Source organism: Sulfurospirillum sp. HTRB-L1, assembly GCF_059415125.1.
On record NZ_JCAHZR010000007.1, the window covers coordinates 53524 to 111194 of the forward strand.

General features: G+C 47.9%; 56 protein-coding genes, 1 tRNA gene and 1 pseudogene (2 of these 58 only partly in view). 44 read left to right on the forward strand and 14 right to left on the reverse strand.

The window, feature by feature from the left end; translation table 11 throughout:
* From ccoO to AC5SLM_RS11635, 30 genes and pseudogenes are all read left to right on the forward strand, one after another.
* A protein-coding gene (ccoO, locus tag AC5SLM_RS11490) for a cytochrome-c oxidase, cbb3-type subunit II (RefSeq protein ID WP_495251103.1) crosses the window boundary here: on the forward strand, positions 1-186 show its end. It extends 480 nt beyond the left edge of the window; the window shows 186 of its 666 coding nt (coding positions 481-666); its start codon lies off the left edge, out of view; the stop codon is at positions 184-186.
* Positions 187-195: 9 nt separating this feature from the next.
* Entirely contained in the window at positions 196-393 is a 198-nt protein-coding gene (locus tag AC5SLM_RS11495) for a cytochrome c oxidase, cbb3-type, CcoQ subunit (RefSeq protein WP_495251104.1), read from the forward strand.
* 37 nt (positions 394-430) lie between these two features.
* Positions 431-1285 (forward strand): cbb3-type cytochrome c oxidase N-terminal domain-containing protein, encoded by an 855-nt coding sequence (locus AC5SLM_RS11500; protein WP_495251105.1) that lies wholly within the window; start codon positions 431-433, stop codon positions 1283-1285.
* A gap of 9 nt (positions 1286-1294) precedes the next feature.
* Entirely contained in the window at positions 1295-1507 is a 213-nt protein-coding gene (locus tag AC5SLM_RS11505; RefSeq protein WP_495251106.1) for a DUF4006 family protein, read from the forward strand.
* 105 nt (positions 1508-1612) lie between these two features.
* Positions 1613-2233, forward strand: a complete 621-nt coding sequence (locus tag AC5SLM_RS11510; RefSeq protein ID WP_495251107.1) for a TPM domain-containing protein — start codon at positions 1613-1615, stop codon at positions 2231-2233.
* Entirely contained in the window at positions 2214-2726 is a 513-nt protein-coding gene (locus AC5SLM_RS11515) for a FixH family protein (protein ID WP_495251108.1), read from the forward strand. The genes AC5SLM_RS11510 and AC5SLM_RS11515 overlap by 20 nt, the downstream gene beginning before the upstream one ends.
* Positions 2727-2768: 42 nt before the next feature.
* Complete coding sequence (locus AC5SLM_RS11520; RefSeq protein ID WP_495251109.1) at positions 2769-5096, forward strand: PD-(D/E)XK nuclease family protein; 2328 nt, start codon at positions 2769-2771, stop codon at positions 5094-5096.
* A 2-nt stretch (positions 5097-5098) separates the two neighbouring features.
* Positions 5099-7798, forward strand: a complete 2700-nt coding sequence (locus AC5SLM_RS11525; RefSeq protein ID WP_495251110.1) for a RecB-like helicase — start codon at positions 5099-5101, stop codon at positions 7796-7798.
* Positions 7799-7877: 79 nt separating this feature from the next.
* A complete protein-coding gene (gene rplM, locus AC5SLM_RS11530; protein WP_495251111.1) occupies positions 7878-8303 on the forward strand; it encodes a 50S ribosomal protein L13 in 426 nt (141 codons plus the stop codon).
* A 2-nt stretch (positions 8304-8305) separates the two neighbouring features.
* On the forward strand, positions 8306-8695 hold the full coding sequence (gene rpsI / locus AC5SLM_RS11535) for a 30S ribosomal protein S9 (protein WP_495251112.1): 390 nt from the start codon (positions 8306-8308) through the stop codon (positions 8693-8695).
* A 150-nt stretch (positions 8696-8845) separates the two neighbouring features.
* Entirely contained in the window at positions 8846-9889 is a 1044-nt protein-coding gene (locus tag AC5SLM_RS11540; protein ID WP_495251113.1) for a substrate-binding domain-containing protein, read from the forward strand.
* Between the two features lie 59 nt (positions 9890-9948).
* Positions 9949-10128 (forward strand): annotated as a pseudogene (locus tag AC5SLM_RS11545) (phosphate ABC transporter permease family protein); the annotation flags it as partial.
* 117 nt (positions 10129-10245) lie between these two features.
* On the forward strand, positions 10246-11205 hold the full coding sequence (gene pstC, locus AC5SLM_RS11550; RefSeq protein WP_495251176.1) for a phosphate ABC transporter permease subunit PstC: 960 nt from the start codon (positions 10246-10248) through the stop codon (positions 11203-11205).
* Between the two features lie 9 nt (positions 11206-11214).
* Positions 11215-12381 carry a phosphate ABC transporter permease PstA gene (pstA, locus tag AC5SLM_RS11555; protein ID WP_495251114.1) on the forward strand — a complete coding sequence of 389 codons (1167 nt, stop codon included), beginning with the start codon at positions 11215-11217 and terminating at the stop codon, positions 12379-12381.
* Between the two features lie 14 nt (positions 12382-12395).
* The gene (gene pstB, locus AC5SLM_RS11560; protein WP_495251115.1) at positions 12396-13169 is read left to right on the forward strand and encodes a phosphate ABC transporter ATP-binding protein PstB; all 774 of its coding nucleotides are present in this window, start codon (positions 12396-12398) and stop codon (positions 13167-13169) included.
* Positions 13170-13358: 189 nt separating this feature from the next.
* Positions 13359-14636, forward strand: coding sequence for a 4-aminobutyrate--2-oxoglutarate transaminase (gabT, locus tag AC5SLM_RS11565; protein ID WP_495251116.1), 1278 nt, complete (start codon positions 13359-13361; stop codon positions 14634-14636).
* An 89-nt stretch (positions 14637-14725) separates the two neighbouring features.
* A complete protein-coding gene (locus tag AC5SLM_RS11570; RefSeq protein ID WP_495251117.1) occupies positions 14726-15751 on the forward strand; it encodes a TRAP transporter substrate-binding protein in 1026 nt (341 codons plus the stop codon).
* 42 nt (positions 15752-15793) lie between these two features.
* A complete protein-coding gene (locus tag AC5SLM_RS11575; protein ID WP_495251118.1) occupies positions 15794-16303 on the forward strand; it encodes a TRAP transporter small permease subunit in 510 nt (169 codons plus the stop codon).
* A complete protein-coding gene (locus tag AC5SLM_RS11580) occupies positions 16293-17615 on the forward strand; it encodes a TRAP transporter large permease (RefSeq protein WP_495251119.1) in 1323 nt (440 codons plus the stop codon). The genes AC5SLM_RS11575 and AC5SLM_RS11580 overlap by 11 nt, the downstream gene beginning before the upstream one ends.
* A gap of 11 nt (positions 17616-17626) precedes the next feature.
* On the forward strand, positions 17627-18064 hold the full coding sequence (locus AC5SLM_RS11585) for a universal stress protein (RefSeq protein WP_495251120.1): 438 nt from the start codon (positions 17627-17629) through the stop codon (positions 18062-18064).
* Between the two features lie 74 nt (positions 18065-18138).
* A complete protein-coding gene (locus AC5SLM_RS11590) occupies positions 18139-19530 on the forward strand; it encodes an aldehyde dehydrogenase family protein (RefSeq protein WP_495251121.1) in 1392 nt (463 codons plus the stop codon).
* Positions 19531-19614: 84 nt separating this feature from the next.
* On the forward strand, positions 19615-20301 hold the full coding sequence (locus tag AC5SLM_RS11595; protein WP_495251122.1) for an ABC transporter permease: 687 nt from the start codon (positions 19615-19617) through the stop codon (positions 20299-20301).
* Between the two features lie 161 nt (positions 20302-20462).
* Positions 20463-21962 carry a peptide-binding protein gene (locus tag AC5SLM_RS11600; protein WP_495251123.1) on the forward strand — a complete coding sequence of 500 codons (1500 nt, stop codon included), beginning with the start codon at positions 20463-20465 and terminating at the stop codon, positions 21960-21962.
* Positions 21963-22012: 50 nt separating this feature from the next.
* On the forward strand, positions 22013-23047 hold the full coding sequence (locus AC5SLM_RS11605; protein ID WP_495251124.1) for an OmpA family protein: 1035 nt from the start codon (positions 22013-22015) through the stop codon (positions 23045-23047).
* Positions 23048-23055: 8 nt separating this feature from the next.
* On the forward strand, positions 23056-23850 hold the full coding sequence (locus AC5SLM_RS11610) for a mechanosensitive ion channel family protein (RefSeq protein ID WP_495251125.1): 795 nt from the start codon (positions 23056-23058) through the stop codon (positions 23848-23850).
* A gap of 86 nt (positions 23851-23936) precedes the next feature.
* Positions 23937-24590 carry an HAD family hydrolase gene (locus AC5SLM_RS11615; protein ID WP_495251126.1) on the forward strand — a complete coding sequence of 218 codons (654 nt, stop codon included), beginning with the start codon at positions 23937-23939 and terminating at the stop codon, positions 24588-24590.
* Between the two features lie 133 nt (positions 24591-24723).
* Positions 24724-28278 carry a pyruvate:ferredoxin (flavodoxin) oxidoreductase gene (gene nifJ, locus AC5SLM_RS11620; protein ID WP_495251127.1) on the forward strand — a complete coding sequence of 1185 codons (3555 nt, stop codon included), beginning with the start codon at positions 24724-24726 and terminating at the stop codon, positions 28276-28278.
* Between the two features lie 267 nt (positions 28279-28545).
* Positions 28546-29559, forward strand: a complete 1014-nt coding sequence (locus tag AC5SLM_RS11625; protein WP_495251128.1) for a Fe(3+) ABC transporter substrate-binding protein — start codon at positions 28546-28548, stop codon at positions 29557-29559.
* A complete protein-coding gene (locus AC5SLM_RS11630) occupies positions 29550-31103 on the forward strand; it encodes an ABC transporter permease (protein ID WP_495251129.1) in 1554 nt (517 codons plus the stop codon). Before AC5SLM_RS11625 ends, AC5SLM_RS11630 begins: the two co-directional genes overlap by 10 nt.
* Complete coding sequence (locus AC5SLM_RS11635; protein WP_495251130.1) at positions 31100-32026, forward strand: ABC transporter ATP-binding protein; 927 nt, start codon at positions 31100-31102, stop codon at positions 32024-32026. The genes AC5SLM_RS11630 and AC5SLM_RS11635 overlap by 4 nt, the downstream gene beginning before the upstream one ends.
* On the opposite strand, the gene AC5SLM_RS11640 is transcribed toward AC5SLM_RS11635, so the two are convergent.
* From AC5SLM_RS11640 to AC5SLM_RS11655, 4 genes are all read right to left on the reverse strand, one after another.
* The gene (locus tag AC5SLM_RS11640; protein ID WP_495251131.1) at positions 32016-32210 is read right to left on the reverse strand and encodes a hypothetical protein; all 195 of its coding nucleotides are present in this window, start codon (positions 32208-32210) and stop codon (positions 32016-32018) included. The two genes, AC5SLM_RS11635 and AC5SLM_RS11640, sit on opposite strands and share 11 nt — an antisense overlap.
* A gap of 74 nt (positions 32211-32284) precedes the next feature.
* Positions 32285-32521, reverse strand: a complete 237-nt coding sequence (locus AC5SLM_RS11645; protein ID WP_495251132.1) for a hypothetical protein — start codon at positions 32519-32521, stop codon at positions 32285-32287.
* Entirely contained in the window at positions 32518-34320 is a 1803-nt protein-coding gene (locus AC5SLM_RS11650; protein WP_495251133.1) for a Na/Pi cotransporter family protein, read from the reverse strand. The genes AC5SLM_RS11645 and AC5SLM_RS11650 overlap by 4 nt, the downstream gene beginning before the upstream one ends.
* Positions 34321-34412: 92 nt before the next feature.
* A complete protein-coding gene (locus AC5SLM_RS11655; protein ID WP_495251134.1) occupies positions 34413-36197 on the reverse strand; it encodes a Na/Pi cotransporter family protein in 1785 nt (594 codons plus the stop codon).
* A 114-nt stretch (positions 36198-36311) separates the two neighbouring features.
* Between AC5SLM_RS11655 and AC5SLM_RS11660 the strand changes: the two genes are divergently transcribed.
* From AC5SLM_RS11660 to luxS, 3 genes are all read left to right on the forward strand, one after another.
* Positions 36312-36623 (forward strand): DUF2325 domain-containing protein, encoded by a 312-nt coding sequence (locus AC5SLM_RS11660; RefSeq protein WP_495251135.1) that lies wholly within the window; start codon positions 36312-36314, stop codon positions 36621-36623.
* Positions 36624-36696: 73 nt separating this feature from the next.
* The gene (locus AC5SLM_RS11665) at positions 36697-38451 is read left to right on the forward strand and encodes a methyl-accepting chemotaxis protein (protein ID WP_495251136.1); all 1755 of its coding nucleotides are present in this window, start codon (positions 36697-36699) and stop codon (positions 38449-38451) included.
* A gap of 45 nt (positions 38452-38496) precedes the next feature.
* On the forward strand, positions 38497-38997 hold the full coding sequence (gene luxS / locus AC5SLM_RS11670; protein ID WP_495251137.1) for an S-ribosylhomocysteine lyase: 501 nt from the start codon (positions 38497-38499) through the stop codon (positions 38995-38997).
* On the opposite strand, the gene AC5SLM_RS11675 is transcribed toward luxS, so the two are convergent.
* On the reverse strand, positions 38986-39360 hold the full coding sequence (locus AC5SLM_RS11675; protein WP_495251138.1) for a DUF1294 domain-containing protein: 375 nt from the start codon (positions 39358-39360) through the stop codon (positions 38986-38988). The genes luxS and AC5SLM_RS11675 overlap by 12 nt on opposite strands.
* Positions 39361-39471: 111 nt before the next feature.
* On the opposite strand from AC5SLM_RS11675, the gene AC5SLM_RS11680 reads away from it, so the two are divergent.
* The 4 genes from AC5SLM_RS11680 (at position 39472) to AC5SLM_RS11695 (ending at position 41507) form a co-directional block, all read left to right on the forward strand.
* Positions 39472-39984, forward strand: a complete 513-nt coding sequence (locus tag AC5SLM_RS11680) for an ATP/GTP-binding protein (protein WP_495251139.1) — start codon at positions 39472-39474, stop codon at positions 39982-39984.
* Positions 39985-40038: 54 nt separating this feature from the next.
* Positions 40039-40182: a hypothetical protein gene (locus tag AC5SLM_RS11685; RefSeq protein WP_495251140.1), complete on the forward strand. Its 144-nt coding sequence runs from the start codon at positions 40039-40041 to the stop codon at positions 40180-40182.
* Positions 40160-40864 (forward strand): dUTPase, encoded by a 705-nt coding sequence (gene dut / locus AC5SLM_RS11690; protein WP_495251141.1) that lies wholly within the window; start codon positions 40160-40162, stop codon positions 40862-40864. Before AC5SLM_RS11685 ends, dut begins: the two co-directional genes overlap by 23 nt.
* Before the next feature lie 88 nt (positions 40865-40952).
* Positions 40953-41507 carry a transglycosylase SLT domain-containing protein gene (locus tag AC5SLM_RS11695; protein ID WP_495251142.1) on the forward strand — a complete coding sequence of 185 codons (555 nt, stop codon included), beginning with the start codon at positions 40953-40955 and terminating at the stop codon, positions 41505-41507.
* Here the strand turns inward: AC5SLM_RS11695 and AC5SLM_RS11700 are convergent.
* A complete protein-coding gene (locus tag AC5SLM_RS11700) occupies positions 41499-41840 on the reverse strand; it encodes a TraR/DksA C4-type zinc finger protein (RefSeq protein ID WP_495251143.1) in 342 nt (113 codons plus the stop codon). The two genes, AC5SLM_RS11695 and AC5SLM_RS11700, sit on opposite strands and share 9 nt — an antisense overlap.
* A 75-nt stretch (positions 41841-41915) precedes the next feature.
* Between AC5SLM_RS11700 and AC5SLM_RS11705 the strand changes: the two genes are divergently transcribed.
* Entirely contained in the window at positions 41916-42563 is a 648-nt protein-coding gene (locus AC5SLM_RS11705; RefSeq protein ID WP_495251144.1) for a ferritin family protein, read from the forward strand.
* On the opposite strand, the gene AC5SLM_RS11710 is transcribed toward AC5SLM_RS11705, so the two are convergent.
* The 4 genes from AC5SLM_RS11710 to AC5SLM_RS11725 are packed head-to-tail and all read right to left on the reverse strand — an operon-like array spanning position 42560 to position 45786.
* Positions 42560-43012 carry an acyl-CoA thioesterase gene (locus AC5SLM_RS11710; protein ID WP_495251145.1) on the reverse strand — a complete coding sequence of 151 codons (453 nt, stop codon included), beginning with the start codon at positions 43010-43012 and terminating at the stop codon, positions 42560-42562. The genes AC5SLM_RS11705 and AC5SLM_RS11710 overlap by 4 nt on opposite strands.
* 40 nt (positions 43013-43052) lie before the next feature.
* A complete protein-coding gene (locus tag AC5SLM_RS11715; RefSeq protein WP_495251146.1) occupies positions 43053-44444 on the reverse strand; it encodes a HAMP domain-containing sensor histidine kinase in 1392 nt (463 codons plus the stop codon).
* Positions 44438-45109, reverse strand: coding sequence for a response regulator transcription factor (locus tag AC5SLM_RS11720; RefSeq protein ID WP_495251147.1), 672 nt, complete (start codon positions 45107-45109; stop codon positions 44438-44440). Before AC5SLM_RS11720 ends, AC5SLM_RS11715 begins: the two co-directional genes overlap by 7 nt.
* An 8-nt stretch (positions 45110-45117) precedes the next feature.
* On the reverse strand, positions 45118-45786 hold the full coding sequence (locus AC5SLM_RS11725; RefSeq protein WP_495251148.1) for a phosphate signaling complex PhoU family protein: 669 nt from the start codon (positions 45784-45786) through the stop codon (positions 45118-45120).
* 138 nt (positions 45787-45924) lie between these two features.
* On the opposite strand from AC5SLM_RS11725, the gene olsF reads away from it, so the two are divergent.
* The 4 genes from olsF (at position 45925) to AC5SLM_RS11745 (ending at position 51253) form a co-directional block, all read left to right on the forward strand.
* Positions 45925-47646 carry a bifunctional ornithine lipid synthase OlsF gene (gene olsF / locus AC5SLM_RS11730; RefSeq protein ID WP_495251149.1) on the forward strand — a complete coding sequence of 574 codons (1722 nt, stop codon included), beginning with the start codon at positions 45925-45927 and terminating at the stop codon, positions 47644-47646.
* 63 nt (positions 47647-47709) lie between these two features.
* Positions 47710-49473: a diguanylate cyclase domain-containing protein gene (locus AC5SLM_RS11735; protein ID WP_495251150.1), complete on the forward strand. Its 1764-nt coding sequence runs from the start codon at positions 47710-47712 to the stop codon at positions 49471-49473.
* Positions 49474-49582: 109 nt separating this feature from the next.
* On the forward strand, positions 49583-50878 hold the full coding sequence (locus AC5SLM_RS11740; RefSeq protein WP_495251151.1) for an AAA family ATPase: 1296 nt from the start codon (positions 49583-49585) through the stop codon (positions 50876-50878).
* A gap of 33 nt (positions 50879-50911) precedes the next feature.
* Complete coding sequence (locus AC5SLM_RS11745; RefSeq protein ID WP_495251152.1) at positions 50912-51253, forward strand: MerR family transcriptional regulator; 342 nt, start codon at positions 50912-50914, stop codon at positions 51251-51253.
* On the opposite strand, the gene AC5SLM_RS11750 is transcribed toward AC5SLM_RS11745, so the two are convergent.
* Positions 51250-52374 carry a hypothetical protein gene (locus AC5SLM_RS11750; protein WP_495251153.1) on the reverse strand — a complete coding sequence of 375 codons (1125 nt, stop codon included), beginning with the start codon at positions 52372-52374 and terminating at the stop codon, positions 51250-51252. The two genes, AC5SLM_RS11745 and AC5SLM_RS11750, sit on opposite strands and share 4 nt — an antisense overlap.
* Positions 52375-52438: 64 nt before the next feature.
* Between AC5SLM_RS11750 and ciaB the strand changes: the two genes are divergently transcribed.
* Positions 52439-54289, forward strand: a complete 1851-nt coding sequence (gene ciaB, locus AC5SLM_RS11755; protein ID WP_495251154.1) for an invasion protein CiaB — start codon at positions 52439-52441, stop codon at positions 54287-54289.
* Positions 54290-54340: 51 nt separating this feature from the next.
* On the forward strand, positions 54341-56134 hold the full coding sequence (locus AC5SLM_RS11760; protein ID WP_495251155.1) for a GGDEF domain-containing protein: 1794 nt from the start codon (positions 54341-54343) through the stop codon (positions 56132-56134).
* Positions 56135-56183: 49 nt separating this feature from the next.
* Here the strand turns inward: AC5SLM_RS11760 and AC5SLM_RS11765 are convergent.
* The 3 genes from AC5SLM_RS11765 to mraY form a co-directional block, all read right to left on the reverse strand.
* A tRNA-Phe gene (locus AC5SLM_RS11765) sits at positions 56184-56259 on the reverse strand.
* Positions 56260-56307: 48 nt separating this feature from the next.
* Positions 56308-57498 (reverse strand): UDP-N-acetylmuramoyl-L-alanine--D-glutamate ligase, encoded by a 1191-nt coding sequence (gene murD, locus AC5SLM_RS11770; RefSeq protein WP_495251156.1) that lies wholly within the window; start codon positions 57496-57498, stop codon positions 56308-56310.
* Positions 57495-57671 carry the 3' portion of a phospho-N-acetylmuramoyl-pentapeptide-transferase gene (gene mraY / locus AC5SLM_RS11775; protein ID WP_495251157.1) on the reverse strand. The gene runs 888 nt beyond the window's last position, so only the last 177 of its 1065 coding nucleotides appear in the window; the start codon falls outside the window, past its right edge; the stop codon is at positions 57495-57497. The genes murD and mraY overlap by 4 nt, the downstream gene beginning before the upstream one ends.

The window sequence follows — 57671 nt, forward strand, 5'->3', positions numbered from 1 at the left end:
AATGTGCCTTACGACACAGAAGGAATGCCTGCACTTGGTACATGGGAAGAGGCGAAGCAACAGGCTTTTGCTGAAGCAAAAGGGGTTGTCGATAACATGCGAAACCAAGATGTTAAAGATGCTTTTGAGCGTGGTGAGATCAAAGAAATTGTGGCGATTATCGCTTACATGAATAGCTTAAAATAAGGCATAAAAATGGAATTGGAAACACTGAAAGAACTTCTTGGGTACGGGTATTTTGCGTTTACTATCCTTCTTGTTTTTGCGATGTACGGGTATGCGTATCACATGTACAAGTCTGAAAAAACAGGGCGGAAGAGTTATGAAAAATATTCTGATATCGCACTCAAAGATGAAATCTATGATGTGCCCGTTGAGTCCTTTTCCAAATAAACGCCAAAAGCGCTAACTACAAAGAGGAGCAGTAAGAATGGAATGGTTTAATTTAAGTGACAATATCAACGTGCTGACACTGCTAGGTTCAGCGGCGATTGTTTTGTTTACGCTGTTCGTTGCAGGAAAATATCTAAAACAAATACGTGACGAAAAAAGCGGGGGCGAGCTAATTGAGCACAATTGGGATGGGATTGGCGAATACAAAAATCCTCTTCCTTTTGGGTGGGCTATCGTCTTTTTATTAACAATCGTTTGGACAATTTGGTACTTTTTGGTGGGGTATCCTCTTAATGCCTATTCTCAACTTGGGGAATACAATGAAGAAGTGCAAGCGCACAATGCTCGGTTTGAGCAAAAATGGGCCAATCCTGACAACGCAACGCTCATGGGGATGGGCGAGGGTGTGTATTTGGTTCAATGTGCACCGTGTCACGGGATTACCGCAGATGGCATGGACAATAAAGCAACCGATTTGACCCAATGGGGTGGCGAAAAAGCTATTGTTGATGTGATTCTTAACGGGGGAAAAGGCCTTGGTTATCCGCTGGGTGAAATGCCTGGAGGATTACTGGATGAAGCGAGTGCAAAAGCAGTGGCAGCCTACATGACCCAAGAGATTTCCCAGACGGCCAAGGGGGCAGATGCTAGCCTTGTTGCCATGGGCGAAGCCCTTTGGCCCACATGCGCCGCGTGCCATGGGGAAGATGGAAAAGGGATGGACAATATGTCGCCTGATTTGACTGTCTATGGCAAGCCAGCCTTCGTTGTTGAAGTGCTAAACCGTGGAAAACATGGTGATATTGGCGATATGCCTGCCTTTAACGATGGTCGACTCTCAGACGTTCAAAAATTGGCCGTTGGCACATACATACTGTCTTTGAGCAAATAAGGAGTAGCAATGGAAAATACAAACAGACACATTTTTTCAATACATGGCATCACTGGAATGTTGATTGCAACCGTGTTGCTCATTAGCATTTTGGTGGGGTTGACATGGTGGGGCATCGTAGCGCAGCAATCTGTGGCAGATAAGCCTTATGTCATCACCGATCCATCCGCGATTAAAATGTTTGACAAAGACAATGCAAAGCTTAAAGTGATAAGGGAGTAGTGTCATGGCAGAACATATGGATAAAATCATTACAGTGGGACTGATTATCACCGCCATTATTTGTGCGTGGGCAGTACTCACTCCTAACGCATTGTTTATCGGTTAATGCAGTTACGTACATGGTGCAGTCGCCTTTGGGCGGCTGCGTTTTTTTTAACCCTTTCTTATGGCGCCCTAAACGCCTCCATGGTCCTTGTTAATGAAGAGATTATCGGAGCGCGGGCGGTTGAGAAGATGAATGCCCTTGGGGAGGAGCTGCGCCAAAAAAGTGGCATCAGCGTTTACGCGGTTGCGGTGAAGTCTTTGGGTGGTAAAGTGATGGCACAGGTGGAATCAGAGCTCCTAGAGAGGCTGGTTTCCCCGTATGTTATCTTGATGCTTTCCCAAGAAGACAAGCAAGTAAACATCCTAACTTCGGGTGGCACGGAAGCTTTTTTTGATAAAGATGCAGTGTTGAGTCCCTACCCGTGGACAGGGACAATTTTGCCCTTGTTAACGACTAAAAAGGGAAGCGATAACTACACAGCAGGTATGCTTAATGGGTATGCGGATATTGTGGAGCAAATTGCAAGTGCCCAAGATATCACGCTAGAAAATGCCATTGGTAGCACCAATAAAAACACCCTCAATATCGTACGGATTATAGTGTATGCTACGCTAGCATGGGCTATTTTACTAGGATTCTATCGAAGGAGAAAATACAAACATGCAAGCAGCAACCCCTAAACAAAAAAAAGAACTCAACCTTTGGCCTCATGCCATTGTTGGCGCAATTATTTTCATTTTTGTTGCGTGCGGTTGGACGGTTAAAATCGCCTTGGATAATCCTGTGGAGTTTGATCAAGCGTACCTTTCCAAATACGACCATGTGGATGGAAGCATTAACGAACTGCGTGCGGGTCAAAAGGTATTTGACGGACATTTTGAAGTAAAGCATCCTCTTTTGAGGGTTGAGATGGACGAGGCAACGCGCCTACCCTTGCAAGTGGTTCGCAAAGCGGACGGTTTGCCTGTGGAAGAGGCACATATTACGCTTTTGTTAACGCGTCCTGATACGAATGCTTTTAACCAAGAGATGGAAGCCACGAAAGCCGAAAATGGTACGTTTTTCTTTGGCCCTGTGGTGCTAGACAAGCCGGGACGTTGGCAGCTTTTGACAAAGATTCAGATTGGAGAATTTGAAGGGTTTGCGACCCATGAGGTGTTTGCAAGCAAGTAAGTTTTTGCTACAATGGCTCACTTATCCTAAGAAAGTGAGCCCATGATCCACATCTTTCCCACAAACCGCGCCATTCGCTCTTTTTATGCCACGTTTGCCTCCCAAGACACCTTACTCCCCAAAGCAATGAGCATCGCCGAGTTTTTTAAAAAAGCTTTGGTTGTTGAAGGAAGGGTACAAGCAGAAGAAGAGATGCGCCTCTTGCTGATGCAACAAGCCGTCACCTTTGACGCCTTTGAAGCACTCAATATTCCCCAACATTTCATGGCTTTTGTGAAAAACGCTTCCTACTTGTTTCGTTTTTTTGAAGAGCTTTGTGCGGAAGAAAAAGGGATAGAAGCCCTCGAAGGGGCGGATGTGTACGCCCAATTTAGCGAGCATTTGGCCCTCTTGGCAAAGGTGCGTGAAAATTATGTGAATGCTTTGGAGGCACGGGGATTGTACGATGCCATCACTTTTTCAACCTGCGCCCATGTGGATGAAACCTTTGTGCTTACATGTAAAGAAATTACCCTGCATTTAGAAGGGTATCTTAGCGGGTTTGAATGGCGGATTTTTGAGGAAATTGGGCGGTTAGTTCCCTTACATGTAAGGCTGGTTGCTACGCCTTATAACCACAAAGTTTTGCGTTATGTGCAAGACAAAGGGGTCAAGATAGCCCAAGGAGAAGTGGTGCAAGTAACGCTAGGGTCGTGGGTCTCGCGCGTTGTTGGCGTTGCCCCCTCTTTGCCTCCCCTTAGTGTTTCGCCCCTGCCTTCGCGCAGTTTGCAAGTGGGGTTTGTGTTTGATTCTGTCGCACGCTTTATGCAAGCAGGGCTAAAGCCCGAAGAGATTGCGGTGGTTTTGCCAGATGAGTCTTTTGTCCCATTGTTGCGCTTGTACGACCGCGAATACGTGCTTAATTATGCCATGGGTAAACCCTTTGAAGCCCTTTCTTTCGTGGTGCGTCTTCGTGCCATGCGCCAAGCCATTAGCCAATCAAACCAAGAGAGCAAGCACAGAATCGCGCGCTTGGGGATTGATGAGAGTGCTTTGGAAGGATGGAAAAAAAGGTGGAAAAAACAGGTAGATTTTCCTACCTTTGTTTCCATGGTAGGCACCTTTGAAGAAGAATCGCCCCAAGTAAAAGAACAAGTACACGAAGCGCTTGGGTGTATGGAGCGGGTATTAGTCGCCGCCCCTGCGTTGTCTTTTGCAGAGGTTTTAACCCTTTTCTTGCGCCGCTTAGAGGGCTTGCGGGTGGATGATGTTACAGGCGGCCCTGTGACGGTTATGGGGGTTTTGGAGACGCGTGGCGTGGCGTATCGGGGGGTGATTGTGCCAGATTTTAACGATGACCTTGTGCCAAGACGCAGTGAAAAAGACCTCTTTCTCTCTTCAATCGTGCGTCACCATGCGGGCTTGCCAGATAAAGAAGACAGGGAGCAATTGCAGCGGTATTTTTACCTACGCCTTTTTACCAACGCTTCTTACGTGGCCATTGGGTATGTGTCCAACGAAGCAAAGCTTCCTTCGCGTTTTTTGCACGCCCTTAATGCAACGCAAAAAACCTACGATGGGCACCTTGGGCGCTTGCTTATGCCTTACGTGCCCGCGCGCGCAAGGAAGGAAGAAGAGGTGGAGGTGGTGCATGACCCTTTTGAAAAACCCCTCTCGGCAACGCGCCTAAAAACCCTCCTTACATGTAAGCGTCGGTACTATTACCGCTACGTGCAACACATCGCCGAGCCTTTGCTCCCTGCGGATATTTTAGAACCCATGGAGGTGGGAAAAGCCTTACATGTAAGCTTGGAAAAGGCGTGTGCCCATGGGCAATTTGGCGCTTCTGAGGCGCTTAATACCAAGATTGTGGCACAAGCGGTAGAGGAGGCATTTGGAAAAAGCACCCTGTGGCGCTTGGAAAAAGAGGTCTGGAAAGAACGGCTTAAAAGCTTTTGTGCCAACGAAGCGGAACGTTATCTTGCAGGGTGGCGTCCGTGGAAATTAGAAGAACGGCTTGAGACAACCTTTGGGGGTGTGCGGCTTGAGGGGGCTATTGACCGCATCGACCGCCATGTGGAGGGGGAGCTTGAAGTGCTTGATTATAAAACAGGAACTACCTTAAAAAGTGGCCCAAAAAGCACCCAAAACATGGTGGATTTTCAAATGCAGTTTTATTTTTTACTTGCCTCGACCCTTGGAGAGGTGGTACGCGTGGGGTATTATGATGTCCTGCAAGGGGCGTGTGTGGAGGAGGAAAAGATGGAAGAAAAACTCGCGCAACTTGTGGCGATTTTGGAGGCGCACCGCCATCTTGGCACCTTTGAAAAAACCGAAAAATTGGCACATTGTACCTATTGTCCTTATGTGCATTTGTGTGCAAGGGGGTAGGGGTGGAGCATAAACTTGCCCTTGAGGCTAGCGCAGGAAGCGGAAAGACGTTTGCCCTGAGTGTGCGGTATGTTGCCTTGGTACTACAAGGGGCGCATCCTTCAAGAATCGTTGCCTTGACCTTTACTAAAAAAGCGGCCAATGAGATGAAAGAGCGGGTGAAAAACACCCTAGAACACCTCGAATCCAAGCCCGCCGAATGCGAAGCGTTAAGTGCCTTGCTTGGGTGTGATATTTCTACAGTGCTGGCGTTGCGAGACCGCGCCTTGCCCATTTTTTGGGATGCTGCCCTTGCGATTGAAACCATCGATGCGTACGTGGCGCGGATTTTGCGGAAATTTTCCTTGCACCATGGGATTTTGCCTGATTTTTCCATCGGGGCACAGCCTGATACGGTTGGCCTTTTGGAACATTTTTTAGAAGCAGTAGAACATGCAGGCAAGATGGCGGCATTGGCAAAATTTTCCGCCTTGCTTCGCCTTTCGCGCAACGATGTCTTTGCCTTGTTTACGGTCTTGTATGAAAAAGAGTGCGAATTAGAGCGCCTTTTTTTCCCACCCACCCCTTACCCCAGTGATGCACCCGTGCTTGATGCGGCGGCGAACATCCGTGATTTTTTAGAAAAAGCCAATGCCTCGCCACGTGCGCGTAGTCCTTTTGAGCCTCGTACCCTGAAAGGGTTGCTTGAAAAAAGCTTTTGGGCGAAGGAGAGTTTGGAATACTGGGATTATAAAAAGCTCTTCACGCCCGAACTTGACGTGCTCTTTGAGGCCCTCAAATGTGCTTATGGGATGTATGCACGCGGGCGCGAAGCGTTTTTGCTGGGAGAACTCATGGCCTTGTTTGAGATCTACAAACAGGTGCGCATTAGCCTGGCAAAAGAGCGCAACGAACTCACCTTTACCGATGTCACCAATGGTGTTTACCGCCTTCTCCACCAAGGGCTTGACCGCGAGTTTTTGTATTTTCGTCTTGATGGGATGGTAGAACATTTGTTGATTGATGAATTTCAAGACACCAACGTAGCCCAATACGAGATTTTGGCACCATTGATTGAAGAAATTGTCTCAGGCGTGGGTGTTAAAGCTGCGCGAAGTTTTTTTTACGTGGGGGATGTGAAGCAGTCGATTTACCGGTTTCGGGGTGGTTCACAAGCGTTATTTTATGAGGCGGCGAAGCGTTTTGATGTGTCCGTGGATGCCCTGCGCACCAATTACCGCAGCAAAGAAGCGGTGGTTACCTTTGTTAATGACGTATTTGGTCCACTTCTTCCCCGTTATATTCCCCAAGCAACGCCCAAAAATGCCAAGGGCGGAAGGGTGGAGGTCGTGTGCGTGGAAGACCCTCTAGAAGGCGTAGTAGAGCGCGTGGGCGCACTCTTGGACGCGGGCGTGGATGCTGATGAGATTGCTGTACTTACCCAAACCAATGCGGATGCTACGGAGGTTAAAGAGGCGTTGCAAGAAGCTTACGAGGGCTTACATGTAAGCACCCACAGTACCTTAAAACTCAAAGACATTCCCTCTGTCCAAGCGTTGATTGAATGCGCAAAGTACAGCTATTTTCGTGCTCCTTTGTTTTGGCACACCACCCAAGCCTTAAGCGTGAGCGACGTTCCCGCACGCGTTTTTTCCTTTGACGCGCCCTTGGAGCATGTTTTTTTGAAAATGGTGGAATATTTGGGGTTAGACGGGTCGAGTTTGCCGCTCATCGCCTTTTTGGAAGCGGTGGCTTCTTATGGGGACATTGAGGCGTTTTTGTTTGACTTGGAGCGTTTTGATGTGGAAGCCCCCACGCAAGAACACTTGGGCGTAAAGGTGTTGACGGTGCACAAATCCAAGGGATTGGAGTTTGGTTACGTGGTAGTGTGCGACCGCTTAAAAGGGGAAAACAACCACAGCGACCCGTTGCTCTTTTCCTACACCGACGCGACTTTAGAGACCATTCATTACGTGCAAAAACAGCGCGAACATGTGGATGCCTCTTACGCGCTGGCCAAAGAAAAGGAGAAAACACGCCAAAAAGAAGACCAGCTCAATGCCCATTACGTGGCATTGACGCGGGGGCGCATGGGACTTGTGGTGGTGCAAAAAGCGCAAAAATCTGTGTTTGATGTGTTGGGATTAACCCCAACGTGTCTTGGTGAAATCATCCCTTCTTTGCCCACGTCTAATGCCGCTTTAGCGCCTTCGCGGGTGCCTTTGAGGCTGCACGCTTTAGGGTCTCAAACCAAACCAAAACACGAAGAAGCGGGGGCTTCCATGGAGGCGCGGCTTTTTGGCCAAGTGTTGCACGAAGCCCTTGAATGGATGCCTGCTTTTTCCCTCGCGTGGGTTGAAAAAGCACTGGAGCGTTTAAAACCCCGCTACGGGGGGATTTTGCCAGAAAGTGCATGGCCTGCCTTGTACGGGCGCCTTGAGCGCTTGGTGTGCGATCCGCGTTTTGTGGCGTTGGTGGAGCTTGGTACGGTGCACAAAGAGCAACCTTTGATGTACCAAGGGGAGCAAAAACAAGTGGACGTGTTGGTGGAAAGCGAAGAAAAAATGGTGGTGATTGACTACAAAAGTGGGCGCGGCGGGCAAGAAGCACACAGGCGCCAAGTGGGCTTGTATAAAGAAGCCATCGGGCGCATTACGGGCAAACCTGTGGAAGCGTGGCTTTTTTATGTGGGCGAAGAACAAATCGATGCAATTAACTTATAAAATGCTGAAATTAAGCTAACTATAAGTATATCTTGATTACAATCACGACTCTTAAAACACATTGGCAAAGGCATAACGTATGACAAAAGTAACCAAGCCACATGAAGTAAAACGAGACTGGATTGTGATTGACGCACAAGGCAAGAAATTTGGTCGTATTTTGACCGAAGTTGCTTCGATTCTTCGCGGAAAACACAAACCTTCGTTTACTCCAAATGTTGATTGTGGGGATTATGTAATCATCATCAACGCAAGCAAGGCAGAATTTAGCGGTAATAAACTGGATGCAAAATTGTATCACCGACACTCTGGCTACTTTGGTAGCACTAAAAGCGAAAAAATGGGCGAACTTTTTGCAAATAACCCTGTTAAGCTTTACAAACTCGCAGTACGCGGCATGCTTCCTAAGACAAACCTAGGACGCGATATGCTTAAAAAACTCAAAGTCTATGCAGGTGGCGAACACCCCCATACGGCCCAAGTTAGCTCGGCAGAAGGAAAATAACGATGGCAAAAATTTATGCAACTGGAAAACGAAAATCAGCTGTCGCTAAAGTTTGGGTAAGCCCAGGTAGCGGTAAGATTGTAGTCAATGGCATGGACCTTAACGCGTGGTTAGGTGGACACGAAGCGATTAAACTTAAAGTGGTTCAACCTTTGCTTGTGACCAAGCAAGAAGCGTCTATGGATATCGTCGCTAACACCTTGGGTGGTGGTTATTCTGCACAAGCAGAAGCACTTCGTCACGGTATTTCTAAAGCCCTTGCGTCTATGGATGCGGACTTTAGAGCACTTCTTAAGCCCAAAGGTCTTCTTACTCGCGACTCACGTGTGGTGGAACGTAAGAAATTTGGTAAGCGCAAAGCACGCCGAAGTCCACAGTTTTCTAAACGTTAATCTCAAAAACCTACAAGCCCCATTTTTTGGGGCTTTCTTCTTCTTTTTCTCTCACTTTTTTCCTTACATGTAAACCCCTTCTTGTATCCGTTTGGTAATTATTTCGCGTTACAATCTCCCCCGAAATTACATTTTTCCAAGGAGTTGTTAATGACACTTTTAAAAAGAACGGTACTCGCTGCTGCGGTTGCCGCTGTCGTTGTTGGTGCTGCCCAAGCGCGTGACCAGATTCGTATTGTTGGATCCTCTACGGTGTATCCTTTTTCAAGTTACGTTGCCGAAGAGTTTGGTGCAACTACAGGTAATGCAACCCCTGTTGTTGAATCTACGGGTACAGGCGGCGGGATGAAAATCTTTTGTGCAGGCAGCGATTTAAATACTCCTGATTTCACCAACGCTTCACGCCCTATGAAACTTTCTGAGTTTGAAGAGTGTAAGAAAAATGGTGTTAACAACATTACAGGTGTGGTGATTGGATTTGACGGTATTTCCATTGCACAAAGCAATACGAATCCAAAACTTAACTTAACACTTGAACAAGTCTTTTTGGCACTTGCCGAAGAAGTACCAAGCAAAGATGGCAAAAGCCTTGTAAAAAACCCTTATAAAAAATGGAGTGACATCGACGCTAGCCTTCCTAACCGCGAAATCAAAATGATTGGCGCTCCTACAACCTCAGGAACCCGTGATGCGTTTGATGAGATGGTAATGGAAGTAGCTTCTAAGAAATTTGAAGCTTACGGAAGCCAAAAAGGTAAATACAAAAAAGTACGTACCGATGGCGTGTTCATTCCTGGTGGCGAAAACGACAACTTGATTGTGCAACGTTTAGTGCAAGATAAAGACGCCGTAGGTTACTTTGGCTACAGCTTCTTGGAAGAAAACCACGACAAAATCAGTGGCGTAACCCTTAATGGTGTTGAGCCAAACTTTGAAAACATTGCTAGTGCTAAATACCCTGTTGCACGTAGCCTTTTCTTCTACGCCAAAGCAGACCATTTTAGTAAAGTAAAAGGCATGGACGCGTACCTTGACTTGTTTGTTAGCGATGCGATGATTGGCAACGATGGCGTTTTGAAAACGATCGGCCTTATTCCTATGCCAGCAGAAAACCTTAAAAAATTGCAAGCTTCTGTCAAAGCACGCACTCTTTTAACAGAAGAAATGGTTAAAAAAGGTGTTGTAACTAAGTAATTCTACGCTTACATGTAAAGGGTTTTCCCTTTACATGTAAGGCACTAAAAGGGCAATTCGTGAGTACACAAACACTCTTTCTCATCTTTTTTGGGGGACTTTTCCCGCTTTTGTTTATCGCCTTTGTCATCGGCAAGGGACGGGCCATTGGCATTCGCGCCAAGGGGCTAAAAATGCACTCTCAGCCCGACCAATACGGTTGGTTTGTCACGCTCTACACAGGACTTCCTGCCATCATGGTGGGGGTTGTAGGGGTATTTTTATCTCTTTTTGGAGTCGCCTCCATTCCACCCCTCATGCTCATCGCCGCCGCACTGGGTTTGGCCGCGTTTTCTTTGTACGTTTTAAGCATGAAAATGAACGAACGCACCAAGGCAAGAGACTTGGTGGAAGGGTTTATTAGGGGGTTGTTGCTTTTAGCGGCTTTGGTTTCCATCATCACCACTTTTGGGATTCTTTTTTCCATTGTCTTTGAAGCCTTTCATTTTTTCCAACGGGAAAGTTTTATTAACTTCTTATTTGGCACCACATGGGAGCCAGACACCGCCTTTTTAGAGGGTGCGGGCCGTAGCCATGAAGACGTGGCGGGTGCTAAATTTGGGGCCGTGCCCATTTTTGCTGGTACCTTTTACATCACTGCCATTGCGATGCTAGTCTCGGTGCCCATTGGGTTGCTTTCCGCGATTTACCTCTCCGAATACGCAAGCGACAAAGCGCGCAACCGTATCAAGCCTGCCTTAGAGATTTTGGCAGGGATTCCTACGGTAGTGTACGGCTTTTTTGCTGCCATCACGGTGGCTCCTCTTATCGTGTCGTTTTTTAGCATGCTTGGCATTCGTGCCTCCTTTGAAAGTGCTTTGGGCGCGGGAATCGTGATGGGGATTATGATTATCCCGATTATCGCTTCCCTTTCCGATGATGTAATCAGTTCCGTGCCTAACAACATTCGCAACGGTTCCATGGCCCTAGGGATGAATAAGGCCGAAACCATTAAATTTGTCGTGCTTCCCTCAGCCATGCCTGGCATCATCGCAGCGGTACTACTAGGCATTTCACGGGCCCTTGGTGAGACGATGATTGTGGTCATGGCCGCAGGGTTAAGGCCAAACCTCACGTGGAATCCGCTAGAAGACATGACGACAGTGACGGTGAAAATTGTCGAAGCCATGGTGGGCGACCAAGCGTTTGACAGTTCCCTTACCCTAGCGGCCTTTGCCCTTGGTTTGGTGTTGTTTGTGGTGACGCTCATCATCAACGTGATTTCAGTGTATCTGATTCGCTCGTTTCACAGAAAATACAAAGTATCCAATCTTTAAGGGCAAACGATGCAAAAGAACGACTATTTTTACATTCCGCAAATCGAAAAACGCAACAAAAAAGCGACGCGCTTTAGGCGCATTGCCGCTACGGCATTGGCAACATCTATCGCCTTTTTGGCCTTTTTTCTTTTTGATATGTTTCGTCAAGGGCTTCCTGCCCTAGAGCAAGCCTATGTTAAGGTTGACGTTTCCATCACAGAACGCACCTTGCAAAATCCCTACGCGGAGTTTGACCGAGAGTCGTTGGCGATTATCTCCCGTGCGTGGGTGCGAGGCTTGCCGCAGATGATTGAAAAGCACCCCGAATGGATAGGCACAACCCAAACCTTGTGGGCCCTTGGAGCGGCAGAAACCGACCAATACATGAAAAACAGGCAACACCGTTTGCGGGAAAATCAAATTGAAATGGTCGAAAAGCTTAGGGCTGATGGCAAGGTTGAACTGCGCTTTAACACCATTTTCTTTTTCACAGGGGATTCAAAGATTCCTGAGAATGCGGGCTTTTTCTCGGCTATCATAGGCTCCATCTTAACCATGCTTGTCACCATGGCCATCGCGGTGCCCATTGGCATCATGACGGCGATTTACCTTGAAGAATTCGCTCCTGATAATCGCTTGACGCAAATTATTGAGGTCAATATCAACAACCTTGCGGCCATTCCTTCCATCTTGTTTGGTTTGCTTGGTCTGGCGATTTTCATCAACTTTTTTGGCGTACCGCGCAGTTCGCCGCTGGTGGGCGGGATGACCTTGGCGCTCATGAGTTTGCCTATCATCATCGTTAGCTCCAAAGCCGCGCTTAAATCCGTGCCCGATTCCATCCGTCAAGCGGGATTTGGCTTGGGGTTGACGCGGTGGCAGATTGTCAAAGACCACGTGCTTCCCATGGCGCTTCCTGGCATGCTCACGGGGTCTATTATCGCCCTTGCCCAAGCTATCGGGGAGACGGCACCACTTATCATGGTGGGGATGATAGCCTTTGTGCCTGACGCAGCCACAAACATCTTTCAAGCGGCAACGGTCATGCCTGCACAGATTTATACATGGTCGGGAATGCCTGAGAAGATGTACGTTGAAAAGACCGCAGCGGGCATCTTGGTGCTACTGACTATCTTGCTTTCGCTCAATACCGTCGCAATCTTTTTGCGCCGCAAATACATGAAAAAATGGTAACGAAGGATAAAAGAATGAAGACAGAGGGTTTACATGTAAAGGTACGTTCGCGCGATTTAAAGCTTTGGTATGGTGACAACCAAGCCCTAAAAGGCGTGAACTTAGATATTTTTGAAAAGAAAATTACTGCCTTTATTGGTCCTTCAGGGTGTGGTAAGTCGACGTACTTGCGCTGCTTAAATCGCATGAATGACTTGATTAGTTCGGTGCGCATCGAAGGCAAGGTGGAGATTGATGAGCACGATATTTACGACCCTAGTGTGGACGTGGTGGCGGTGCGCAAGCGCATCGGGATGGTGTTTCAACAACCCAATCCGTTTCCTAAAAGCATTTATGAAAACATTGCCTATGCGCCCTTGATGCATGATATTGTCAAAAAAGGCCCTGAGTGTGATGAGCTTGTAGAAAAAGCCATTAAGAGTGCGGGATTATGGAACGAAGTCAAAGACAAGCTCAAACAACCTGGCACCGCGCTCTCAGGCGGTCAACAACAGCGTTTGTGCATTGCCCGCGCCATTGCGGTGGAACCTGATGTGATTTTGATGGATGAGCCAACTTCCGCGCTTGATCCTATTTCGACACAAATTATTGAAAATTTGATGGTCGAACTCAAGGAAAAATTTACCATCGTGGTGGTAACCCACAACATGCAACAAGCCGCACGGGTGGCCGATTACACCGCCTTTTTCCACTTGGGCGATTTGATTGAATACGGGGAAACAGAACAAATGTTTGTTAACCCTAAAGAAGACAAAACAGAACAGTACATCACCGGTAAATTTGGGTAAATTGTTTTGGCCAAGGAGATTCCTTTGGCCAAAACACCCCCTCCTCCTCCTTTATATTAAATTCCAAAATGCTTAATAAATAATCATCTCAACACCCCCCTTCCACTCCCTCATTGCGTTACAATTTTAAGATTAAAATTGAGATTCCCTATAGAATCTTTTTTTTGGCACCATACCAGAAGGAATACAATGAATAATAAAAATTTGCAAGAACGTAAGTTAAAAGTTTTTGCACGGGGTCAAGGAAATGTTTATCCTGTGTTTGTTAAACGGGCGAAAAACGCCGAATTATGGGATGTAGAGGGAAACCGCTACATTGATTTTGGCACGGGCATTGCCGTGTGCAACACCGGCCACAGCCATCCTAAAATCATTGAAGCGGTTAAGGCACAGATTGAGAATTTTAGCCACACGTGTGTGATGGTTAACCCCTATGAAGTCGCGGTTGAGTTGGCAGAGAAGTTGGTCGCCATTGCCCCGGGTGAGAGTGAAAAAAAAGCTATTTTTGTGACAACAGGCGCCGAAGCGGTTGAAAACTGCATCAAAATCGCAAAAGCCTACACGGGAAGAAGGGGTGTTATCGCCTTTAACGGCGGCTTCCATGGCCGAACCAACTTAACCATGGGCCTTACGGGAAAAATCGCCCCGTATAAAGCGGCATTTGGCCCTTTTCCTTCTGACCTTTACCACTTGCCTTTCCCTTCCGCGCTTACGGACACTACGATTGCAGACACCCTAAAAGCCCTTAAAAATTTGTTTAAAGCAGACATTTTGCCAAGCGATGTGGCTGCTATTATCATTGAACCCATCCAAGGCGAGGGCGGGTTTTACCAAGCTCCTGCTGAACTCTTGCGTGAACTGCGCAGTGTGTGTGATGCCTATGGGATTGTTTTGGTTATCGATGAAATACAAACAGGCTTTGGACGCACGGGAAAAATGTTCAACATCGAATACGCAGGCGTAGAGCCTGATTTGATTACTATGGCCAAAGGCATTGCGGGAGGCTATCCCCTTGCGGCAGTCGTGGGTAAAAAAGAGATTATGGATGCGCCCATTCCTGGTGGCCTTGGAGGAACCTATGGCGGGTCACCTGTGGCGTGCGCCGCGGCATTGGCGGTTCTGGACATCATTAAAGAAGAAGACCTCATCGCCCGTTCAAATGCCATTGGGGCATTGTTTCATGCCCGCTTGTCCGCTTTAAAAGAGCGTTTTCCTCAGCACATTAGCGATGTGCGCAACCAAGGCGCCATGATCGCTATTGAGCTAATGTGCGAGGGTGACCCTGAAAAAGCCAACGTGGATTTGACCAAAACGATTATCGCGAAAGCTCCAGCGTTTGGGTTGATTCTTTTGTCGTGCGGCTTTAATGCCAACGTGATTCGCTTCTTGCCAGCCTTAACCATCAGCGACGCATTAGCGCACGAGGGCTTGGACAAGTTTGACGCATTGTTTGAAAGCATCGTGTAGAAATCCAATAAAGGAGGAATGTTCAATTTTTAAAACAGGTGGTTTTTTATTAAACATTAACATTATCAAAAAAAGGAGAGTATTTTACAATGAATCTATTTTCACAGATTAAAAAAGGGGCAGTAGCAACCTTTGTTATCGCACTATTAGGAGTTATGGCAACCGTAGATACGGCGAAGGCGGCACAACACAATTGGAGATTTTCAAATCTTTATGGACGCGGTACGGCCTTTGGTGAGCTTTATGAAAACCTTGCAAAAGAGATTGAAAAACGAACCGATGGCGCCATCAAGGTGCAAGTGCTTTTCTCGGGAGAAGGTGTTGGAACATCGGGATTGCTTAGTGCTACAAAATCGGGGCTTATTACCATGGGAGCGCCTTTTCAATCCATGCATGCGGGTGAATTGCCTGCGGGTGTTGTAGAGATTGGTTTGCCAGGTGGAACGGATAATCCTGAAGAGTTGCACAAGCTCTTTCACGAAGAAGGGTGGGGCGATATTTTAAAACAAGCCTACGGTTCTCAAGGTCTTGTGTGGCTAGAGCCTTACATCCAGCCTCCTGTGTATATCATCACTAAAAACCCTATTAACTCCGTGAAAGACTTTGAAGGGTTAAAAATTAGAGCACCGGGTGCTTATGGTAGATTTTTAAGAAACCTAGGCGCGTCACCTGTGTCATTGGCTTGGAGTGAGATTTATACCAGTTTAGCAACAGGGGTTATCGACGGGTCTATTGGGAGCAATATGATTGACCACCGCGATGGCAACCATGTTGAAGTGGCCAAGTACATGTACAAATTGCCTCTAGCGGGTGCGCAGGTATTGCCCATCGTTGTTAACAGAGCTGCATGGAACAAATTGTCTGATGAGCATAAAAAAGCGGTCTATGAGGCAACCGTCCAACACGCCAAAGAGCAGTTAGAAATGTCAAAAAAATGGGAACAAGAAGCGGTTGCGCAGATGGAAGCCAAAGGATTGCAATGGAGTCCTGAGCCTTCTGAAGCCGATAAAGCGGCATGGAAAACAGCTGGTGCTGGCTTGTGGGATGAGTACGGGTCCAAAGACACGTACAGCAAACAACTCATTGACGTTCTTCGCAAAACGCAAGCGCAATAGTATCTTAAGATGATTGTCCAATCATTGAAAGGGTTTTGCATAGTGGTTGATGCAATCATTATGTGGCTTGGCAAGGGGGCATCGGCATTGATGCCCTTGCTTGCCTTTGTTGTTGTGTATGAAGTCGCCGCGCGGTATGCGTTTAATGCACCCACTATCTGGGCATACGACCTGTCCCTCTTTTTATTTGGTTATATTTCGGCTTTGGGAGGAGCTTATGCGCAACAGAAAAAATCCCACATCACCGTCGATATTCTTTATTTGTCGGTTTCTCCTAGAGCCAAAAATATTTTTAATCTCATCTCTTACGCGTTAGCCATCTTCTTTTTAGCCATCATTTTTTACATGGGAGTTGAAAAGCTTAAGGAAGCTTTGGAGTATGGATTCCGTCGCCAAAGCGAATGGGCTCCGCCTATGTGGCATTTTTGGCTTATGTTGTGCATCGCGAGCACGTTGTTTATCATGCAATTGGTGAGAGATATGGTGACAGAACTCTATCACTTCATAACAGGTTCGCCACTATTGGAAAAGGAGCTTGCGGATGAGTGTTGAGTTGCTTACGGGTGTTTTGTTGTTTTGTATTTTTATCTTCTTTGCCCTAGGGGCCCCTGTTGGCTTGGCCTTGGGCGGCATCGCGATGGCGGTGGGGTATTGGACGTGGGGAGATGGAATTTTTAATGTCATCCCCACAACGGTGGAGTCAACGTTTTTTAGTTTTATCTTGCTTGCCATCCCTCTTTACATTTACATGGGGCAGATTTTAACCCATGCGGGCATCGGGGATGCGATGTTTCGTGCTAGCCAAATGGCCATTGGAAAGATTCGTGGGTCGTTGGCGATTAGCGTTGTGTTTATTTGCTCTATGATTGGAGCGATGGTGGGCATTATTGGTGCGGGCATTATGAGCTCAGGCAGCATCGCCCTAAAGCCCATGCTAGACGCGGGGTATAACCGCCGTTTGGCGCTAGGGACTATCATGGCAGGGGGTGCGCTGGGTATTCTTATTCCCCCAAGCATTCCTATGATTATGTTTGCTGCGTCTACACAAAACTCGGTGGGACGCATGTTTTTGGGCGCAATGATGCCCGCGTTGGTGACAATTATTTTGTTGGTCTTGTATATTGTGGTAAGTTCTTGGCTTAAGCCTGAAAATGCTCCCTTACTGAGCGAAGGAGTGGCCTTGCCTCCGCTGACCAAGAAGGAAAAAATCCGCGTATTGCGAGATGGGTTTTTGTCCATCGGGCTTATTTTTGTCGTGCTTGGCAGTATTATTAGCGGCATCGCTACACCGACAGAATCGGGCGCACTTGGGGTTGCGGGCGCGATTTTATTGGCCATTTTTTTCAAGCGGTTAAAGTTTGATATGTTTCGGATGGTGGGCATTCAAACAACCCTGTTGGTGAGTGTGGCCATGTGGATTATCTTTGGGGCCTCGGTGTTTAGTAACTTTCACTTGCTCATGGGCATCCAAGGGCTTATTGCGGATTTTACGGGCGGATTGGATTTGCCCCCCATTGCCATCATTCTCATGTTTCAAGTGATTATGCTGTTTTTGGGGTTCATCATTGATGAGTTTATTATTGTCTTGATGTGCGCGCCACTGTTTACGCCCATTGCCGTTTCGTTGGGGTATGATCCGATTTGGTTTGGCGTGTTGATGATTATTAATATTTTAATTGCGGTTCAAACGCCCCCTTATGGGTTTGCCCTCTTTTACCTCAAAGGCATCGCCCCGCCTGATATTGGCATGGGGGAGATTTACAAGTCCGTCACGCCCTTCGTTTTGGTGAATTTGACAGTTTTGATACTGTGTATGCTATTTCCAGAGATTGTTTTGTGGTTACCAAATAAGGTTATGGGGTAGAGGAGGCAGAGATGTTTAAAAGTATTTTAGTACCGCTCCACCTAGCGTATGCAGAAAATCACAAAAAATTGTTTGCAGGCGCGTTAAAGGTGCTTGATGAAGAGGGCGGAAACCTTTCGTTGTTGTACGTGAACGAAAACCGTGTGCATGGGTCTGTGTATCCTATCTTGGATGAAGAAAATGAAAAGCACTATAATCACGATGCTTTTAAAAGATTACGAGAAATTGCTAAAGAGCATCAACTCCCTACGGATAAAATCTCCTTTAACATCCGAAACGGTTCGGTGCACCGAGAAATTTTAGAAGAAGCACGCAGGGTAAACGCCGATGCGATTGTGATGATGGCAACCAAGCCGGGCTTGGGAAGCTATTTTATCAGCAGCACCGCCGAGCGGGTCATTCGCCATGCGGCGTGTTCGGTTTTTGTAATTCGCTTAAGCGACTACTAGACTTCTGATAAAGCGACATTATAAAAGCGGTGCATTATAATGTCGCGCAAAAACGTTACATGTAAAGGATAAGAATGCAAAAAATTGAAGTAACTTCTCCGTATGACGGGAGCGTGGTGGGGTCTGTGCCCTTACAAACAACCCAAGAGGTTCAAGCAGCAATCGACTTAGCACACGCGACATTTTTAGACCATAAAAACCATCTTCCCAAACACCAACGGGTAGCGATTTTAGAAAAAATTGTCGCACTGATGAGTGCCCAAGTGGACGCACTGACTAAACTGTGTGCGAGCGAAGGCGGTAAGCCGTGGATGGATTCGCAAGTGGAAGTGCACAGGGCGATTGGTGGGGTGAAATTAGCCATTGAAGCCTTGGGCGCCCAAGAGGGAAAAGAAGTTGCCATGGGCCATACGGCAAGTTCTGTTAATCGCCTCGCCTTTACGTTTCAAGAGCCCATTGGTGTTGTTGCGGCAATTTCCGCTTTTAACCACCCGCTCAATTTGGCCGTGCACCAAGTCATTCCTGCCATTGCGACAGGGTGTTCTGTGATTATTAAACCTGCCACGCAAACCCCGATGTCTGCCCTGCGTTTGATTGAGATTCTAGAAGAAGCGGGCTTGCCAAAAGGCTGGGCGCAAGCGGTGGTGTGTGGAAGAGAGGGTGCCGAGCTTTTGGCCACTTCGCCTAAAATCAACTTTTTGACCTTTATTGGCTCAGGTGCGGTTGGTTGGTATCTTAACTCCAAAGTCGCCCCTGGCACACGGGTTGCGCTAGAGCACGGCGGGGTTGCCCCTGTGATTGTGGAGCCTGATGCGGATGTGGACGAACTGATTCCTTCCATCGGAAAAGGCGGGTTTTACCATGCAGGGCAAGTGTGCGTGTCGGTGCAAAGGGTGTATGTGCATGCGTCTATTTGCGATGAGGTTGCCACAAAGTTGGCCGCGTACGCTTCTAAACTGGTCGTGGGCAATCAACTAGACCCCAAAACCGAAGTAGGCCCGCTTATCAACCCTAAAGAAGTTGATAGGGTGGAAGCGTGGGTGAATGAAGCGGTGGTTCAAGGGGGAAAAATCTTAACGGGCGGCAAGAGGATTTCTGACACATGCTACGCGCCTACGGTGATTCTTAACCCATCAGACAAGGCGCTTGTTTCCACCAAGGAAGTTTTTGCCCCTGTCGTGTGTGTGTATGCGTATGCGGAGATGGAAGAGGCGATTGATAGAGCCAACGCCCTAGAGGTTTCTTTTCAAGCAGCGGTGTTTACTAAAAACATCGACAACGCCCTAAGGGCAGTGAAGCGCCTCAACGCTACAGCGGTAATGGTAAATGACCATACCGCTTTTAGGGTAGATTGGATGCCTTTTGGCGGCGCAAAAGCCTCAGGGCTTGGGATTGGTGGCATTAGTCATTCCATGAAAGACATGACCAACGAAAAGCTTGTGGTTATTAAATCCAGCGTGTTGTAGGTTTTTGTAGCTTTACATGTAAAAGCCCCGTGTGGGAGCTAAAACAGTATACTTACGGTGGCGTTTACATGTAAAGGAAAAACGATGCTTATTCCGTGGAGCTCCTTGGCGTTGATGGTGCTTCCTTTGATGGTGCTTGGGGTTGTTATGGCCCGTTGGGGGTTTTCTCTAAAGCCCCTTGGCGTCGCTTCGGCGCGTATGGTCTTGCAGCTTTTAGCCATTGGGTATGTGCTTGTTTTTTTATTTGAAGCGCCTAGCCCTTGGGTGAGCGTGGGGGTTTTTGGTGTGATGCTTGGGGCTTCGACTTTTATTGCCAAAAGGCACATGAAAGAGCGCGGAGCACGTGCCCTTGGTGCCTTGCTTTTAAGCATTTTCCTTGCCTCGGCTAGTATGCTAGCCTTGGTAATGCACGTTGTTGGTACAATGCCGTGGTACCATCCTCAGTCGTTTATTCCCCTTGCGGGGATGATTGTTGCCTCTAGTATGAACGCGTTGAGCCTTTATGCGGAACGTTTGGCCAGTGAAAGGGAAAAACACCCCTTTGAGGTGGCCAGAAACCGTGCTTTTAACGCCTCGCTTATTCCGCAATTTAACAGTTTTTTGGCCGTAGGGTTAGTGTCACTTCCTGGGATGATGACCGGGCAAATTCTCTCGGGTGTTTCGCCGATGGTGGCGGTGCGGTATCAGATTGTCGTGATGGTCATGATATTGTGCACGGCAGGATTTTCCGTGGTGATTTATACGTTTTTTTCCCAAAAAAGCCGAGGTTAATTCTTTATTTACTTGGGGTTTAGAAGGTGTTTACTCCTGCGGACTATACTTTCAGAGTCCATAGCGACAAACACTCCTTTTTGTAGTACTAAGATTTTTCACCACGCTAGGCATCTGGGTTACCCGCCCCGGATGCCATTTTTTTTGGTACAATCTCCCCCATGAAACCCTTCCTTCTTTTTTTAGCAATCGCCACTTCGCTACTAGCTACTACACTGCATTTGTCTATCCCTGCAAACCCGAGTCGTTTTAATCCCCTTCTTGCCACAGACAGTGCTAGCAGTTCCATTACGCGGTGGCTTTTTAACGGCTTGGTGCGTTATGACAAAGACGGCAATATTGAACCAGAACTTGCCCAAAGCTTTACCTTTCTCTCTCCCACACTGCTCGAATTTCGTTTGCGCCAAGACGTTACGTGGAGTGATGGTACACCCTTTAGCGCTAAAGACGTGCTTTTTACCTACGAAACCATTCTTTCCCCTGAAATTTTTACCCCTTATTCTAGTGGGTTTTCCCATGTAGAATCTGTTGACATGGTGGATGAATTTACCTTACATGTAAGGTATAAATACCCCTATTTCAAGGCGTTGGAAATTTGGATGATGGAAGTGTTGCCGCACCATTTACTAAAAGATGAAAAGGCATTGATGACATCGCGCTTTAACCAAGCTCCCATTGGTACGGGGCCTTATATCCTAGAGACCTTTACGCTTTCTAAAAACATTGTGTTGCGGGCTAACCCCACTTATTTTAAAGGAAAACCAAAGCCTGAGCGCTTGGTATTTCATTTTTTACCCGATAATGCAACCGAATTTATGATGCTCCGCTCTAGAAAACTTGACCTTAGCAGCATCACTCCCTTACAGCACGAACGCCAGTTGGATGCAGGGTTTCACGATTTTTACGCCGTGCATGAGAGTATTGCGCACTCCTATGCGTACGTGGGTTTGAACCTTGAAGACCCGAAATTTCAAGACCTCCGTGTGCGCCAAGCCCTAAGCCTTGCCATTGACCGTCAAGAGTTGGTGGACATTTTACTCTTTGGGCATGGGGAAGTGTGCACAGGCCCCTTTCTCCCCCGCACAAATGCCTTTAATCCTGAGGTAAAAGCCCCTTCCCAAGAGAGTGAAAAGGCCAAAGCCTTACTCGCCCAAGCGGGATACACGGCAGAAAACCCTTTGGAGTTTACCCTGACGACCTCTTCAGGGTCCCGCGCGGCCACCGCAGAAGTGTTGCAATACCAACTGGCAAAAGCGGGAGTAAAGATGCGTATTCGCGTGATGGAGTGGCAAGCCTTTTTAAATACCGTCATTTTGCCTCGCCGTTTTGAAGCCGTGCTGCTTGCGTGGAATTTAGGCCTTAAAAGTGATGCCTACAGCATTTGGCACAGCGAATCTAGGCGCAAAGGTGGGTTTAATTTTGTGGGGTATGCTAATGGGCAGGTGGACGCGCTCATTAAAGAAGCAGAACGCACGGTAGATGATGAAAAGTTTGGGGAAATTTACCGCGAAATTTACCAGCACATTGCGCAAGATGTGCCCTATTTGTTTTTGTATATTCCTAAAACCTTAAGCGTTGTTAATCGCGCCATTGCTCCTGTGGAACCTGCATTTATCGGCATTGCGCACAACCTAGAAGCGTGGGAAAAGCTAGAGAAGTAGCCTTTTAGGGTATAATGAATTGCTTTTTATTTTACCTTAAAGGACGCGTCATGAAAAGAATTGTTATTGCGTTAGTTGCGGCAACTGCCCTTGTCGCCAGTGAGGCTGCCTATGAGTATGAGATTACTCCTACAATCGGCGGTGTAAAACCCGAAGGAAATCTTGGACTTAAAGACCAGCTAAATTATGGGCTACGTTTGGGAAAAAATGTAGATGGATTTATCTTTGACCAAATCGAGTTAGGTATTGAGCACGCTCCGCGTGTGGGCATTAAAGGCTCGGGTTCAAAAACAGACATCACCCGTTATTTTGCCAACATCATCAAAGAATACGATGTGGCGGTAAAAACAAAACTTTACACCCTTGTAGGGGTGGGGTATGAGCACCTAAGCAACAGATTTGACAAGAATCACGATGCTATGTTTGGCCAATACGGAGTAGGCGTAAAATACCAACTCGTCAATGATATGTGGCTCAAAGCAGACGTGCGCCATGCTATCAAGTTTGACTACGGCGCCAATAACCTCTTTTACACCGTAGGTTTAGGAATCCCCTTTGGCCCAAAAGCCACCAAGCCAGCACCCGTAGAGCCAACGCCTGTGGTTGCTCCAGCACCCGCGCCAGAGCCTACACCCATGTCCTTTGCTCCTGTTGTTGAAAAAGATACCGATGGGGATGGTGTGATTGACCGTCTTGATGAGTGCCCTAACACACCTGCGGGGGTTGAAGTGGGAGCTGATGGATGTGCTAAAATGGTGACACTTCGGGTAGCCTTTGACTTTGACGAAGCAAAAGTTCAACCTGAATTTATGCGTGAAATCGAAGAAGTTGCGGACTTTTTGAAAGTGCACGAAGTGTTTACCGTGCGCCTTGAAGGGCATACAGACAGCAAGGGTGCGGAAGCTTATAACCAAAAACTCTCCGAAGAACGTGCTAAAGCTGTAGCTGCAGAGTTGACCCGTTTGGGCGTCAAAGCACACCGCATTACTACCGTAGGTTTTGGTGAAATGCAACCCGTTGCTAGCAATGACACAGAAGAGGGCAGAGCGCTTAATCGCCGTGTTGAGACAAAATTTAAAGACTAGGTAGTGCGATGGAGTTTGAATCAATAGCAACCCTAGCGGGTGTATATGGATTAAAAGTTTTAGGCTCGTTTCTTCTCTTTTTTGTGGGAAAGAAACTTGCCAGCTGGGCTTCCATGCTTGCGACGAAGATGATGGAAAAGGCCAAGGTGGAAATCACCTTGACGCGGTTCTTTTCCAATGTGATTTACGGGCTACTCCTTGTGGTGGTTGCCCTTGCCGCACTCTCTAATGTGGGCATTGAAACCACCTCTTTTGTAGCCGTTTTAGGAGCCGCAGGTTTGGCGGTTGGCCTTGCGTTTAAAGACACCTTTTCCAATGTGGGCGCAGGAGTTTTGCTCGTGGTGTTTCGCCCTTTTAAAGTGGGCGATTTCATCAACGCAGCAGGTGAGTCTGGTACGGTGGAAGAGATTAACCTCTTTAGTACCTTTATGCGCACAGGGGATAATAAACTTATTATTGTTCCCAACGGGCGCATTATCGGGGGAAATATCACAAACTTTTCCGCTAAATCCACACGCCGTGTGGACTTGGTCTTTGGCGTGAGTTACAGCGACGACTTGCTACTCGTAAAAGAAACTTTGCGGGAGACTGTTACTGCAGATGGGCGGGTTTTACAAGACCCTGCTGTGTTTGTTGCGGTTTCAGAACTTGCCGATAGCAGCGTCAATTTTGTCGTGCGCGCTTGGGTCAATAGCCCTGATTATTGGGGGGTCTATTTTGACACCATTGAGCGCGTTAAACTGGCGTTTGATGCCAAAGGCATTACAATTCCCTTCCCTCAAGTGCAACTCCATAAAGACTAACACGGCACGACCCAGACACTTCTGGGTCTATCATACGTTTTTTATGCTCCATAGGTACAATGCCATCTACATGTAAAGGATTTTGTTTGCAGGTTATTTTATTTGATTTAGACGGAACATTGATTGATTCGACCGAGGCAATCATTGGCGGGTTTTGCGCTGCCTTTGAGCGGCATGATCACCCAAAGCCTTTACAAGAAGCCGTGTGCGCCTTGATTGGACATCCTTTGGATGTGATGTTTTCACAACTGGGTGTTGCCCCTGAACAGGTGCAAGGATACGTGAGCGCGTACAAAGAGCATTACCGTGTGGTTTCAAAACCTCAAACAACCTTACTGCCCACTGCGCGTGAGGCCATTGCTCTAGCGCACTCTTTTGCAACCTTGGGCGTTGTGACGACGAAGACAAGCCGATACTCTCGTGAGCTTTTAGAGCACATGGGTGTGATGCACTATTTTGACGTGCTCATTGGGCGAGAAGATGTTACCCATCCCAAACCCCACCCCGAACCCGTTCTTAAAGCACTCGAAGCACTGGGTGCCTCAAAAGCTTCGTCTTGGATGGTAGGTGATACCTGCATGGATATGCTAGCGGCAAAAGAGGCGGGTATTTGTGGTGTGGCGGTGACGTGTGGGTATGGTGCCCTTTCGCACCTGGAAACATGTGCGTCACATGTTACAATTTCACCCATGGAGGCAGTAGAAAAAATCCTGAAATTGAGTAAGAACGATACAATCTGAAACGTATTCTGAAGCTAAATTTCATGATTTTTTCATTTTGTCTCTCTTTAGTGGGACTTAAGAGAGACAAAAGTAGAATAAATTCCATTTCTACATAAGATGAGATCAAAAATACATAATGCAAGGGGAACCTATGGCAAAAGTCATGCGAACGATGGACGGTAACGAGGCAGCAGCACACGCTTCGTACGCCTTTACAGAAGTGGCGGGTATCTACCCGATTACACCTTCTTCTCCAATGGCTGATTATACCGATCTTTGGGCGGCAAAAGGAAAGAAAAACCTTTTTGGTATGCCTGTTAAAGTAGTTGAAATGCAATCCGAGGGTGGCGCGGCTGGCACAGTGCACGGCTCACTCCAAGCGGGAGCACTTACCACAACCTACACGGCTTCTCAAGGCCTTTTACTTAAAATTCCAAACATGTATAAGATTGCAGGCCAGTTGCTTCCAGGCGTCATTCACGTGAGTGCAAGAACCTTGGCAACCCACGCGCTTTCAATTTTTGGTGACCACCAAGACATTTACGCGGCGCGTCAAACAGGCTTTGCGATGCTCTCCACAGGCTCCGTGCAAGAGGTCATGGACCTTGCAGGCGTGGCGCATCTTGCCGCCATTAAAGGACGGGTTCCTTTCTTGCATTTTTTTGACGGGTTCCGCACCTCCCACGAGATTCAAAAAATCGAAGTGATGGATTACGCAGAGTTTGACCGATTGCTTGACAAAGAAGCAGTACAAGCCTTCCGCGATGCCTCCTTAAACCCTGCCTCGCCTAAAACACGCGGTACAGCACAAAACGATGACATCTATTTCCAAGGCCGCGAAGCACAAAATCCTTTCTACGAAGCTATTCCTGATATCGTTTCGGGGTACATGAAAGAGATAACAAAAATCACAGGCCGTGAGTACAAACCTTTTACCTTCTACGGTGCTAAAGATGCGACCCGTGTTGTGGTAGCCATGGGTTCTGTGACGGAATGTTTGCGTGAAACGGTGGATTATTTGGTGGCTAAGGGTGAAAAAGTGGGCTTGATTGTGTGCCACTTGTACCGCCCCTTTAGCGCGAAATACCTCTTTGATATATTGCCTGAGAGTGTTGAGAAAATCGCTGTGCTTGACCGTACCAAAGAAGCAGGTTCTGTGGGCGAACCCCTTTACCTTGACTTGCGCTCGGTGTTTTATGGACGCAAGGACGCTCCTATCATCGTAGGCGGACGTTACGGTCTTTCTTCCAAAGACGTGGACCCTGCGCAAATGCTAGCGGTCTTTAAAAACCTTGAGAGCAATGAACCTAAAAATGGCTTCACTGTGGGCATTAACGATGACGTAACCTTTACCTCGCTTCCTTTGGGTAAGCCCATGAGCCTTGGTGGTGATGACGTGCGCGAATGTCTCTTTTACGGTCTTGGTGCAGACGGTACGGTAGGGGCAAACAAAAACTCTATTAAAATCATCGGCGATAAAACCGACTTGTATGCCCAAGCCTATTTTGCCTATGACTCCAAAAAATCTGGCGGCTACACCCGCTCACACTTGCGCTTTAGCAAGCACCCTATCCGTTCAACCTACCTCGTGTCCAATCCTCATTTTATCGCCTGTTCGGTAGCAGGATACCTTGATATGTACGATGTGATTGGCGGTATTCGCGAGGGTGGTACATTTTTGCTTAACTCCATTTGGGATGCAGATGAGACCCTCAGCCGTATGCCCAACAGCGCGAAAAAAATCTTAGCCGAGCGTAAAGCGAAGTTTTATATCCTCAATGCTACTAAGCTAGCGCGGGAAATCGGCCTAGGCAATCGCACCAATACCATCATGCAATCGGCGTTCTTTAAGCTTGCCGATATTATCGACTACGAACAAGCTCAAACCTACATGAAAGAGTTTGCCCACAAATCTTACATCAGTAAAGGTGAAAAGATTGTAGAGCTTAACTACCAAGCCATCGACCAAGGTGCTAACGGCCTTGAGGAAGTGCCTGTAGACCCAGCATGGGCTAACTTGCCTGAAGAGAGTGACAAGCAAGACGCGTATGTGGGCACAACCTTTGTGGAAAAAATCGCCAAGCCTGTCAACGCCGCCAAGGGGAATGATTTGCCCGTGTCTGTGTTTAAGGGGTACGAAGATGGCTCCTTTGAGCACGGTACAAGCGAATACGAAAAACGCGGTATTGGCGTTATGGTGCCTAAGTGGATTGAAGAAAACTGTATTCAATGTAACCAGTGTGCCTTTGTATGTCCGCACGCGGTCATTCGTCCTTTCCTTATCAACGACCAAGAGATGGCTAGCGCGCCTGTGGGTGTCAAAAACCATGCTATCGAAGCCAAAGGCAAGGAAGTTAAAGGGTACATGTACAAAATCCAAGTTTCCGCACTGGATTGTACGGGATGCGAATTGTGCGCCGAAGCGTGCCCTTCTAAAGAAAAATCTTTAGTCATGGTGCCACTGGGCGAAGAGCTTGAAAAAGGCGAACAAGAAAACGCGGATTATCTGTTTAAAAAAGTGACGTACAAAGACGACGTGGCGGGCAAACCCAATGCGAAAAACATTCAGTTTGCACAACCCTTGTTTGAATTCCACGCCGCATGTCCAGGGTGTGGCGAAACACCGTATTTGACCCTTGCGACGCGTATGTTTGGTGATCGTATGATGATTGCAAACGCGACAGGATGTTCTTCAATCTATGGGGCTTCCGCACCGACAACACCGTACCGCAAAAACGACAAAGGCGAAGGCCCCGCATGGGCAAACTCCTTGTTTGAAGACAATGCGGAGTTTGGTCTAGGGATGGAAGTGGCGGTTGAAACCATGCGTCACCGCATCGAAAACATCATGCACGAAACCCTTGAGAGCGCACCTAACGCCCTAGCGGCCTTGTATAAAGATTGGATTGAGTTTAAAAACGACGGTAAAAAAACCCAAGAAATCAAAGAAAAACTCCTTCCATTGCTAGAAGCCAACCAAAGCGCGCCAGGCGTGAAAGACTTACTAAGCCTCAAAGGCTACTTGGTACGCCGTTCACAGTGGATTGTTGGGGGCGATGGTTGGGCCTATGACATCGGTTATGGCGGCCTTGACCACGTGCTTGCAAGCGGCGAAAACATCAACGTTTTGGTGCTTGATACAGAAGTGTACTCCAACACAGGCGGCCAAAGCTCTAAGTCTTCCCGCGCAGGCTCCATCGCGCAGTTTACTGCCTCAGGTAAGCCGATGCAGAAAAAAGATTTGGGCTACATCGCCATGACGTATGGCAACATTTACGTGGCACAGATTAACTCCAATGCTTCTCAAGCGCAAACCTTTAAAGCCCTTGAAGACGCTGAAGCGTACGACGGACCGTCTTTGGTCATCGCCTACTCGCCGTGTATTGCGCACGGGATTAAAGGCGGCCTTGGACAATCAGGCAACCAAGGGGAGCTAGCGACCAAGTGCGGTTACTGGCCAATCTACACCTACGACCCACGCTTAGAAAAAGAGGGCAAAAACCCCATCAAAATCACAGGCAAAGAGCCAGATTGGGAAGCGTATGAGTCTTTCTTGATGAACGAAGTACGCTATGTTTCGCTCAAAAAATCCAACCCTGTAGAAGCCGACGCCTTGTTTAAGAAAAACAAAGCCGACGCGATGCGTCGTTGGCGACAGCTTTCGCGCTTAGCGAGCCTTGATTACTCCAACGAAGTTGCGGAGTAAGCAAGTTTGGACCAAAACCATCTTTAGGTGGTTTTGGTCCCCCTTACATGTAAACCATTTTCCCCCTTACATGTAAACCATTTTCCCCCTTACATGTAAACCATTTTCCCCCTTACATGTAAACCATTTTCCCCCTTACATGTAAACCATTTTCCCCCAAAGCGATGCTATTTTTCGTAGCACAGATTACAAAATTTATGTAATGAAATTAATTATCAATTAAGTAGTTAACGCTATAATTGACGAAAAATTTCCCAAAGGAGTTTCATGAAACCTGTACATTATTTGGCGAGTGCCTTACTTGTTGGCGCAAGCGCCTTGATGGGCGCTGGCGAAGTAAACCTTTATTCTCACCGCCATTATGACACCGATAGAGCGCTGTACAAAACCTTTGAAACCCAAACGGGTATCAAAGTAAACGTTGTACATGCCAATGCCGAAGAGTTGCTTGCGCGCCTTAAAATCGAAGGGGCAAATTCTCCTGCGGACGTGTTTATCACGGCAGATGTGGGTAACTTGTACGAAGCCAAAGTTGCTGGCGTGCTTCAAACGGTGGAGTCTCAAACCCTTAATGACACTATCCCTGCCCACTTGCGCGACAAAGACGGCCAGTGGTATGGTCTAACCAAGCGCGCGCGGGTCATTGTGTACAACAAAGAAAAGGTAGACCCTGTCACGCTCTCGACGTACGAAGCCCTTGGTGAAGCCAATTTCCCTTACAAAATCGCCACGCGCACTTCGGCTAATGCCTACAACAAATCCCTCATGGGCGCCATGATCGCGCACCATGGTAGCCAAGGCGCACTTGCGTGGGCCAAAGGAGTGGTTGGGAACCTTGCCCGTGACCCCAAAGGAAACGACCGCGACCAGATTCGTGACACCGCTAGTGGTTTGGCCGATGTGGGCATTGCCAATACTTACTACGTGGGACGTTTTATCACTTCCGCTGACCCTGCCGATCAAGAAGTGGCGAAAAAAATCGGTATTTTCTTCCCCAACCAAAAAGACCGTGGCACACACATTAACATCAGTGGTGCTGGCGTAACCGCATCGGCCAAAAACAAAGAAAACGCTATCAAGCTTTTGGAATTTCTCATCAGCCCCCAAGCGCAAGAAAACTTTGCCCATGCCAATTTTGAATACCCCATCAACGCAACAGTACCTTTAAGCCCTGTTGTCAAAGCGTGGGGCGAGTTCAAAGAAGACACCCTTTCTCTCACAACAGTGGGTGAAAACAACGTAGAAGCGGTGAAGGTTTTTCAAGCAGCCCAATGGAAATAACCCGCCTCAAATCCCTTGTCGCCCCACTTTTTGGGGCGATGCTCTCCCTTCCCATTCTTTACCTCCTTTTTTTTGCGCTAGCCAAAGGCTTTTCTCTGGAGGCATTTGCAACCTTAAATTTGGGCACCTATGCAAAAAATACCCTGCTTTTAGTGTTAGGCGTTGGGGCGCTCACCTTTGTTTTGGGAGGCCTTAGTGCGTATTTGGTGGCGAGGTTTACGTTTTTTGGCAGCAGGTTTTTAGGGGCCGCATTGGTTTTGCCCTTGGCCTTGCCCAGTTATGTTGTGGGGTACGCGTATAACGGTGTTTTTGAGTATGCGGGCCTTTTTTCCCAACTCACGGGTCTGGCTTACCGCTTAGATATTTTAACCCTTCAAGGGGTTATCATTATCTTTGGCCTTTCCATGTACCCTTACGTGTTTATCGTCGCGCGCGCAGCATTTTCGGGGCTTTCAAACTCCGTTGATGAGGTTGTCAAACTCCAAGGCATCGGCCCTGTACGCGCGTATTTTCGCGTCTACTTGCCTTTGGTGTACCCGGCGTTTTTTATTGGACTGTTTTTAACCTCCATGGAAGTCATCAGTGATTATGGCACGGTGTTGTATTTTGGGGTGGAAACCTTTAGCGTAGGGATTTTCAAGCAGTGGTTTGGGTATGCGGATTTGCAAGGGGCGGTCAAAATAGCGCTTGTGCTCATGCTTTTTGTGTTTAGCTTCTTGCTCCTAGAGTCGCGCGCCAAGGCACGCATGCGGTACGCTACGGGCAGTTTTAGCGCCAAAACGCTCCAACGCCAACCGCTAGTTGGTGCCAAAGCGTTGGGCGCCTTTGTTTTTTGCGCAGTGTTATTGCTTGTGGCCTTTGTGGTTCCCCTAAGCGTGCTTGGCTACTGGGCTATTTTGGACCCGCACAGTGGCAGTTTGGAATTGTGGCGCTACACCCTTGGGACGCTCTCTATCAATCTTGGCAGTTCCTTGGTGATTATGGTGTGCGCTTTTGTGGTGCTTTTTTTCACCGTAGCCTACAGCACACCCCTTTCTAAGATCGCGTATCGGGTGTCGCTTTTGGGCTATTCTGTTCCTGGTGCGGTGGTGGGGATTGGGGCACTCCTCTTTTTTAGTAGCCTAGATAACGCCTTGGGGCAGTATTGGTTTGGGGGGACGTTTTTTGTGCTCACCTTTGCCTACGTGGTACGCTTTTACCCCGCGGGAGTAGGCACGCTTAATAGCGGGTTTAGCAAGATAACCACAGAGCTTCAAGAGGCGAGCAAACTTTACGCTAGGGGGGAATTTCAGCGGTTGTGGAAGGTGAGTTTTCCCATGGTCAAAGGGGCTTTTGTGGGCGGGTTTTTGATTGTGTTTATTGACATTAGCAAAGAGCTTCCTGCGACGTTATTGTTGCGCCCTTTCAACTTTGACACCCTTGCCACGCGCATTTACGAATTGGCCAGCAATGAAATGCTCCCCGCACTTGGATTGCCCGCTTTGGTATTGCTTTCCATGACAACCGTGGCCGTGTTGCTACTTAATCTTAGGATATTTAAATGAGTCTTTTACATGTAAGGAATCTGGAAAAAACCTTTTGCAACGGTGCAATTTGCGTGGCAAAATCTATCAATTTAGAGATAAACGAAGGGGAAATCTTTACCCTCATGGGCAAAAGCGGTTGCGGAAAAAGCTCTTTGTTGCGCATGATTTGTGGCTTTGAAACGCCCTGTAGTGGAGAGATTGTCTTGGGTGGAAAGACGCTTTTTGCCAAGGGCATTAACCTTGAAACCAAAGAGCGGGAGCTTTCTATCGTGTTTCAAAATTACGCGCTTTTTCCGCACATGAGCGTGGAGGAAAACATCCTCTTTGGGGTTGAAAAAGAGGGCAAAGCACGCGTAGGGGCACTGCTTGAAAAAACAGGCATCACTGCCATTAAAAAACGCCTTCCCCATGAGATAAGCGGAGGACAACAACAGCGCGTGGCCTTGTGCCGTGCCCTGATTCGTCAGCCAAAACTTTTGCTCTTGGATGAGCCTTTTAGTAGCGTAGACAGCGAACTGCGCGCCAGTTTGCGGGATGAGTTAAAACAGATGATTAAAGCCTTTGGTATCACTTCCATTTTTGTGACCCACGACCGCGAAGACGCCTTTCACATGAGCGACCGCGTGGCCCTCATGGCCCAAGGGGAAATCTTGCAAGTGGGCGATGTGGAGACGCTGTATAAATACCCCAAAAACAAAGCCTGTGCCCAATTTTTAGGAAAGATTAATGTCTACGAAAAAGAGGGAAAAGAGGTGATGTTTCGCCCTGCGGATGTACATGTAAACACCAATGGCGCGCTAAAAGGGGAGGTAAAAGAGTGTATTTTTCACGGGTTTTTTTACGTCGTACTCGTACACACGCAAGCAGGAGAGATGACGCTCTTTACCAAAGAACCTCACCTTCTTGCTGCGCCTATCGCCTTTGATGTGCTTAACGGTTAAGCTGTGCGCTTAGGGCTTCGTTGGACTTGACCACTTCGCCACTGCCGTGGATGACATGGGGGATGCACGCCGTGCAAATATGGACGAGTTCGCCCCCCTTGTTGGCTTGAATAAATACCGCGGAGGCGTCCGCGTCACTAGGACGTCCACAGACGTTACACACTTGAATGCCGTTGATTTCCATACTAAATCCTTTGAAAAATTTGGCGTAGTATAGCAAGTTGAACCACCCTAGGCATTGAGGTGCGTCAAGGGTCTTTAGGCGTCTAGGAGCTTTTCTCCCTTGACGACTTGCTTTTTTAATACCGCGATAGACTCTTTTAAATCCTCAATCTCCGCGGGGTCTTTTGCAATCCTAAGTTGCAGTTTAAGCTCGGCGCGTTTTGCCTTGAGTTTGCGTACAAGGTCTAAGATAGCCTCTTTTTTGCTAGAGGTTTCAGGCTCAATGATGCCAAACATTTCTTGAATACGCTCGATAAATTTACGTTTTTTCATGGAGTGCTCCTTTGAGAGGCGAGGTCTTCGTCGCTTTGGGTGATGACTTCGTGGGTGTGCTTGTACAAGGCGTAATTGGTAAATAGGATTTTGGCCATACTGGTAAGATTGCCCGCAATGGCGCTAGCATACGCCGTGTCGTTCATGAGGGAAGTGGCCATGGTGTTGGTGATTTTTTGTTCGCGAATGAGTTTGTCTAAAGAGCGTCCCGAAACGGCGTCAAAGGCTTTGCTTTCTAGCTCAATCTTGCCAAAAAATAGGGTCAGCATCTCCTCTTCTTCCGTGTTGAGCAGTAAATTAATGTGGCGCAGTTGTTTGATGAGGCTCGCGCGAATAAAATTGTACTCTTCGGCAATGTACGCGTTGGATGAGGCGAGGTAGCGGAGCATGTTGGTTTGAAGGTGCTTGGCATCTTTGATGGCTTCGGCTAGGCGTAAGGACGCACGGCGAATCTCCATAATCGCTTCCGTGTCGGCCTCGTTGGCGTTGGTTTGCGCACGCACCGCAAAGGCGATGATTTTGCTGTAAATGGGTTTAAATTTGCGCTCGTACAAATCTTCCATGTCTTTGGGCATGGGGCGGGAACGTTGGGCGATAATTTCTTCAGGGGCGATACCTGAGGTGATGTCACCTGGGCGCACACTTAGGGCGTAAGCGATGAGGCTTTGGCCGTTGATGTAGAGGTGTTTTGTCTCTTTAAAGAGGACTTCTTTGGCCGCATCAGGGAACTCAAGGGTAGCCTCATTGAGGTAGAGCACATCATCTGTGCGCACAAGGGTTTTGGTTTGGGTGGTGATGTAAGTGTCTAAAAACCACACCAGTGTGCGTGTAAAAGGGAGCATCAATGCAATGCCAAGGGTGTTAAAAAGGGTGTGAAATAAGGCAAGCTTGAGGGTAAAATCTCCGGCTTTGATGCCTATCCATGCACTGAGTACCTCTACCATGTCCACCAGTTGGTATATAAACATGATTGCGACAATGCCTGTGGTGAGGTTAAAAATCAGATGGGCGATGGCGAGTTTTCGGCCTTCTATGTTTGCCCCAAGGGCGCCAAGCATGGCCGTGACCGTGGTGCCAACATTGGACCCAATGGCCAAGGCCAAGGCGTTTTCATAGCTGATTTGCCCTGCGGCTAAGGCGGTGATGGTAAGCACCAAGGTGGCGTGAGAAGATTGCATCACAAGGGTAGCAAAGATGCCAATAAGGGTGTAGAAAAAGACACCTTTGAAGCCCGTCATGGCGTATTGGGAAAGATCAAGCGTCTCTTTAAACGCTTCAAACCCTTCTTTCATGTAGTGAATGCCTAAAAACAAAAACCCAAGACCCGCTAGCACGTACCCCAGGCCTTGCAAGGGCTTGTCTTTGCGGAAAATAAGCATCATGCCAAACACCAACATGGGCATAGCATACACCCCAATGTCCACCTTAAGCCCAAAACCCGCCACCAACCATGCGCCCGTGGTAGTGCCCAAGTTTGCCCCAAAAATGATGCCAATACCCGCACTTAGGGTGATGAGGCCTGCGCTTAAAAAGGAGATAGTAAGGACTGAAACGAGGGAACTTGATTGCATGAGGGTGGTGGTAATGACACCAAACCCAAGGCTTTTGACGAGCTTGTCGGTGGAGCGTTTTAGGATGGTTTCGAGTAGCCCGCCCGAAAAGGCTTTAAAGCCGTTTTCCAAGGAGAGCATACCAAAGAGAAAAATCGCCACGCCTGCACTGATGGTCAAAAAATCCGCACTTTGTGTAAAGGCGTACCCAAGGGCAATCATTACTAAAAAGACGATGGAACGCTTCATGAACACCTCGTTAAATAAGTGGAAAACATCATCATACCGCGTTGCGCTTAAAAAAAGACTTCCGCTAAGACCTTTACATGTAAAAGGAAAATTTACAAGGATTCATCCTCGAAGAGGGCTTCGTGTGTGTGGGTAAACAAGGCTTTATGAATGAGTAAAATTTTGCTCATTTCGAGTAAATTGGTAGCAATGCTAAGGGCATAGGCGGTGTCGTTCATCAGCGACGTGGCCATAGTGCTTGTGATGCGATTTTCACGGATGAGTGCGTCTAGGGAGCGCCCTGAGATGACATCAAACGCCTTAATCTCTTGCGTTACCTTTCCTAGGGCTAAGGCCAAGGTTTCTTCTTCTTGGGTTTCCATGATTTCTTGCAAAAGGCGCAAGTGTTTGATGAGGCTTGTGCGAATAAAGGCGTACTCGTCTTTAATAAACGTATTGGAGCTTGTGAGGTAGCGAAGCATGTTGGGTTGCAAATGTTTGGCATCTTTGATGGCCTCAGCCATGCGTTGGGCCGCACGCCGCACGTCCATGATGCTCAGGGTGTCGGCCTCGTTGGCGTTAGTTTGGGCCCGCACCGCAAAATCGATGATTTTGCTGTAGATGGGTTTAAATTTGCGCGCGTACAACTCTTCGATATTTTTATTCATGGGCTGGGTACGCAAGGCAATCACCTCCTCGGGAGAGAGGGTGGAAGTGAGGTCTTTTGGCGTAATATTGATGGCGTAGGCGAGGATGCTTTGCGCATTGTTAAAGAGGTGCTGGGTTTCTTGAAACAACACCTCTTTAGCCGCTTGGGGCGCATCAAGGGCTGTGTCGCTAAGGTAGATGGCATCGTCTGTGCGTTGCAATAAAGGGTTTTTTAGCACAACAGTAGCCTCTAAAAACTTCACCAAGGGACGAACAAAAGGGAGCATAAGAAGGACACCCATGAGGTTAAACAAGGTGTGAAACAAGGCCAGTTTCAAGGTGTCATCTTCTGGTGCAATACCGACCCAGTGAGAAAGCACGGCCACCACCTCCACCAGTTGGTAGATGAACACTGCCGCAAGGAGGCCTGTGGTGAGGTTGAAGATAAGATGGGCAATCGCAAGGCGTTTGCCTTCGATATTGGAGCCCAAGGAGCCAAGCACGGCTGTGATGGTAGTGCCGATATTGGAGCCAATGGCCAGAGCGAGGGCATTTTCATAACCAATTTGCCCCGTGGAAAGTGCGGTGATGGTGACCACCAAGGAGGCACTTGAAGATTGCATGATGAGGGTGATGAGCACCCCAAAACCGATGTAAATGAAGACACCTTTGTACCCACTGATGGCGTATTGGGTTAAATCCACCACGTCTTTGAAACTTTCAAACCCCTCTTTCATGGTGTGAATGCCCAGAAAAATAAACCCAAGCCCTACTAAAATATACCCCGTGCCTTTGTAAAATTCTTGCTTGCGCAAGATGAAAATCACCCCGAAGGTGAGCATGGGCAGAGCGTAGGCGCCGATATCTACCTTGACCCCAAGGCCTGAGATGAGCCACGCCGTCATCGTGGTGCCAAGGTTCGCCCCAAAAATGATGCCAACCCCCGCTAAGAGCGTGATAAGACCTGCGCTTAAAAAAGAGATGGTAAGGACTGAAACCAGTGAGCTAGATTGCATTAATGCCGTGGCCAATGCACCAAAGGTAACGCTTTTGGTTAGGGTGTTGGTGGAGCGTTTCAAAAGGGTTTCTAAGAGTCCGCCTGAGAAGGTTTTAAAGCCATTTTCCAAAGAAATCATGCCAAATAAAAAGATAGCAACGCCCGCGCTGATGGCCAAAATGGAAGTATGGCGAAAGAAAAGAATTCCCAGTGCCAGAAGCAAAAGTGAAAAAAAGAGTTCGGTGCGTTTCACGTCAGCCTCCTGCGTAGTATAAGAGTGACAATCATACCGCGGACTTGCTTAGAACACAAGGTTCTCTTCAGGTTAAATGAATATAATAACGATTATCAATACAAAGGGGTGGTGATGCAAGTCTTAGTGGTCGGGGCCGATGAAATTCGTCCCATCATAACCGTTCTTGAAGAACTAGGTGCGCGTTCCATTACTCACTGGGATGCACGAAACGAAAACCGGGTCAATCGCAAGTCTATCCCATGTGATACCTCGTGCGTGGTGATGCTAACGTCATTTCTCAACCACAACACCATGAAAAAAATCAAAACCGAAGCCAAAAAACGCGGCATTCCTCTGGTCTGCGCCAAGCGTAGCGTGGGATGTGTGTATAGCGAATACTGCAAAGTTTTTGGTCTTAGTGAAGAGTACGGCTGCAAAAAATAATCCTTACATGTAATTGTTTGGCAATGAAACTCTGCTAACCTTTTAGGGTTTATTTTCCCCCAAAAGGAGAGACATGTCGTCTCGTTCATTGCCACTTATCAAGCGTATTTCATTCGCGCACAGTTTTTTAGCCACAGCGTTTTGTGTTGGGGTGACCTTTGTGTTTGCAGGGCTACTGTTTTACTCTTACTTTCAAGAAGTTGCTGCGTATCAGCGGGCGCAAGCCAGACAAGGCGAAACCCTAAAAAATAACATTCAAAACATCCTACACACCAACACAACCACCCTTGAAAATTTTTCTTCCATGAACCAAGGCGCCTTAGAATTGGTGCAAAGTTACGAAGACATCGCGTTGTTGCGTCAGATTGGTCGAGAGGTGTCGTTGCTAACCTTTCGCCCTAGAGAGGCCCGCAAGATGGAACGTATCGCGAAAGAGCTTCAAGCATGGGCTAGCACCAAAACTGCGCAACACAAGTTTATCGAGGGGATTGCGGGGCAACTAAAGATTCAAGCCATTGCCTTTGAGCAAAGTCCCGACGCACTTAATGCTACAGACATCCAAAAAAGCATTAGCGATATTACGGGCACCGTGATTAACATAGCCCTTGGGTTTAACAGGGCGTTGTTGACACAAATGCAGGAAGTTGGTGGGGGCATTGAGGGGGTTAATGCCTCGCTGCTGGAAAATGAAAAAGACGTGCAAACCCTAGAGATTTCCCGTAAACGCATGGAAGAAAAAGGGGAGCAGATTGTCTTTTTTGGCGTGATTGCCTTTGGCGTTTTGGCCGTTTTGTTAGCGGGCCAAGCATGGCTTATGCGGCTTTTTTCCAAGGATGTTTCCCGCCTTACGCGCTACCTCAAAGAAGTGGTGGCGGGAGAGAAGGTGGATTTGTCCCAACCGTTGCACTTTCACCCCGAGTCAAAAGACGAAACCGATTTTATCTCCCGTTCGTTGCATGAAGTGTTTGAAACCATCAAAACGGTTTTATCCACCGCCCTTAAGGCTTCTGTGCACACGCGTGAATCTTCCAAAGAACTGCGCACCTCTTCGGCCCAGTTGGTACAAACCATCCACGCCCAAAAAAAAGAGATTGATAACCTTGGCGGCATCGCCTCTACCATCGGTGGGGATTTGGATGAGGCTATTGGCTTGGCGCAAGAGACAAGAAACTCCCTTCAAACCAACCAAGACGTCATGCAAGAGTTTGTGGAACACCTCCAAGATGTGGGCAAAACCGTTAGCCTAAGTAGCCAACACCAAAACAGCATCAGCGATAAAATGCACCACCTTTCTAGCCAAACCGAACAAACCAAAGGGGTACTTGGCATCATCGCTGACATCGCCGATCAGACCAATCTTTTGGCCCTTAATGCTGCCATCGAAGCGGCGCGCGCAGGCGAGCATGGGCGGGGGTTTACGGTGGTGGCAGATGAGGTGCGAAAATTGGCCGAGCGTACGCGGGATTCACTAGAAGAGATTGATGCGATTATGATGCTCATGCTGCAAGGCATTCATGCCAATACCCAAGAAGTAGGGACGATTAATGACGAACTTGCGGCCATTGCCACCAAGGCGGAATCACTCATTCAATTTGGCATGCAAACCTCTTCGCAGCTAGAAAATGCCATCGTGGTTTCGTCTAAAGTTGTGGAAATCAACGAGGCCAATGCCAAAAAAACCAAGGCCTTCATGGAAACCATGACGGGCATCATCACCCTCTCAAGTGGCAATGAAACCGAAGGAGAGCGGGTGGCGATGATTGCCTCGGAGATTGCCAATACCTCCAAAGGGTTGCGCGATGCCTTGCAACGGTTTGGGGTGGCGTAATTTTGTGTTACAATGCCCCAAACCAAATGTAGTAAAGGAAAACCTATGCCCCTTTTAGACAGTTTTACCGTTGACCACGTCAAGATGCCAGCCCCTGCTGTGCGCCTCGCTAAGAGCATGAAAACCCCAAGCGGCGACACCATTACCGTGTACGATTTGCGCTTTTGTAAACCCAATCACGACATCATGAGCGGCGAGGGCATTCACACCCTAGAGCACCTTTTTGCGGGCTTTATGCGCAACCACCTCAACTCCGCCCAAGCGGAAATCATCGACCTTTCGCCTATGGGATGCCGCACAGGGTTTTACATGAGCGTCATTGGCAGTCCTAAAGAAGATGCGGTGGTGAAAGCGTGGGAAGCGTCCATGAAAGATGTCTTACATGTAAAGAGCCAAAAAGAGATTCCTGAGCTCAATCTTTACCAGTGTGGCACCTACACCATGCACTCTTTGGAAGACGCCAAAGCGATTGCCACTAAAGTGTTAGAGCAAGGGATTGGAGTGATGGATAACGCAGCGCTCAAGCTTGACCTCTCAAAGGTTTAGAAACGTAAAAATCGCTTCTTTGTGGGTTCCTATCCACCAGATAAACGCAATCCACAAGAAGCTAATCCCTGTTAAAATCCCCACAAAAATCTTTTTTGCCTTCTTGTGCCTAAACGCCATCACGCCAAGCCACGTGCCCAAAAACCCGCCAATAGCCGCGACATAGTAGAGCAAGGCTTCAGGAACGCGCGTGCGTTCATGGCGTGCCGCAAGGGCATCAACGCCCATGAGAATGAAGGCAAAGACCGTCGCTTGCAGCGCGTACCATGCCAACACAGGCAGCACGGGATACGCCCAATTTAGCAAAAAACTCAACCCTGTAAGTCCAAACAAGACCAGCAAACGCATTCCCAGACAACACATGGTGCCTCCTTATAGAAAAGGTCTATTGTAACACAGAAGCTTTGCCTCTTTTACATGTAAACCCCCTTTACATGTAAACCCTTTGGCCGATTTACCCCAAAAGGAGTTTCCATGCAAATCCAAAACGCCCAAGCAGCTTACAATAACCTCAGCTTTAACATCAAAACCAGCTCTGGGGATACCTTGTCCCTTTCTTTGTACGACAACAAAGAGATGACTTATCAAAGCTACACCAAAGACGGCCTTTCGGTGCAAGAATTTTCCCTCTCCCACGCCTACGGTTACGCGTTTTCGTACGAAGGAAATGGCATCGATGCGAACGACCAACGTGAGATTGATGAAGCCCTAAAAGCCCTGCAACCGCGCATTGACGCGTACATTCAAAACGTCCAAGATAGCGGCATTCCAAGCCCAAGAGAAATCCTCAACGAAGCCTTTTCTCTGCGTCAAGACCTCCCCACGCCCAAGGATGAAAACACCAAAGGGTTCTTGCAAAATGGCCTCTTAAAAGCCTTTGATGAAGGGTTGGCGAAATTTTCTCCTCAGGAAAAAATCCTTGAGAGTACCCAAAAGCTTTTTGAAAAGTTATTGGAGCAATTGGAGAGTTTTTCCCTGTACGCCTGAAATCAAACGGTTGCCACTTGTGTGGTATAATGCCCCCTTAAAAAAAGAGAAGTAATGGATTTAGTGCTAGGTATTGCGAAATTTTTTCTGCTAGGAATGTTGGTGTTTGCAGGGGGAATCGTCGTAACCAAGCTACTGGCGCATTTTGTTTCTGGTGCTTCTAAAAAGGACGACGATGACACCCCAACTTCTGCTTGAAGAAATGTTTACCCTTCAGCAAACCCTCAACGATGAAACCAACGGAAAAGGCTGGGAAAACGGCTACAACAAACACGGCAAGCTTATTAGCTGGAAACGCTGCATCCACATGGAATGCGCTGAGCTTATTGACAGTTTCCCTTGGAAACACTGGAAAAACATCGCCCATCCTACCGATTGGGATAACGTTAAAGTCGAAGTGGTGGACATTTGGCATTTTGTCATGAGTCTGCTATTGGAGCATTACCATGCACAAGAAAAAGGCGGCATCGCGCAGTTGGTGGAAGATGTGACCAACACCCAAGGGTTTCGAGATTTTTGCAAAGAAGCGTATGACCCCACGGGATTTAACTTCCTTGAAATCATCAATGACATCGAATCGCTCATTCACATGAACACGGGATTTGATAGCAACTTGTTTGATGGCCTCTTGAAAGAGTATTTTGACCTCTCTTTAAAATGTGGAGTCAACCTTGCAGAGTTGTACCGTTTTTACGTGGCTAAAAATGTCCTCAACCGCTTTCGCCAAGACCACGGTTACAAGGAAGGCACCTATGTGAAAACATGGAATGGCAAGGAAGATAACGAAGTGATGATCGAAATCCTCTCTAGCGCACAGATGAGTATTCCTGAAACCTACGATGCCCTTAAGAAACGTTACGAAAAAGCGCTCACCTCTTAATTGAGCGCTTCTCTCTCTTTCGTTTAACTTAAATTAAACTTCCATTAACTTTTTCTAGGTATAATCCGTCCTTTTTAAAAGGACTTCCATGAGAAACAGTGCCCTTGCACGCTTTTTCTGGATGGTCGGGGTTGTATTTTTAACCGCGCAATGTGCGACTGCTTCGATTATCAAACCGTCTCAAGTTCAAACCCTTGAAATGGTCAAAGAAATTGCTTCTAACTACCCAAACAAACAGGGTGAAACCTTTGAAAAAACCGCCATGGCGATTTGCCTCACTGAGACAAGCGCAGGGGTTTTTAAAATTGGTGACATTGGTAAAGACCCCAATATTTTTAATGCGTCTTTAGGAATTATGCAGGTGCGTCTTCAAACAGCACGGTTTATTGCAGATAAGCTAAACTTACGCGAGATTCAAGAGATGAGCGATGTCAAATTGGTCAATCGCCTCTTGGGCGATGACCGCTTTAACGTGGAAGTGGCCGTGCAGTTTTTGGTGTGGCTTAATGACTACACGAAAGACTATTTTCGCACGGTTAGCCGCTACAATGGCGGCAACAACAACCACCCTTATTACCAACGCGTCATGGCAAACATGAAGCTTATTGGCAAAGAAACCCAGTTGATGGACGACTTAAACTAACGGGTCAGGGTGTTGCGATGCGCTGTTAGCACAGGCAGTACACAAGGTGGATCCGGGCATCAGTGCTAGGCGCTCAAAGGCGATGGGTTCTTTGCACATGCGACATAGCCTACGGCCTTCGTGCTCTATCGCTTGTTCGGCATGTGGGTCTTTGGCTTCGCGCAAAATGGACTCTTCGAGGATTCTTTTTTCCATGATTTCGGCCAAATTAGAGCGCATGCTAGGTGACAGGGAAATAAAAGAACAATCAGACGAGAGCCTTTCTTCCAACGAGAGCTCTTCTTTTGTTCTTTTAATGCGTCTTCCCGGGATACCTTTTTGTCCTTGGTCCATGATTTCTCCCTACATGTAAGCGTTTTGTACTTTTCTTTGCGTTACAATATCCCATCTTGTCTTTAAGGAGCGTTAATGCGACAATACGAAACTTACAAATGCAATAAATGTGGCAATGAAATAGAAGTGCAACACGTGGGCGGGGGAACACTAACCTGTTGTAACGAAGCCATGGCGTGTGTGACCACGAACCTTACCGCGGTTAATCTCATGAAAGCCTTTGCGGGCGAATCCATGGCGCGTAATAAGTACGATTTGTTTGCCGACATGGCCGAAGAAGAAGGCTTGCACCGTATCGCCGTGCATTTTAGAGAAGCTGCGGTCAATGAAATGTGGCACGCTAGGGCAGAGTACAAAGAAGCCAATAAAATGGTTCATGGCTTTGAACTCGACACCACCGCTAAAAACCTTCTCTACGCAGCAGACGGGGAACGGTACGAGCATGAGACCATGTATCCAGACTTTGAAGCCATCGCTAAAGAAGAAGGCCATAGTGCTGTGGCGCGTCTTTTTAGAGCCATTGGCAAGGTGGAAGTGGAGCACGAGCGCGAGTATTTGGAGCTTCGAAAAATGCTTGATGAAGAAGGGTTTTTTGAAAGCGAAGAAGACGACGTGTGGGTATGCGAAGTGTGCGGACACGTACACCGTGGCAAAAAAGCCCCCGCAGCCTGTCCCTTGTGCCGCGTGGGAAAAGAGTACTTTAAGCGGGAATTTTTAGGCTAAATCCCATAACCTTTGTTAAAGACTGAGGTATCTAGCGGGTGGTCTAAATCTAAGGCTTCCCGCTGTTTTTGGCTTACATGTAAGGGTTTTTTACTCCCTTCTTTATCCACACTCACATAGGTAATCACTGCGCTAGTGACATGCACACAAGTTTGGCCATGTTCACTGGTGCGTTCTGCTACCACTTCAACTTGCGTTTGGATGGAGGTGGTGCCCGCTTTCATTATTTTTGCATAACAAGACAACACATCCCCTACACGTACAGGTTCTTTAAAGGTCATGGAATTTACCGCAACGGTAACCACCCGCTCTGCCCCAAGTTCTCTCGTGGCCAAGGCCCCTGCGATGTCAATCTGTGACATAATCCACCCGCCAAAAATATTGCCTGAAGGGTTGGTGTCTTTTGGCATGGCGACAATCTTGATGCGGGGTTCGCCCATTCCGTACATGGTGCTCCTTTTTGGAGGGGATTATAGCATGTTTGGGGGCTTAGGGGAGGGTGAAAGAAAAGGTTGAACCCTCGCCCATGACACTTTCAATCACCAATTCGCTCTCGTGAAGTTTCAAAATGTAATTCACAAGGGCGAGTCCCAATCCCATGGAATTGTCCCACGAGTAGCGATTGGTGCGGTAAAACTTTTTGGTGATGTTGGGAATTTCTTCAGGAGGGATGCCCTCACCCTCATCACGCACCTTACATGTTTTACCCACCACTTCAACGTAGATTTTGTTTTCTGAGTATTTAAGTGCGTTATCTAAAAGGTTGTTAAGGACCATTTCAATCATTGTTGCATCACCGCTTACATGGGCGGTTCCTAGGTGTGTCACGAAGGTGCGGTTTGGGTAGCGGCTAGCAAAAGAGGCGGTCACTTCGCCGGTGAGTTTGCCTAAGTCAAAAGGGGCAAAGGTAGGGGAAAGGTCTCCGTTTTCCAGTTTGGTGGCTAGGGAGAGGCGGTTAATCATAGTGTTAATCTTTTGGCCGTTGGAGACAATCTTGCCTAAAAAACGCTCCCGAATCTCCTGGTCCATGCTTGCATCTTCAAGGAGGGTTTGAGCATACCCCATGATGGAAGCAATGGGGTTTTTAAACTCATGCCCCACTGCGGCGATGATGTCGCTGCGTTGCTTGCTTAAAAGCCGAAGTTTGGCGGTGTGTTTGCGTTTTTGCTTGTCGCGTTTGGAGAGTTTGCTGGCCAAAAGATGGACACGTTCAGAAATCTCTTTAAACTCCTTGGCAAAACCCGCGTTAATGTGCACCTTGTACTCTTTGTTGGCAATGGCATGAAGGCCTTGGCTGAGTTTTAAAAGTTCATGGCGAATGCGCCGGTGGATAAAATAGGAAATCAAAAAGCCAAAAAGAAGCACGGTGAGAAAAATAAGGGCACTTTTGAGCCACAAGGATAAAAAGTTTTCCCGAATCTCTTGGGTGCTCATGCCCAGACGTATAATGAGGGGCGTACCAAGGTAGTTGACCACCTTGGCAACATACAAAAAGTCATTATTGACAGAATCGGAGTAGCGAATGTTGACACCAAAGGGCTCCCTTAGGGCTTGGATGACTTCGGGGCGGTAGCGGTGGTTGTCCATGCCCTCGATGTCTTTGCGGTCGCTCTCAGCCAATACAACACCGTCTATACTAATGAGCGTAACGCGTTTGTGGATACCCCGTTTAATGCTGTGGGCAAAGACGTCTAGGGTTTCTGCATGGGAAGAAAAAGGAAGTTGGAGCTCGATGAGGTTGATGTGGGACTTGAGGGTTTTTTCAAACTCTTGGAGTTGAATCTCTTTGAGTGAAAAGTAGCTCACCAAGGTGGCAAGAACAAGGCCTCCTAAAAAAAGCCCAACAAGCCGTGTGTTGAAATGCTGATGGAGGGTTAGCACAAGGTGTAGCCTACGCCCCAGATGGATTTGATGTAGTTTTTTTCCTTCTCGGGGTCAATCTTTTTTTTCAAACGGTTAATGGCGACATTAACGGTTTTATCTTGGTAAAAGGCTTCTTCTTCCCAGACTTTTTCTAGTAAAAATTCGCGGTTTAAAACGCTGTGCTTGTGGGTAATGAGGGTGTGCAAAAGGTCAAATTCTAGTTTGGTAAGCTCTACACTAACACGCCCTACAAGCACCTCTCGGGTGTCGAGGTTAAGGGTGATGTCGCGGTGAATGAGGGTGCTTGCAGGTGTGCTTCCTGCCCGTTTTAAGATAGCGCGAATCCGCAAAAGCAGTTCGTTCATGTTAAAAGGCTTGGTGAGGTAATCGTCCCCACCCCGCAAAAACCCTTCTTCAATGTTGGTGTCGCTATCCTTGGCCGTGACAAAAATAACAGGAGCGTTGATCCCTTTTTGGCGGAGTTTTTCGACAAATTCACTCCCCTCGGCTCCTGGCAAGTTGCGGTCCACAATCATCGCATCCACCCGCTCTTCTTCTAAAAACTTTTCGACGTTTTTGGTGGAGAGAAATCCTGCTGTTTCAAACCCTGCTTTTTGGAAGTGGTATTCCATGAGCTCTAGCAAATCGGTCTCGTCTTCGATGATTAAGATAGTTTCCCCCATGCCCGCTCCTAATAAACGTCTAATTCCCCGCCAATTTTGGCAAACATCAAGAGTTTGGAAATGTTGACTGACCGATCAGCAATGCGCTCAAGCTTGCGCATGGTACTGAGGATTTGGATGTGGCTGGAGTTAAATTCATTGAGTTTGCTCAGTTCTGAGAGGATATTTTTTTCTAAGATGGCGTAGAGGTCATCGGTTTTACTCTCTTCGACTTGCACCTTGCGGTAAATGGCTTCGATTTCTTCTTTTTGGTTGGTTTCAAAGGCTTTCATGGTGATGGTGATAGCCGCAGTGGCGCTTTTGCACAAGTGCGCGCCGTATTCTTGGCAACTTTGGAAGCAAGCACCGCTTTCCATGAGGGGATGGATGCGTTTGGAAAAGGCTTTGATGTTTTCACTGATGCGTACCATTTCATTGGTGACTTTAAGGTAGGCGACCAATTCGCGCAAATCTGTTGCTTCAGCGCCAAAAAGGGCGAGTGAAGTGACGATTTGGTTGTCGATGTGGTTGCCCTTAGACCCACTGTTTTTTAGCATCAAGCGGGCTGCTTCAAAGCGGGTTATATCGCCCGTTTGAATCCCATGAAGGGCTTTTTCAGCAGCAGTGATGAGGTCTTGGCCTAGGTCAACAAGGAGTTCTCGAATTTCTTGTAGCTTTTGATCGTGTTTAGGTAGCATGGGTGAATCCTTATGGCGTGATAAAGCCCAAATGATAAAGAAAAAAGATTACAGGGTGATTACAAGGGGAAAAATGGGTTATCGCTTCGTAATGGCTCACCGTTATAATGCTCCAACTTTGCTAGTAAGGCGGTTTATATGCTAGACGTTAATGCGCTTATTCAGTCCCGATCTTCGCGGGTGAATTCCTTACCTAAATGGATTTCAAAGCCTATCATCTATGGGCTTAAGAAACTATTTCACCAAGACGAGGTGAACCGGCAATTGGAGCGGATTGGGCATCTGGAAGGGTTTGATTTTATTGAGGCGGTATTGGAGTACTTTAATGTCTCCTACACGGTGTCTAACAAAGAAAAACTGAACATCCCCGTCTCGGGTCGGGTAATTCTCATCGCCAACCATCCCCTTGGCGCGCTAGATGCCCTTTCCTTGCTCATGCTTGTGCGTGAAGTGCGTTCTGATGTGAAAATAGTCGCCAACGAACTCCTCTCGCACATCGACCAGCTTGCTTCCTTGCTTATCCCTGTGGACGCGCTAGGCGGACGCTCTACAAAGGAGCATATCAAGGCCATTTACGGTGCCCTTGAAGAAGAAAATGCCTTGATTATTTTCCCCTCAGGAGAGGTGTCTCGCGCACGGCCTACGGGCGTGAAAGATACCAAGTGGCAAAAAGGGTTTTTGAAGATTGCCAAGAAAACCCAGTCGCCTTTGGTGCCCGTGTTTATTAAAGCGCGCAATTCTTCGTTGTTTTACACCGTTTCGATGATCAGCAAACCCTTGGCTGCACTGCTTTTACCCCATGAGATGTTCACCAAACGTGGGGGTGTGGTGAGTTTTCGGGTGGGGGAAAAGATTCCCCATAAGGTGCTCAAGGAAAACCCCATTGACGATAAGCAAACCTTGCAACTGCTTAAAAAACACCTCTACAGTGTGGGAAAGGGCAAACGGGGCGTATTTAAAACCGAATCGTGCATCGCGCACCCGGAGGAGCGTTCGCGCTTGCGCAAGGAGTTAAAAAAAGCGCAACTTTTGGGAAAAACGAGTGATGGTAAACAGATTTACCTGTTTGATGCCTTTGTGGAATCTGCCCTCATGCGCGAAGTAGGGCGCTTGCGGGAGATGACCTTTCGTATGGTGGAAGAGGGCACGGGCGACAAGCGCGACATTGACACCTTTGACCTTTCGTACCGGCACATTATTTTATGGGACGAGGAAGAGTTGGAAGTGGCGGGGGCGTACCGCATTGGGGAGGGGGCAAAGCTCATGGAAAAAGGGTTTAAAGGGTTTTATGCCAACACCTTGTTTGAGTACACGCCTGCCTTTGAGCCCATCGCCAAAGAGGGCATCGAACTAGGGCGCAGTTTTGTACAGCCGCGCTACTGGGGCTCGCGTGCCTTGGATTATTTGTGGCAGGGCGTGGGGGCGTATTTACGTGCACACCCCGAAGTGAAGTATATGTTTGGCCCGGTGAGTTTGAGTAAAACATACCCACGGGTGGCCCAAGAGATGATGGTCTTTTTTTACAGTTTTTATTTTCCTGCCTTTAAGGAATATGCGCGGCCTAAGACCCCTTTTGTTTTAAAACGCGATGAAAAAGAAGTAGTGGAAAAATCCTTTACATGTAAAGAGTACAAAGAAGATTTTGGACGCTTAAAGCGCCTGCTTCAGGCTATGGATTTAAGCGTGCCTACCTTGTACAAACAGTACAGCGAATTGTGCGAAGAGGGCGGATGCCAGTTTGTTGGGTTCAACGTGGATACCCATTTTGGGGATTGTTTGGACGGGTTTATTGTCGTAGAGATTGCAAAGATTAAGCAGGCCAAAAAAGAACGCTACATGGGTGGAGACGTTCTGCGCTGAGAAATATTGCCCTCCTTGTGAAAATGGTGCTACAATTAAGAAAAATTTCCACAAGGTGGCACGGTGAAAAGACGATGGGCTCTGTTTTTCCTAGCATTGTGCTGTGTGGTTGGCGAGGCAAGAGAGCCCTTGCGTGTGTGCGTAGACCCCGATTGGCCACCCTATGAAGTACTGACTTCTGAGGGGGAGTTTGTAGGAATTGGGGCGGAGCTGTTTGGACTAGTGGCGCAGCGTGCTGGGGTGGCTTACACCATTGTGCCAACCAAAGATTGGGAAGAGAGCCTTGCCTTTTCCCAAGCGGGAAAGTGTGACGCGTTGGCGTTTTTAAACCAAACCCCTGCGCGGGAAGAGTGGCTTGTGTTCACAGCGCCTTATTTTACCGACCCCAACGTCATCATCACCCGCGAATCTCACGAATATATCCCCGATCTCTCCGCCTTTACACACGCTAAGATGGCGTTACCTGCGGGAACAAGCATTGAAGAGCGGGTGCGTCAAGATTTTCCCAACCTGCGCATCATCCCTACGACTTCTGAAAAAGAAGCCTTTGCCTTGGTGGCTTCAGGTGAGGCAGACATGACCTTGCGGTCTTTAATGCTTGGGGTGTACACCATCAAAAAAGAGGGTTGGTTTAACCTCAAAGTTGCTGGCGAAGTCCCCCAATACGCCAACCATTTTCGCATCGGAGTGGGCAAAGGAAAAGAAGCGTTGCGGGATGAGCTTGATGCGGGCATTGCCACCCTAAAGCCTCAAGAAGTACGTGAAATTGCCAATAAACACGTGGCTATCGTGGTGGGAAATAAGGCAGATTATGGCTTGGTTATCAAGGTGCTTGTGGGCTTTGGGCTTTTGTTTTCAGTTGCAACAGTGTGGCTTTGGGCACAACGGCGCACCAATGCAAAACTGACCCAACTTGCCACCCAACTTGCCACCCAACTTCAAGAGCAAAAAGAGATTGAAGCTGCTTTGCGCCAAAGCCAGCAAAGTTACCAAGCGCTGATTGAAGGGGCGCGCGAGGGCATCGTGGTGGCACAAGAGGGTAAAATTGTCTATTCTAACCCCTCTTTTTTAGAAATTGTAGGGTACACGTGGGAAGAGATTGAAAACATCCCTATTGATGCGTATTTGCATGAAAAAGACAAGGCGCGCGCCATGGAAAACCACCACAAACGTCTTGCAGGTGAAGCTCCAGAACAGCGCTACCCTGTGCGCATCATGACCAAGGAAAAGGAGCTGATTTGGGTGGAAATTAGCGGTGCGTTGATTGTGTGGCATGAAAAACCCGCGACGCTAAATTTTGTCGTGGACATCACGGAGCGGGTCAAAAAAGAAGAATTTATGCAGCACATGGCCCAATACGACCAACTCACAGGACTGCCCAACCGCTGGCTTTTAGATGACCGCTTAGACACGGTATTGCTCTCCGCCAAGCGCAGGGGAGACTCTTTTGGGGTGATTTTTGTGGATTTAAACCACTTTAAACCCGTCAACGATACCTACGGCCATGAAATCGGTGATGCACTGCTTGTGGCTGTAGCCAAACGCATCAAGGCGTTGCTACGCGCATCCGACACGGTGGCGCGCGTGGGAGGTGATGAGTATGTGGTGTTGTTGCCCTTAGCGGCGCGTCCAGAGGATGTGGAATTGGTGGCGAAAAAAATTCGCCAAACCCTGTGCAAGCCCTTTGAGCTTTCGGGGCACACCCTCTTGATTTCGTGTTGCGCAGGGGTTGCTTTTTACCCTTTAAATGGTACAACTCGCATGGAGCTGTACCGTTATGCGGACAATGCTATGTATGCGCAAAAGTATGGCCGTGCCTCCTCTTAGCCCAGTGTCCGTCAAAGGTTTTCAATCAAAAACATGTTACAATCATGACATTTTAGTGCACCCTTACTCTTTTTTTGGAGTTCGTGTGCGTGATGGAAGGGGTTAGAGGATGTCGCAGTGGCTAAGCGCAGCGCGGGTGCTTGAAGAAAACACAAAAGAGGGCAATTATTTTGAAGCGCAAAGTGGTATTTATGCACTAAAACGGGTGCAAACTCTCCTTGAGACTGCCTTTCCTCAGATGATGTTTTTGCTAGGTGAACCAGGAAGCGGCAAAAGCTTTATGCTCCACCACTTGAAACGCTTGTACGAAAAAAAGCGTTTGTGTGTCTTGATAGAAAACCCATTTTTAACCCCAGCTCAACTGCTCCAACGGCTTCTTTCGTGCAAAGGGGTGGTGGTTGATTCAAATGACGTGGAGGCCCTGCGGCTCCAAGCGGTGCAAGCTTATGCGGGCGTAGACCACCTCATTATGCTTGATGAAGCCCAACTTATGAGCACACAGTTGCGAGAATTTGTGAGGATTTTAAGCGACAGCAAGGTGTTTTATTTTTTGATTGCTATTCATAAGAAAGAAGGAGAAGAGATGCTCTCCTTGGCCCATTTTCACTCACGCCCCCATCAGGTGATTTATTTGGGAGACTTGCAGCCTGCTGAGTGTATGCCCTACCTTACAAAAGAGTTGCATTCGGTAGGATTTTTTGACGTGGAGGCTCTCCTTAGCAAGCGCCTTGTGGCGGAAGCGTGGCGCTACAGCAAGGGTAATTTTCGCAATTTTAAAAAATGTTTTTACCACCTGTTTTTGTTGCTTGATTACGCCCAAACCCATCAGAAAAAAGAGTTTTTAAAGCCCTCTTTGGTTCTTTTGAGGATGGCTTCCATTCGGGCTCGCGTGCTCGCTTCAGAACTTAATACGGACGATTTTGACCAACTTTTGCACGAGGCGCGGCGTAAGAGCGGGGGCATGGGAAGGGCTGTTACAGCTGCTGTATTTATGCTTGTGGGGGGTGGAATTGTGTGGTATTATGTCCACGCAGTGCTGCTTCCTCCTTCCTCTCAATCACGCGCCAGTACGCCAGTAGCCCCTTTACATGTAGAAGTGCCCAAGCCCATCGTCTCACCCAAAGAAGAAGCTAGTGCGCCCCTTGTTGTGCCCAAGCTTGACCCCCAAGTCCTTGGCGAAGCTCCGGCGGAACCTTTACATGTAGAAGTTCAAATAGAAGTTCAAGTGCAAGAGGTGCAAAGCACTGTGGTGGAAGTTGAAAAGGAGGCACCAGTGCAAACAGATGCGCTAGTGCCTGTGCTTCAAAACCCAAATCTACCACCCCCTTCTTCCTTGCCAAAAACCATCCGCATCCTTCCTTTTAAAGGGGTTTCGGCGGCCTCAGGGCTCAGTGAGGATTCGTAAAAATTTTAAGAGGTACCACACAGGAGACGATGCATGGCATTGATTGATTCAGATAAACCGATTATTCCCTTAAGTAGCGTGGCTCAAATGCTCAGCGCAAAACTACGTACCTTGCGGATGTATGAAGAAAAAGGGCTGCTGCCTGTGCATGAGCATGGAAAAAAACTCTATTCGATTAACGATTTGCGGATGATTGCCTTTGTGCATTACTTGGCGAGTTTTAAAAAGGTTAATGCCAATGGGGTTCGGTTTGTGTTAGAACTGCTTAATGACCACCTAGACGGAGAGCAAAAAGATGCCCTCTTAAGCTCTGTGGAAGAGCTTATTGAGCGGGTATCGCCCAAAGAGATTGAGGGCGAATTTGAAGATTTTTAACCTTTTTTGAGGGTGTGTTTAAAGCTTGCAATGAGGGATTCGGTTTGCATAGCAAGGTAGTTGCGTACCTTGGTTTTGGCCACAGGAGAGAGGTGGAGAGTGAGGATGATTTTTTCATTAATCACATTAAATACCGAAGCCTTTGTTTTGATGGTGGTGATGAGGTTTTTTTGCGTGGGAAGTTGAAAGGTGACCTCTAAAAAATCATTTCCTACGCCCGCTTGTAAAAGACGGCCAATCTGCGCTTGGGTGGTTTTGATGACGATAGACCCCTCTGAAATCGTTCCAAGCTCCCCTTCACAGACGCGTTTTTGCGCATGCAAGGCACTGGCATAAATCTTGCGTTCAGGTTCCACACGCACCCCACTTCGTTCAAATGCGGAGGTTTCCAAAAATTCTAAATTATTGAGCACTAGCAAAGATGCTTTGGTATCGATTTTGGCAATGGAAGCACGGAGGATGTTGGGGATGAGGTCGTGTTGAAGGTGGGTGAAAGATTCATTTTGGTAAAAAGGTAGCTTTGTTTTTTCGACTTCTATAATCAACCTGCCCTCGTTGTATGCAACAATAAGGGAATTTTCTGTGATGGGAATGCCCTTGTAAAGGTTGTGAAGTTTGAGGTGCGGGCGGTTTTTAAAGATAGGCGGCAGGGCATCCTTGCCGTGCTTGTTTTCGTAAAAATTAAAGGCTTTGGTGCCGCAAAAAATCTTTTTTTGGGGGGAGACTTTCGAGAGGACAAAGTGCGAATCTACGCGTTTTAGTAAACTCGCAATAGAATCTTCCGCATCTAGGAGGGTGATGCCAACAGCCTGAATAAGGCCGGGGTACCTTGCTTCGATTTCTCGTTTAATGGTACCAAAAAGCGTTTTGGCATAGTGGATTTTTGTGTCATGCAAGACAATTAAAAACACCCCATCCCCTTGGTGCAACAAGGGGCTCATGGCTGTTTGGATGTGGAGAAAACCAAGGGCATTTTTGAAAGAAAAGGCGTCTTCTAAGTCAATATCCATGGAGAGTTTTGCAAGGCAAATGGTCTGCTTTTCTTCTTTTGCGAGGGTTAGGCTTGCCTCAAGCAACGCGCGCGTAATGTAAGCGTTGATGGCAGTGTTTTTGTCGTCCACGTCGTTTCCTTGACCCATTTAGTGTAGTGCGTTATTATAGCAAGATATTTAAAAAGGACGAGATGTGAAAGACTACGAAAAAGATTTAGAAACCCTTTACATGTACATTACAAAAGAACACCAACGTTTGGGGCAATTGTATGCCGTAGCTGAGGGTGGTGGAAGTGAAGAGGAAAAGGCCTTGTGCCAACAATTCCTTAAGGTTGCAGGGTTAGAGCCAAGGACGGAAAATATTGTCGCGGTGCTAGGTCGGGTTGTGGGCCTGCGGGATGAGAGCTTGGTGCAAGCGTTGGTGCAAGAAGGCAAAAGCGAGGAAGCCATCACCCAAGCAAAACACGCCATGTATGAGGTGGTGCGCCAGTTGTACCATGCCCGCCACGAAGCGGTGTTGTATTTTGTAGAAGACAATGCATTGTTTGACCCTTTTTACCGCCGTTTGTTGTGGGGCGTGCATGAGGTGGGTGTGGCGCTGAGTGCGTGGCAGCCCCGTTGGACGCGCGTGATTATTGAAGGGGTCAATGAACGGCTTAAAAAACGCTACGGCACTACAGGCGCGGTGGTGGCGATGCTTGCCCAAAAAGGGTTGTTGGAAAAAGATGGCGAAGGGGACGCGGACCGTTCTTATTCGGTGTTGGTAGAGGACGGGGAAGGGGGGTATGAGAGCCTTGCGTATGCCAAAGCTTTCCCCGAAGAAGTAGCCGTGGTGGTGGAGGCACTGGAGGGGTTAATCGAAGACCTTGAGGGGTTGGAGGATACCTTATTTGACCAAAAAGAGGCGTGGCTAAGCTATTTTGAAGCCCTGTGCCTTGCCTTTGCGGAAACCGACAATGCCCACCTTATCGCCTTGTGGCGAAACGTGGATCGGGCGTGGATGCACATTACGACGCCGCTGCAAGTGGGACACCCTTTGGAATACTACGAAGACCACTATAAAAAAGCCGTGGCCCTAGAATGGGACGTGCGCTTGTGCAACCCCAAGGCCTTGCGCGAGGTGAAGGTGAAGGCTGCGGTGAAGCGTATGTACGCGCGTGCTTTTGCCCCTTTTTTGACACCGAGCACTCAGGGCATTTACGAAAAAAGTCTGGCCAATTTGGAGCGGGTGCAGTTGTATTTGGGGCGACCTGCCTTGTTTTATGGAGCGGAGCTAAACGGGCTGTTTTCCGCCCAAGTGGTGCCCAACGATGAGGCCGTGAGCCAAGCTTTGGGCAAAAAGATTTTTGCCTTTGCGGATAACGTGCTAGATAGCGCGCGCGCCAAGCCCTTTTTGGAGATTCACCGTGATGTGCTTGGCAAGGCGTTTATGCACGAAGAGCGCACGGTCATGTTTCACCAAGAAGCCCTGTGGCACCGGGTGTATGAGGTGAGTACGATTGGCCATGAGTTTGGCCATGTGCTGTGGATGGATGAGACAACCGAAACGCTGATGAACGGGGATGGGATGTTTAAAAACATCGAAGAATTTAAAGCCACCCTTGGGGGGCTTGTCGCTTTTTTTGACGAAGACGAAGAAGCCTTGCGCGCGCCGTTGTTGCGGGATACCATCAAGCGTTCGGTGGGGCTTATTGGGTGGATGAAAACCCCTGAAGTGCAGCCGTATTATTGCGAAGGGTTGATGCACTTGCACGGGCTTTTTGAAAGCGGTGTATTGCACTTTGATGGAGCCTTACATGTAAGGATGGAACACTACGCAGCAGCAAAGGAGTGGTACCAAGCGTGCTACCAAGCTTTGGGCGAGCATTATGTTGCCAAGCGCTTGGCGGGAGAGTTTTTACACCGCTACGTGGTGCTTGATGAGACGGGCGTGTTTGTGCCCAAAGCCAAAGCCGTGCGGGATTTTGTGGAGTATTATTGGGCGCTTTATTGCCTCAAAGGACGCACCATTGACACGGAGGAAGACCGCGCCGATTGGATGTAATCAGCCTGTGACCATTTCAGGATAAAATGTACCAAAAAACGGGTTGGTACCATGAATTTTGATAAAAAATGGCGCAAGCTTTTGGATGTTGTAGATTACGCGTTTCAGCCCATTGTCAATGCGTACAGTGGGCATGTTTACGCGGTGGAAGCGCTTATTCGCAACGTCCAAGAAGCGGGCTTTGAGAGCATTGATGCGCTTTTTGATACGGCGTACAATGAGCATGTTTTGTTTGAATTAGAGTTAGAACTGCGTTTGATTGCTTTTAAAAAATTTACCCGCATTCCTTTTTACCACGAAATCAAGCTTTTTTATAACCTTGACAACCGCACCACCATGATGCCAGGGTTTAAATCGGGCATGACAGCCCCGTTGCTAGAAGCGTGCGGCCTTAGCAAAGAGTCCATTTGCTTTGAACTTTCCGAAAAACACCAAGACCGCTCTTTTGTGACCATCGACCATTTGACCATGAATATCTACAAACAGCAAGGCTACCGCATGGCGATAGATGACTTTGGCGTGGGGTATTCGGGGCTACAGACCCTTTACAATGCCGAGCCAGATTTCATTAAGATTGACCGCTTTTTTGTGGACGGGATTGCCAGCAGTTCCAAGCGCCGCTTGTTTGTGCAAAGCATCATTGAGATTGCTCAGAGTTTGGGGATTGGGGTGATTGCAGAAGGGGTGGAAACCCGCGAAGATTTCCTTACATGTAGAAACCTTGGGTGCAGTTTGATTCAGGGGTTTTTCATTGCCAAGCCGAGCAAGAAAATCGAACGCTTGTTGCGACGTTATGGGGAGGTAGAGGCCTTATACGAAAAAGAAAAACGCGATGCGCTAGTGAGCAATGGGATTGGAGGTAAAATAGAACGGCTAGATTGTGTCAAAGAAAGCGACAGTTTGCACGCGATGCAAGAGTTTTTCACCAAACACAAACAAGCCAGACTATTGCCCGTGGTGGGGGATGACTTGGCGCCGCGCGGGGTGATTTTGGAAGAGAGTTTAAAAGAATACACCTATTCGCCCTTTGGATGGTCGCTGCTTCAAAATCAAACCAAAGGGTCCTTGAAAAACCTCATTTCCCCTTGCCCAAGTGTGGAGCTAAACGACCCACTGGAAAAGATTTTGCGTATTTATGCCCACAACGAAGGAAGCGAAGGGGTGCTTGTGGCCCAAAATGGCGTGTATGTGGGGTATTTGAGTGCGAAGGTGTTGTTGGATGTGGTGAACGAAAAAAACCTTCTCAATGCCCGCGACCAAAGCCCCCTGACGGGCTTGCTGGGTAACCGTGCCATTAGCGAGTACATTAGCACGGCCCTTATTAAACCAGGCACTTGGGCGCTTGTCTATTTTGATTTGGACAATTTTAAACCTTTTAACGACCATTACGGATTTCGCAACGGCGACCGCGTCATTAAACTCTTAGCAGACATCATCAAAAAAATCTCCAACAAACTAGGCTTTGATGCCCTAGCGGGGCACATTGGTGGGGATGATTTTTTCTTGGGGTGGCGCGTGGAGAGCGGATTTGAACAAGCGGTGGAGGAAGTGCACAATATTGTCGAAAAATTTGGCTTTGATGCCCAGAGTTTTTATTCCAAAGAAGACCGTGAAAAAGGCTATATCTTAGCCAAAGACCGCCACGACCAAGAGCGCAAATTTAGCCTCATCAGTGTGAGCGCGGCAATGCTGATGGTGCACGTGCGCGAGGGAGACACGGTGGATGAAGAGGCCATTACATGGTGTTATGCGGATTTGAAAAAAAGTGCCAAAGCGTGCATCGGTGGCGCCGTGGTGCCCGCCACGCTCTTTTCGCGAGGGCATTTTGGAGAAAATGCTGTTTAAGTGAAAAAGTGCAAAGAAAAGGCTGAAAATTAGGGGGTTTTTAAAGAGGTGGTGGCTGGAGGCGGAATCGAACCGCCGACACGCAGATTTTCAGTCTGCTGCTCTACCGACTGAGCTATCCAGCCACCTAAAATGAAGAAGTGAAATTATACCTTCTAAACTTTAAGATGAGCTTATTTTAGGGCGTTGACATATTCCATAAACAACTCCCCTCGTTCTACGTAGGAGCGAAACTGGTCAAGGCTTGCCGCGGCAGGGGAAAGAAGCCCTACGCCATCGGCAGTAAGCACTGCGTCAATGGCGCTCACCGCCCGCTCAAGGGTGTGGCACGCGTGCGCGTCAAGGCCAAAAGTGTGCGCTAGGGCAAGGAGTTTATCCGTGTTTGCCCCGATGGCGTAAATCCTTACATGTAACGGTTTCATGGCTTCAAAAAGCCGCATTAACTCCACGCCCTTATCGTCCCCGCCCAAAATAATCTCAATTGGCCTATGGGCGTAGCGTTTGAGGGCTTCGATGGTGGCGTCGAGGTTGGTGCCTTTGGTGTCATTGACCCACAAGCGGCCTTTGGCGTCATGGAGTTCTTGGAGCTTGTGGGGGTCTAGGACAAAGGTCTCAAAGGCGTGTGGCGTGATGGTGCCAAACAACACCCGTTGCACCACGAGGGCAAGCAAGGCGTCCATTAAGAAAGGTTCTTGAATGGCCAATGTTTCAAGACCCAAAAACCCCATGAGATCCAAAGAGGTCTCGTAGGAAATGATGTGGGCGTTGGTGGGCGTCGCCGCATAATGCGAGGGCAAGATGGCAACAGAACCCTCGCACATCAGCGCAAGGGGCTTGAGTTTGGCCGCTTCGTACGCTTCCATGCTGCCGTGCCAACTGAGGTGGTCGGGTTTAATGGGAAGCAACACGTACACATCAGGGCGAGCTTGCGTGGTGTAATGCAAGGTAAAAGAGCTGGTTTCTAACACCCACAAGGGCGCATCGCTAGGAAGCTCGGCCAAAGGGGTGCCGATGTTGCCACCGGTTAGTGCACCTTTGTCTTTGAGCAAATGGCCTAGCATTTGGGTGGTGGTGGTTTTGCCGTTGGTGCCACTAATCCACACGGACAAGGGCATGGTGGGGGCAAAATAGTCGTATTCGCTTGTTACATGTAAGGCGTTTTGAATCAGCGCGTGGGTTGGGGGGAACCCAGGACTTGGGATTTCAAGGGTGCTTTGCACAGGGTCAAAAGCAGAAGGGGGAAGCAAGGCATTGCCATAAACGTCCGTTTCTTTACATGTAAAGCTATCGTCGTAAATATCCCAACCACCGCTTTTGGCCAACGCTTGCGTGGTCTTGCCATAACCAAAAAGCGAGCGTTTCATCGCAGTTTAAGAGCCGTAAGGGCGATGAGGTTGGAGAGTAACGCGATAATCCAAAAGCGCACGATGATTTTGTTTTCCGCCCACCCTTTCATCTCAAAATGGTGGTGTATAGGCGCCATGAGAAAGATGCGTTTTTTGCGGGTTTTAAAGCTTCCCACTTGCAAGATGACCGA

Bases quoted from the DNA above. Each gene is read 5' to 3' on its own strand.
- AC5SLM_RS11495 (WP_495251104.1), top strand. From the start codon at position 196: ATGGAATTGGAAACACTGAAAGAACTTCTTGGGTACGGGTATTTTGCG.
- AC5SLM_RS11500 (WP_495251105.1), top strand. From the start codon at position 431: ATGGAATGGTTTAATTTAAGTGACAATATCAACGTGCTGACACTGCTA.
- AC5SLM_RS11505 (WP_495251106.1), top strand. From the start codon at position 1,295: ATGGAAAATACAAACAGACACATTTTTTCAATACATGGCATCACTGGA.
- AC5SLM_RS11510 (WP_495251107.1), top strand. From the start codon at position 1,613: ATGCAGTTACGTACATGGTGCAGTCGCCTTTGGGCGGCTGCGTTTTTT.
- AC5SLM_RS11515 (WP_495251108.1), top strand. From the start codon at position 2,214: ATGCAAGCAGCAACCCCTAAACAAAAAAAAGAACTCAACCTTTGGCCT.
- AC5SLM_RS11520 (WP_495251109.1), top strand. From the start codon at position 2,769: ATGATCCACATCTTTCCCACAAACCGCGCCATTCGCTCTTTTTATGCC.
- rplM (WP_495251111.1), top strand. From the start codon at position 7,878: ATGACAAAAGTAACCAAGCCACATGAAGTAAAACGAGACTGGATTGTG.
- rpsI (WP_495251112.1), top strand. From the start codon at position 8,306: ATGGCAAAAATTTATGCAACTGGAAAACGAAAATCAGCTGTCGCTAAA.
- AC5SLM_RS11540 (WP_495251113.1), top strand. From the start codon at position 8,846: ATGACACTTTTAAAAAGAACGGTACTCGCTGCTGCGGTTGCCGCTGTC.
- pstC (WP_495251176.1), top strand. From the start codon at position 10,246: ATGAACGAACGCACCAAGGCAAGAGACTTGGTGGAAGGGTTTATTAGG.
- pstA (WP_495251114.1), top strand. From the start codon at position 11,215: ATGCAAAAGAACGACTATTTTTACATTCCGCAAATCGAAAAACGCAAC.
- pstB (WP_495251115.1), top strand. From the start codon at position 12,396: ATGAAGACAGAGGGTTTACATGTAAAGGTACGTTCGCGCGATTTAAAG.
- gabT (WP_495251116.1), top strand. From the start codon at position 13,359: ATGAATAATAAAAATTTGCAAGAACGTAAGTTAAAAGTTTTTGCACGG.
- AC5SLM_RS11570 (WP_495251117.1), top strand. From the start codon at position 14,726: ATGAATCTATTTTCACAGATTAAAAAAGGGGCAGTAGCAACCTTTGTT.
- AC5SLM_RS11580 (WP_495251119.1), top strand. From the start codon at position 16,293: ATGAGTGTTGAGTTGCTTACGGGTGTTTTGTTGTTTTGTATTTTTATC.
- AC5SLM_RS11585 (WP_495251120.1), top strand. From the start codon at position 17,627: ATGTTTAAAAGTATTTTAGTACCGCTCCACCTAGCGTATGCAGAAAAT.
- AC5SLM_RS11590 (WP_495251121.1), top strand. From the start codon at position 18,139: ATGCAAAAAATTGAAGTAACTTCTCCGTATGACGGGAGCGTGGTGGGG.
- AC5SLM_RS11595 (WP_495251122.1), top strand. From the start codon at position 19,615: ATGCTTATTCCGTGGAGCTCCTTGGCGTTGATGGTGCTTCCTTTGATG.
- AC5SLM_RS11600 (WP_495251123.1), top strand. From the start codon at position 20,463: ATGAAACCCTTCCTTCTTTTTTTAGCAATCGCCACTTCGCTACTAGCT.
- AC5SLM_RS11605 (WP_495251124.1), top strand. From the start codon at position 22,013: ATGAAAAGAATTGTTATTGCGTTAGTTGCGGCAACTGCCCTTGTCGCC.
- AC5SLM_RS11610 (WP_495251125.1), top strand. From the start codon at position 23,056: ATGGAGTTTGAATCAATAGCAACCCTAGCGGGTGTATATGGATTAAAA.
- nifJ (WP_495251127.1), top strand. From the start codon at position 24,724: ATGGCAAAAGTCATGCGAACGATGGACGGTAACGAGGCAGCAGCACAC.
- AC5SLM_RS11625 (WP_495251128.1), top strand. From the start codon at position 28,546: ATGAAACCTGTACATTATTTGGCGAGTGCCTTACTTGTTGGCGCAAGC.
- AC5SLM_RS11630 (WP_495251129.1), top strand. From the start codon at position 29,550: ATGGAAATAACCCGCCTCAAATCCCTTGTCGCCCCACTTTTTGGGGCG.
- AC5SLM_RS11635 (WP_495251130.1), top strand. From the start codon at position 31,100: ATGAGTCTTTTACATGTAAGGAATCTGGAAAAAACCTTTTGCAACGGT.
- AC5SLM_RS11640 (WP_495251131.1), bottom strand. From the start codon at position 32,210: ATGGAAATCAACGGCATTCAAGTGTGTAACGTCTGTGGACGTCCTAGT.
- AC5SLM_RS11645 (WP_495251132.1), bottom strand. From the start codon at position 32,521: ATGAAAAAACGTAAATTTATCGAGCGTATTCAAGAAATGTTTGGCATC.
- AC5SLM_RS11650 (WP_495251133.1), bottom strand. From the start codon at position 34,320: ATGAAGCGTTCCATCGTCTTTTTAGTAATGATTGCCCTTGGGTACGCC.
- AC5SLM_RS11660 (WP_495251135.1), top strand. From the start codon at position 36,312: ATGCAAGTCTTAGTGGTCGGGGCCGATGAAATTCGTCCCATCATAACC.
- AC5SLM_RS11665 (WP_495251136.1), top strand. From the start codon at position 36,697: ATGTCGTCTCGTTCATTGCCACTTATCAAGCGTATTTCATTCGCGCAC.
- luxS (WP_495251137.1), top strand. From the start codon at position 38,497: ATGCCCCTTTTAGACAGTTTTACCGTTGACCACGTCAAGATGCCAGCC.
- AC5SLM_RS11675 (WP_495251138.1), bottom strand. From the start codon at position 39,360: ATGTGTTGTCTGGGAATGCGTTTGCTGGTCTTGTTTGGACTTACAGGG.
- AC5SLM_RS11680 (WP_495251139.1), top strand. From the start codon at position 39,472: ATGCAAATCCAAAACGCCCAAGCAGCTTACAATAACCTCAGCTTTAAC.
- AC5SLM_RS11685 (WP_495251140.1), top strand. From the start codon at position 40,039: ATGGATTTAGTGCTAGGTATTGCGAAATTTTTTCTGCTAGGAATGTTG.
- dut (WP_495251141.1), top strand. From the start codon at position 40,160: ATGACACCCCAACTTCTGCTTGAAGAAATGTTTACCCTTCAGCAAACC.
- AC5SLM_RS11695 (WP_495251142.1), top strand. From the start codon at position 40,953: ATGAGAAACAGTGCCCTTGCACGCTTTTTCTGGATGGTCGGGGTTGTA.
- AC5SLM_RS11700 (WP_495251143.1), bottom strand. From the start codon at position 41,840: ATGGACCAAGGACAAAAAGGTATCCCGGGAAGACGCATTAAAAGAACA.
- AC5SLM_RS11705 (WP_495251144.1), top strand. From the start codon at position 41,916: ATGCGACAATACGAAACTTACAAATGCAATAAATGTGGCAATGAAATA.
- AC5SLM_RS11710 (WP_495251145.1), bottom strand. From the start codon at position 43,012: ATGTACGGAATGGGCGAACCCCGCATCAAGATTGTCGCCATGCCAAAA.
- AC5SLM_RS11720 (WP_495251147.1), bottom strand. From the start codon at position 45,109: ATGGGGGAAACTATCTTAATCATCGAAGACGAGACCGATTTGCTAGAG.
- AC5SLM_RS11725 (WP_495251148.1), bottom strand. From the start codon at position 45,786: ATGCTACCTAAACACGATCAAAAGCTACAAGAAATTCGAGAACTCCTT.
- olsF (WP_495251149.1), top strand. From the start codon at position 45,925: ATGCTAGACGTTAATGCGCTTATTCAGTCCCGATCTTCGCGGGTGAAT.
- AC5SLM_RS11740 (WP_495251151.1), top strand. From the start codon at position 49,583: ATGTCGCAGTGGCTAAGCGCAGCGCGGGTGCTTGAAGAAAACACAAAA.
- AC5SLM_RS11745 (WP_495251152.1), top strand. From the start codon at position 50,912: ATGGCATTGATTGATTCAGATAAACCGATTATTCCCTTAAGTAGCGTG.
- AC5SLM_RS11760 (WP_495251155.1), top strand. From the start codon at position 54,341: ATGAATTTTGATAAAAAATGGCGCAAGCTTTTGGATGTTGTAGATTAC.
- murD (WP_495251156.1), bottom strand. From the start codon at position 57,498: ATGAAACGCTCGCTTTTTGGTTATGGCAAGACCACGCAAGCGTTGGCC.